Origin of the sequence: Halorussus caseinilyticus (assembly GCF_029338395.1) — an archaeon.
Classification (GTDB): domain Archaea; phylum Halobacteriota; class Halobacteria; order Halobacteriales; family Haladaptataceae; genus Halorussus; species Halorussus caseinilyticus.
Genome location: NZ_CP119810.1, coordinates 170,022 through 227,692, shown reverse-complemented (window position 1 = coordinate 227,692; position 57,671 = coordinate 170,022). Strand labels below are relative to the sequence as shown.

The following is a 57,671-nucleotide window of genomic DNA, read 5'->3' as shown; positions in this document are numbered from 1 at the left end:
TCGCATCCGCTGGACTTGCCGGTCGGTGTTCGTGACGGTCCCGGACTTCTCGGCCCACGAACTCGCGGGGAACACCACGTCGGCGTGCCCCACCGTCTCGGTGGGGAACACGTCTTGGACGACCAACAAGTCGAGGTCGTCCAACTCGTCGGCAACTCGGTTGGCGTTCGGTTCGGTCGCCGCGATATTCTCGCCGACGACGTAGGCCCCCCGAATTCCGTCGCCGAACTCGTGGGTCATCTCGACTTCCGTCAGGCCGGGTTCCGCCGGTGGCTCGAACCCCCACTCCGCCGCGACTTCGGCGCGGGCCTCGTCGTCGGTCACGTCCCGGTACCCCGGCAACACGTCGGGAAGCGCGCCCACGTCGCCCGCGCCCTGCACGTTGTTCTTCCCCCGGAGCGGATTCACGCCCGCGCCGCGCCTGCCGACGTTGCCCGCGAGGAGCGCCAGATTCAGCAGGGCGTGGACGTTCGCGGTCCCGCATCGGTGTTGGCTCATCCCCATCCCAGTGAAGGCGGCGGCTCGGTCCGGTTCGGCGTAGGCCCGCGCCGCCGCCCGGAGGTCGGACTCCTCGACCCCCGCGCGCTCCGCGCTGGCGGCAACGTCCACGCCGTCGAGCCATTCGCGGAACTCCTCGAAGCCCTCGACGCGCGCGGCGACGAACTCGTCGTCTATCAGTCCCTCCGCCACGACGACTCTGCACATCGCGTTCAGCAGGGGGATGTCGTACCCCGGCCGGACCGCGAGGTGGTGGTCGGCGTACCGCGTCGTCGCGTTCTCGCGGGGGTCCACGTGAATCAGCGTCGCGCCCTGCTTCACCGCGGGCGCGACGTAGGAACTGAAGATGACGGGGTGCTGTTCGGCGGGGTTCGCGCCCGCCACGAGGAAGGCGTCGGCCTCCGGCAGGTCTTCGACGGTGTTGGTCATCGCGCCCGTGCCGAACCGGTCGCGCATCGCGGCCACCGTCGATGAGTGACAGAGCCGAGCGCAGTTGTCCACGTTGTTCGTCCCGAGCGCGCGCGCCAGTTTCTGGAGCAGGTAGTTCTCCTCGTTGGTACACCCCGACGAGGCGAAGAACCCGAGCGCGTCGGGACCGTTCTCGTCCAGAATCTCCCGGAAGTCGGACTCGACGCGCCCGAAGGCGTCGTCCCACGACGTTTCGACCAGTTCGTCGCCCTCCCGGACCAGCGGCGTCGTCAGTCGCTCGTCGTGGTCCACCACGTCGTAGGCGGCCACGCCTTTCGGACAGAGTTCGCCGCGCCGGTTCACCGGCGCGCGCCACCCGACGGCGTTTCCTCGTTCGGCGTCGTATCGGACGCCGCACCCGACGCCGCAGAACGGGCAGATGCTCTTGGCGTCGTCTCCCTCGCGGTCTCTCCGGTCGCCCCCACTCATGGCGTTTCGTGCGGCCCCGAGATGGTTATGCGTGACGGGAGTCCGGGAAGACAATTGACAAATCACTTGTAAGTAGATACCAAAGGAGTTATGCAATCTCGCGAACTGAATATCGGATTATGGAAGTTCGTACGGGTCTCGTTATCGTCCTTCTGATTCTTTCTTCGCTCTCGCCGGTCGTCGGTGCGACTCAGAGTTATCAGGAACCCGACCCCGACATCGGGGTCGCCGCGCCGGGTCAAGTGACGGTCGGAGAACAGTTCACTATCACGGTAGAAGGAGCGAACTACGGCGGGACGGCGGGCAAGTACTCGACTATCTCGGTGTCGTTCCCGCGCCACCAGACCGACAGTCACATCGATAGCGTCTACACCGACCTGTCGTTCGACCTCACCAGAGAGGAAGGCGACACCATCTACGACAAGTACGGCAACGAGATGGTCGCAGACTACGCCCTCGCCGAGGCGGGCGTCGGCGGGTCCGGGACGTGGTACGGCGGGTCGCGCCGCCAGATGTCGGTCCGAGTGACTCCCCAAGAGGCCGGGACGTTCGTCTTCTACGCCCGCGTCACCCTGACCGACGACGACGACCCCGACCGGAAGTTCAACGCCCCCCAGTACGGCGACACGAACGACCAACAGAACTTCGAGGTCCGTCGCTACGAGGTCGATGTCCAGTCGAAGACCCGCACGCTGGACGTAGACGTTCCGTCCTCGAACGGCGGGGTCAGTCTGAGTCCGCCCTACTCGACCTACCACGGCGGAACGTCCCAGAACTACGAGGTCGGAACCGACGTGACGGTCGAAGCCAAACCCTTCTCGGGGTACAAGTTCGACCACTGGGAGGGCGACCACCCCTACGGCGAGGAGGACTCGAAGTCGATTACGGTGGAGATGGACGAGGACAGGTCGCTGACGCCCGTCTTCGAGGAGAAGACGACCGAGTACGACCTCGACGTGGACGCCTCGGGCAACGGCGACGTGCAACTCTCGCCGCCCTACGACACCTACAGTAGCTACGTCTCGCGCCAGTACGAGGAAGGGACGGACGTGACTTTAGAGGCCGACCCGGAGAGTGGCTACAACTTCGACTACTGGCAGGGCGACCACCCCTACGGCGAAGAGGACTCCCGGACGATTACCGTCGAGATGGACGAGGCGAAGTCGTTGACGCCCGTCTTCGTGGAGGAGGTGACCGAGTACGACCTCGACGTGGACGCCTCGGGCAACGGCGAAGTCGAAGTCTCACCGCCCTACGACACCTACAGTAGTTACGCCTCGCGCGAGTACGAGGAAGGGTCGGACGTGACCTTGGAGGCCGACCCGGAGAGTGGCTACAAGTTCGACCACTGGGAGGGCGACCACCCCTACGGCGAGGAGAACTCCGAGACGATTACCGTCGAGATGGACGGCGACAAGTCGCTGACGCCCGTCTTCGTGGAGGAGGTGTCGGAGTACGACCTCGAAGTGGACTCCTCGGGCAACGGCGACGTGGAACTCTCGCCGCCCTACGACACCTACACCAGCATCGTCACCCAGACCTACGAGGAAGGGACGGACGTGACCTTGGAGGCCGACCCGGAGAGTGGCTACAAGTTCGACCACTGGGAGGGCGACCACCCCTACGGCGAGGAGAACTCCGAGACGATTACCGTCGAGATGGACGAGGCGAAGTCGTTGACGCCCGTCTTCGCGGAGGAAGTCTCGGAGTACGACCTCGACGTTGCGTCTCCGGGGACCGAGGGCGACGTGGACGTGTCCCCCTCCGGGAGTTCCTACGGCGGAATCCGGACCTACGAGGGGGGTACGGAGGTGACGCTGGAGGCGAATCCGGCGGAGGGCAACGTCTTCGACCACTGGGAGGGCGACTACCCGTCCGGTGACAGGGATTCCGAGCGGATTACGGTCGAGATGACCGGCGACAAGTCGCTGACCCCGGTGTTCGCGGACGCGAACACGGAACCCATCGCCGACATCGACCCGAGTTCGCCGACGCCCACCATCGGGGAAGTCGTGACGTTCGACGCCGCGGCGTCCCGCGACCCGGACGGTCGGGTCGAAACCTACCGGTGGACGGTCAACGGCGGCAACGAGAAGCGTGGCGAGTCGGTCTCCTACGAGTTCGCCGACTCCGGCGAGTACACCGTCGAGTTGACCGTCGAAGACGGCGACGGCGACACCGCGACGAAGCGATACAGCGTGACGGTTCGGGACCGCCCGTCGGTGTCGGTATCGACCGACGTGACCCGGCCCAAGACCGGCCAGCAGGTGCCACTGTCCGCCTCGTCGGACGACTCGGACGTGGAGTTCGAGTGGGACACCGACGACGACGGCGACTTCGAGGCGTCGGGGTCGAAGGTCGCACCGTCGTTCGAGGTGGGCGGCAAGCACCGGGTCCGGGTCCGCGTGACCGACTCCAGCGGCGTCGTCAACACCGCGACGAAGGTCGTCGAAGTCCAGAAGAACGCGGACTTCCAACTCACCTCGCATCGCGGGACGGTCGTCGCGGGCGAGGAGTCGGCCATCGTCACGTTCAGAATCTCGAACATCGTGGACGACGAGAACCTGAACGCGAAACTCGAACTGGACCTCCCCGACACGGGCGTCTCGGTTTCGGGAGTCAGCGGCGGCAGTCTGGCTAGCCCGAAGTCCACGAAGTTCGTCGAAGTCACGCCCGACGACGACGAGACCCTGCAAGTTCGCCTCCAGATAAACGAACCCGGCACGTACGAGATTACGGGGCAGGCGCGGTACTACTTCGCCGGGCAGGACGACCGGCGCGAGCAGACGGTCGGCCCGGTCACGATTACCGCCGGGTCCTCGGAGTCCGCACTGAAGGACGACTCTCGGACGGGAAGCGACTCCGGGTCCGGGGTCGGGACGACTTCCGAGGGGGGAAGCCCCGGATTCGGGTTCGTGCAGGCGGCGCTCGCGGGACTGCTCGTCGTCGCGTGGTTGGGTCGGCGAGCGTCGTAGCCCCTCGTTTTCGGTCGGTTTCTCACGCCACGCCCGGCAGGAGCGTCGCGGCCAGCGCCAACAGCACGCCGGTCGTCACGACCACGAACACCGCGTCCAGCACCGACCCCGCCCGGAGCATCTGGCCGCGCGTGACCTCGCCGGTTCCGAAGACGATGGCGTTGGGCGGGGTCGCCACCGGGAGCGCGAACCCGTAACTCGCGGCCACCGCGCTGGCTATCGGGAGGAGGACGGCCGTCTCGACGCCCGAGGCGGGGAGTTCGGTCCCGACTTCGATGAGGACGGGCGCGAGGACGGCCGCAGTCGCGGTGTTCGACGCGAGTTCGCTCAGCGCGACGGTCAGCGCGACGATTGCCGCGAGCAGGACTGCGAGCGGCGCGTCCCCGAACGCCGCCAGCACCGCGCCCGCCAGCCACTCGGTCGCGCCCGTGTCCGAGAGCGCGTCCGCGAGCGTGAGACCGCCGCCGAACAGAAGCAGGGTTCCCCAGTCGATGCGCTCCACGTCGTCCCACTCGACGCCGCCCGCGAGGAACAGCACCGGAATCGCGGCCAACCCGACCACGACGAAGTAGAGCAGGCCCTGATAGCCGCCCGCGCTTGCCGCGGCGAAAATCCGCGGTCCCTCGCCACCGAACAGCGTCGTCTGCCACTCCGGAGGCAGGACGCCCGCGAAGAGGAAGTCGAGACCGCCCACGACCCAGAGCGCGGCGACGGCGACGAAAATCGCGGCGACTCTCCGGGCCGACCTGTCGAGGGGTCCCGCCTCGGTCGCCGACCGGCGGGCGGTGGCGCGCGCGGCGGACACGTCCACCTCCTCGGGCGGGTAGAGTCGGACCAGCAGGTACCACGAAAGCGGCAGAGTCGCCGCGACGGTGGGGAGACCGACGACCGACCACTCCGCGAAGTCGATTTCGTACCCGGCGTCCGCGAGTTGCGCGACCACGATGGCGTTGGGCGGCGTGCCGACCAGCGTGCCGATGCCGCCGATGCTCCCGGCGTAGGCCACCCCGAGCAGGGTCGCGGTGTGGAGGTTCTCGACCGACCGGTCGGCCGCGGCGTCGATTTGGCGGACCACGCCCACCGCGATGGGGGCCATCAGCGCGACGGTGGCGGTGTTCGAGACCAGCATCGAGAGGACCGCCGTCGTGACCATCACCCCGAGGACGACCCGGCGGGGCGTCGTCCCGACCCGGCCGAGCAGTTCGAGCGCGACCCGCCGGTCGAGTCCGTGCTTCCGGAGCGCCGCCGCGAGGACGAACGTGGCGAGAAAGAGGAAGACGATGGGGTCGGCGAACCCGGTCAGCGCCGCCGCGAGCGTCGGGTAGACGCCCAGCGCGACCAACCAGACGGGAACGGTCAGCGCGGTCACGGCCAGCGGGAGCGCCCCGGTAATCCAGAGACCCGCCGCGAACACCGCGGTAGCGAGCGCGCGCTGGCCGGTCGGCGTCAGTCCCGCGGGCGTCGGCGCGGCCGCGACCCCGAGGGTCGCGGCCGCGACAGCGAGGACGACCAGCCAGTTTTCGGGGCGCGGGACCTCCGTCTCCGGGCGCGGGACCTTCATGGCGGACAACTCCGGACGCTCCGTCGTTCGCGGGAACGACGCGTTCGAGCGCGAGACCGAGACGACGGCGAGCGCGATTCGTTTACTCGCTTGGACGGAACACCAGTAATACATTCCGGCGGACAGATGTCGCCGACCCCGACGCCGGAGCGTCGGGGTCGGCGACACGGCCCGTGACCCGCGGACCGCGCAGAACTCTCGGGCATAACTATATGTTTACGAGAGAAACCAAAACATTTCTATAGCAACGGAAGAAATTTGCGACCGGTCGTCACGACGCACGCAGAGTTTTACTTTCGGCCGTCGTTGTGTCGAGTATGGCGACGAACGCACAACTCTCGCGCATCGCCATCGTCGCGGTTGCGCTCCTCCTGTTGCTCCCGGTAGTGATGATGCTGTTCGCGTGGCCGCTGATGGGGATGGGATGGTGGATGCACGGTCCGGTGGACGGACAGGTCGGTCCCGGCGGATTCGGCGGCGGGACGCCGACGTGGATGTTCGGCTTCTGGATAGTCGGCCTGCTGGTGTTCGTCGGCGTCGGCTACCTGCTCGTCCGGTCGGTGTCGAACGGCGAGTCCGACCCCGCGCTGGAGGAACTCCGCCGGGCGTACGCCCGCGGGGACCTCTCGGACGAGGAGTTCGAGGAGCGCCGTCAGCGACTACGCGAGTAATCGCCGGTCGCCGTCGCGGAATCCCTCTCGGCGTTAGGAACAGATTCCTGCCGCGATGCCCTCGTCTGTCGGCCCCAGTAATTAATTAGTATTCCAACTACTCTCCCGTAGGTTGGGTGATTCGATGACGAAAAATCGACCGGACCGGAGGACGTGCGAGTTCACGCTTTCGGCCGACGAGTACGACGGCGACGGACCCTGCTTGGTGGGTGCGAAGTCGCTCCGGGAGGACGCCGACTGGACGTGCCCGCGGCCGAAACACCACGACGACCGCTGTCTCTTCCACCTGAGTCCCGAAGAGCGGCGCGAACTCGAAATCGACGACGAAGCAGTGCGCGACCGATTCCTCGAGGAGTTGCGCCAGTCTCACGACGGCGTAGACGAGGCGCTCAGACGCAAGCAGTTCGTCGGTGCCACGTTCGGGGACCTCGACCTCCGAAACGTCGATATTGACTCGGAGGACAACCACCCTATCGACCTCCGTCACGCCGAGATTCGCGGGGAACTGACGTTGCGCCGCGGGGAACTCTACGACCCCATCTACTTCGCTGGCGCGGTGTTCCACGGACCCGTGACGTTCAAATTCGCCGTCTTCGGCGACAACACCGCGTTCGAGTACGCCCACTTCGCCGACAGGGTTGACTTCGGGCAGGCGACGTTCCAGTCGGGCATCGACTTCCTGAAGACGGAGTTCTCCAAGTCGGTGTCGTTCGAGGAAGCGACGTTCGAGCGAGAACAGACGTTCTTCATCGACACGAAGTTCAACGCCGACTACGAGAAAGACGCAATCGTCAACTTCGAGAAAGTCACCTTCGAACGCGACGCCTACTTCAGCGGTTCGGCGTTTCGGGCGCGTACGTCGTTCGAGAAGGCCCGCTTCAAGGAGGAAGCCGTCTTCAAGATGCTCTCGGACGAGGAAGTGAGCCAGTACAACCAAGCGGCGTTCCACGACGAGCAAAATCTGGAGCGACGGAAGACGACGTTCACGAGATACTCGAACTTCGAGCGGTGTACCTTCCACGCCGACGCGTACTTCAACGACATCCTGTTCGAGTCCGACGCCAGTTTCGAGGAGTCCACCTTCCGGAACCGGGCGAACTTCAAGCAGGTGACGTTCGATGAGTCGGCCGACTTCTCGAAGGCCGACTTCGAGTCGAACGCGAGTTTCTACGACGCGAGATTCGAGGAGTCGGCGACCTTCTGGGACGCCGTATTCGGCCGGAAGGTGTTCGTGGACGACGCGACGTTCGGGAGTAGAGCGAAGTTCAAGGATGTCGTCTTCGAGGGGAAAGTCACGTTCAACGACGCTTCGTTCGGGCAGACCGCCACGTTCGAGGCGGCCATCTTCGAGCGGACGGCGACGTTCGCCGAAACGTCGTTCGAGCGACCCCCGACCTTCGAGACGACGACGTTCCGCCGGACGGTGAACTTCACCGAGTACGACGTGACGACCGGCGGGACGGTGAACCTGCGCGAGGCGACGATTGCCTCCGGGACGATTCAACGACCGCCCGAGGGCGTGGTCTTCGACGTGTCGGACGGGACACTCGGCGACGTAGCGATTTCCAGTCGGCGGAACTCGGCCGAACGTGTCAATTCGTGCGGCGGGGAGGGGAGCGTCTTCCGGCAGTTCGAGTGCGTCAACACTTCCTTCGACGGGTTCGACTTCGCGGAGTACCGGGACGAACTCGAACTGGCCGACTGGAATCTCCACTCGACGGTCGGGGACTCAGACCCCCGCGCGTCCGACCTCGAAGCGACTTACCTCAAGGCCAAGAACGGCGCGAACGCCGTCGGCGACAGCACCGCGGCGTCGAAGTTCTTCCAGAAGGAGATGCGGTACCGGGGGAAAGCCCACCGGGAGCGCGACAGTTGGCTGAACTACGTTCGGAACCGACTGCTCGGTCTCACGTCCTCCTACGGCGAGAGTCCGTGGAAGACGGTCGCCGCCTCGCTCGTCGTCGTGGCCGCGTTTACCGTCGTCTACATCGTGACCTCCATTCTGGACGACTCGGAAATCCCGTCGCGCGGCGACCCGAACGCGGCCGAAAGCGCCACTGCGTTCGACTCTACCGGGGGTGCGCTCGCGTCGGCAGTACAGCGGTCCGCCGAGACCGACCCGACGCTCTGGCAGACGACCGTCCACGCCTTCGAGTTGAGTTGGGAGGCGTTCCTCTCGATTCTCCTCGGTTCGACGTTCTTCAAGCTACCCTACCGAATCATCATCTACGTCGAAGCTTTCATCGGCGGCTTTCTCGTCGCCATGTTCTTCTTCACGCTCACGCGTTCTATCCACCGCTAACGGTCTCGGCTACGTCCGAGTCGCTCGTGCGAGTTCCTCGGGCGGACCGCCCGGCAGTTCGTCGCGGTCGTGTGACTCCTCGAAGTCGATGGCGGGACCCTTCGGGACGATTCGTTTGGGGTTCAGGTCGGCGTGACTTCGGTAGTAGTGTTCCTTGATGTGACCGAGGTCCACCGTCTCGGCGACCCCCGGCGTCTGGTAGAGGTCCCGGAGGTAGGGCCAGAGGTTCTCGTAGTCCGAGATTTGCCGGACGTTGCACTTGAAGTGAGTGTGGTACACCGCGTCGAACCGGATTAGCGTGGTGAACATCGCTACGTCGGCCTCGGTGAGTCGGTCGCCACAGAGGTAGCGTCGGTCTTCTAGGAGTTCGTCGTAGCGGTCCAGTGCGTCGAACAACTCGGTGACGGCCTCGTCGTAGGCCGCTTGGGTTCCGGCGAATCCGGCGCGGTAGACGCCGTTGTTGATTGGGTCGTAGATGTCCGCGATGGTCTCGTCTACCTCGTCGCGGTAGCCCTCGGGATAGAGAGTCACGTCGCGGTCGGTCACCTCGTGAAACGCGGTGTCGAGCATCCGCATGATTTCCTCGGACTCGTTGTTCACGATGGTCCCGCGCTCGGTGTCCCAGAGGACCGGCACGGTGGGCCGCCCGGTGAAGTCGGAGTCGGCCTCGGTGTACACGTCACGGAGGTAGTCGTAACCGTGGAGGTGGTCCTCGGTGCAACCGTCCTTCTCGGGGGAGAACTCCCACCCGTCGTTCTCGCGGTAGGGGTCAACGACCGAGACCGAGAGGCCGTCTTCGAGTCCCTTCAGACTCCGGACGAGCAGGGCCCGGTGCGCCCACGGGCACGCCAGCGAGACGTAGAGGTGGTAGCGACCCGCCTCGGCGGGAAACTCGGCGTCGGGGTCGGCTTCCACCCAGTCGCGGAAAGCGGTCTCCTGCCTGTCGAACTCGCCGTCGTCGTCGGTGGACGCGTACGCGTCGGTCCGCCACTCGCCGTCTACGAGCATATTCATGACAAGTTCGTATCAGTCTCGGCGACCAAAAGGGTCTCCGCTCGCGGCAGTCGGGACCGCTACCGGCCGTCGAGGGGTTCCGTGTTCGTATCGCTTTGTTCGGGTCGTATCGCTTTATTCGCATGGCTCCGGTGCGCTCGCGGGGGCGCGACCGCGTGAGCGAGTCGGTTGGGGAGGGTGTGGCCCACGTGCGGTTGCGGTGCTGTGCGGTCTGGTTGGTTCAAGCCTGAAGCTAGCTTCCCGTCGTCGCCGTTCCTCTCCTCTTCTCTCTTTGCCCTTCGACTCGCTACGACTCGTTCCCAACGAAACTCCGGGCCAGTTCCGCCTCTGCACGCCGGAGTCGGTACGAGAGCGTAGAGCGCGGCACGTCCAACTCGTCGGCCAACTCCGAGACCGTAATCGCCCGCGGCGTCTCGTAGTAGCCGCGTTCGACGGCGGCGGCCATCGCCTCGTAGTGGGCGTAGGGGAGCGCGGGCCGACCGCTGTAGGCCGAGAGCCACGCCGACTCGTCGGTGACTTGCCGGAGCGCGAACCGGACGCCCGTGCCCGTCGCGGCCCGAATCGCGTCCGAGAGCGAGCCGAGTTCGTCGTCGCTCGGGAGCAGGACGTGCCACTCGTAACGCGGGCCGTGGCGCTCGGTGGCGAAGAGGACGCCGGGACCGAGGTGGTCCAGCGCGAGGTGGGGTATCGACCGGCAGGCGTCGGTTCGCTCCCACGAGGTGAAGAGGATGCGCGTCGATGGGTCCCGTTGGAGGACTTCCGTCCGGTGGTCGGCCGCGCAGTCGGCCGGTCCCAAGCAGTCGGCGGCGTGGCCCGACTCGGCGTACGCGTCTGCGGCCCGCTCCAGCGGGTCGGTCGGACCGGTCAAGCGGTCCACCCGCCAGCAGTTCTCGGGCGTGACGGTACACGCCAGCGAGTGGCCGTACAGGTCCGGAGCGCCCCGGAAGGCGTCGGCCACCGGGTCGGTCCCGGCGTCGTACTCCAGCGCGAACGAGAAGGCGCGCATACCGGCGGTTCGGCGTGCGCCAAGTTAGAGGCGACGGCGAGAGACGCCGACGCTTTGCGTCGGCGTCCTCGATACGGAACGGGAGTCACGCCCTTAAGAAACGAGAATATGTCTTAAACACATGTATAAATTTCTTAGAGTCGTGTATATATGGCCGGTCGCTCCGACACCGAACGCACGACTCGCCGTCCGGCGGCGCGTAGTACGCGCCGCCGGACCGACGCCCGACCCGATGTCGGCCGCGACGGAACGTGTTCCTCGAAAGTCAGGAACGAACCGCGCGACGACGCCCGAACGCGCGGCGACGGCGACGGTGAGTGATACGAGTTGTCGCACGCCAACCGAGAAGCCACGTATCTCTCGGCCGTTCGGTGGCACATGGTCGAAGCAGGGCAACTCGTACTGAGCGTCGTCATGGGGCTACTGCTGGTCGCCGTCGCCGCGTTCATCCTGCGAATCGAGAACTGGCGGTCGTACACGCCGCTTTCCGGGGGTGGTGGCGGCGCGTACCGGGAGGGCGCGGAAGTCACCCACGAGGAGAAACCCGGCGGTCTGACCCGGTGGCTGACTACCGTAGACCACAAGGACATCGGTCTCATGTACGGTCTCTACGCTCTCGTCGCGTTCGTCTGGGGCGGCGTGGGCATCCTGCTGATGCGGACCGAACTCCTGACGCCCGAGTCCGCCATCGTGGGAGCGAACTTCTACAACGCCTTGCTGACCTCCCACGGCATCACGATGCTGTTCCTGTTCGGGACGCCGATTCTGGCGGCGTTCGGCAACTACTTCATCCCGTTGCTCATCGGCGCGGACGACATGGCGTTTCCGCGGGTCAACGCCATCGCGTTCTGGTTGCTTCCGCCCTCGGCGTTGCTGATATGGGGCGGCTTCTTCACCGCGCCGCTCAACGTCGGCATCGACCCGTCTCAGACGAGTTGGACGATGTACACGCCGCTGTCGGTCGAACAGACCAACCCCGGCGTGGACCTGATGTTACTCGGTTTACACCTCTCGGGGGTGTCGGCGACGATGGGGGCGATAAACTTCATCGCCACCGTGTTCACCGAGCGCGGTGACGACGTTGGCTGGGAGAGCCTCGACATCTTCTCGTGGACGATGATTACCCAGTCGGGACTCATCCTGTTCTCGTTCCCCCTGCTCGGGAGCGCCCTCGTGATGCTCCTGCTCGACCGGAACTTCGGGACCCTCTTCTTCGCGGCCGAGGGCGGCGGTTCGCTCCTGTGGCAACACCTGTTCTGGTTCTTCGGCCACCCCGAAGTGTACATCCTCGTGTTGCCCCCGATGGGTCTCGTCAGCCTCATCCTGCCGCGGTTCGCGGGCCGAAAGCTGTTCGGGTTCAAGTTCGTCGTCTACTCGACGCTCGCCATCGGCGTCCTGTCGTTCGGCGTCTGGGCGCATCACATGTTCAGCACGGGCATCGACCCTCGGATTCGTGGTAGTTTCATGGCCGTCTCGCTCGCCATCGCCGTGCCGAGCGCAGTCAAGGTGTTCAACTGGATTACGACGATGTGGAACGGCCGACTCCGGCTGACCGCGCCGATGCTGTTCTGCGTCGGGTTCGTCCAGAACTTCATCATCGGCGGCGTCACCGGCGTCTTCCTCGCGTCGGTTCCGGTAGACCTCGTGCTTCACGACACCTACTACGTCGTCGGCCACTTTCACTTCATCGTCATGGGGGTCATCCCGTTCGGCGCGTTCGCGGGCATCTACTACTGGTTCCCGATGTTTACCGGTCGGATGTACCAGAAGACGCTCGCCAAGCTACACTTCTGGCTCACCATCGTCGGCGTCAACGTCACCTTCTTCGCCCTGCTGTTGCTGGGCTACGGCGGGATGCCTCGCCGGTACGCCACCTACCTCCCGCAGTTCCAACTGCTCCACGTCGTCGCCACGGTGGGCGCGTTCCTCATCGGGTTCGGTCAACTCGTCTTCGTCTGGAACCTCGTCACCTCGTGGCTCGAAGGTCCCCACGTCGAGAGCGGCGACCCGTGGAACCTCGAAGACGCCGGTCTCAAGACCAAGGAGTGGACGTGGTTCGAGCGCAAGCGCGAGACGGCGATTACCGACGGCGGCGACGACGCGGCGACCGACGGCGACGAGTCGGCCGACGACTAACCGTCGAGTTCGAAGCCGAACTCCGCGCCGCCCGCCTCGCTCTCGCCGACTTCGACCGCCCACCCGTGAGCGTCCGCGATTCCTTTGACGATAGCGAGTCCGAGACCGACCCCGCCGTCCGCGGAGTAGCCGTACTCGAACACCTGTTCTCGCTCGTCTTCCGGGACGCCCGGACCGTCGTCGGCGACTGCGAACCTGTCGCCCCCGTCGCTGGCAGTGACCCGGACGGTCACGTCGTCGCCAGCGTGGTCCACCGCGTTCCGAAACAGGTTCTCGAAGAGGTTACAGAGGCGGTCCGGGTCGGCTTCGACCGTCTCGTAACTCTCGACTTCGAGGGCGGCCCCCTCGGTCGCTACGTTCTCCCACGCGCGGTCGGCGGCGTCCGCCACCGCGACCGGTTCGGTCCGGCCGACGGTCTGGCCCTTCCGCGCCAGCGCGAGCAAGTCGTCGATGAGCGACTCCATCCGGTCGTGTGCGGCCGCTACTCGGTCGAAACTCTCCTCGCGTCCGGTCCTGCGAGCGAGTTCGAGGTGGCCGCGCGCGACGTTGAGCGGATTGCGAAGGTCGTGGCTGACCACGCTGGCGAACTCCTCGAGTCGCTCGTTCTGGGTTTCGAGGGCCTGCTCGCGCTCCCGGAGTCTGCTCTCGCGGTCCGCCCGGTCTAGCGCCGCGCGTGCGTTCCCGCTCAGGATTTCCACGAACTGGACGTTCGACTCCGAGAACGGTTCGTCCTCGTGTTTCCCGACGCTCAGCAGACCGTACTCGCCCATCGGAACGTACATCGTGCGACTGAACGGGCCGAGGTCGTCGGTCTCGGCCTCGTCCACTTCGACCGTCACCGTCTCGCCCTCGCGGTAGGCCCGCCCGTGCGGGCTATCTTCGATGCCGAAGATGGGTCGCTCGTCCACTTCCTCGGCACCCTCGCCGCCGATAGCGACGTTGACGAGGGCGTCCCGGTCGTCGTCGTAGAGTCGCACGCCGGTTCCGGGGAACTCCAGCACGGTTTCGGCGATTCGACAGACTATTGACGCGATTTCCCGCTCGGTCTCGGCGTGCATGAGTTCCCGAGTGGCGTCGTGAAGCGCGCTCAGCGTCTGTTCGCGGCGTCTCCGCTCGGTGATGTCCCGGAAGTATATCGACAGGCCGTCTTCGGACGGGTACACTCGCTCTTCGACCCACCGGCCGGGTTGCAGTACGGATTCGGTCGCCAGCGTGACCGACTCTTGGGTCTCGAACGCTTCCCTGTAGGCCTCGTAGAACTCCTCGCCCGCGTCCTCGGGGACCGCTTGGCGCAGGTCCGTGCCGACGATTTCGTCGGCACTACACTCTACGAAGTCGGCGGCTTGCTCGTTGATGTAGGTTATCCGCCAGTCGTCGTCCAGCGCGTAGAAGGCGTCGGTGATTCGGTTGTGCATCCGACGCACCTGCTCGGTGGCTTCGCGGGCCTCTCGCTCGGCGCGGTACTGGGCGACGGCGTTCTCGATGCGGTTCGCCAGCACCTCGTACTGCTCGCTCCCGCTTCCCTTCTGGAGGTAGTCGGTGACGCCCGCCGAAATCGCTTCCGAGGCGATTTCCTCGCTCCCCTTCCCCGTGAACAGGACGAACGGCAAGTCGGGTGCCTCCTCGCGCACGTCGGCGAGAAACTCCAATCCGTCCTTTCGGGGCATGTCGTAATCGCTGACGACGCAATCGAACGTCTCGTCGTCGAGGCGCGAGAGACCATCTCCGGCGCTGGTCTCGATGCACACCGAAATGTCGTCGCTGACACGCTCTAAGTACGTCGCAGTGAGGTCGGCGACTGGCGGACGGTCGTCAACCAGCAGAACCCGAATGGCGGCCATTTACTCGGAGCGACGAACGACGCCCACAATAACGTTTTGTCGTTTTATTTAAATATAAAATATCTAACTTGTCGTGAGCGGTCCAACCTCGTCTACCGGAATCACGGAGTAATCGACCGTGAGCGTGTCCTGAGTGGCCCGAATCTTGCCGACGAACGTGGAGATGTCTTCGAGGTTCCCTTCGAGAATGAACAGTTCCATGCAGTAGTGGTCGCCGACGTGGTTGTGGACGTTCGACGTGACCAACCCGTCGTACTCGTGGCGGAGGTGCATCATCCGCTCTTCGACCGTCGTGTTCTCGTAACTGAACAGGACCGTGACGACGCCCATCAGGTCGCGGTCCTCCAGTTTCTTGTCCTCGAACTCCCCGAGCAGGTTTCGTCCGGCCTCGCGGAACACTTCGCTTCGCCCCGTGTAGCCGTGTTCGTCGGCGAACTCGTCGATTCGGTCGAGTAGTTCGTCCGGCATCGAGATACTGACGACGGTCATAGTATTAATCGAGCCGTCGAGGATTAATAGCTCTTGGTATTTTCTACCAAATTATCGAGTTCGAGTTGCTAACTGGTCGCCGGTCGGCGCTTCGAAATCGGTCGGACGCCGCGAAAGCGCCATCCCCGTCGCCTCTATTCACGACGCATGAATCAAATCACTAAAACCTCACCTGACGAATACGCCGTAACGTCGCCACTACGGAGATACTACGTTCGCGCTGACCACACAACTCTGTCGGTCAGTGTGACGTTGCTTCTGGAAATGGGTTGGTTAAAAGCCGTTATTCGTCGACGAAGCAAATGCACGGGATGAAGTCGCCTTCACTGTGCTGCTTCTCGGTAAGGTCCGAAAGTTCCATTAGTTCTCACCTCCTCGTTTGGTATGTTATGCCCATACATAATAAAAATTTCGATGGCTACTATAATAAATAACAACTTAACGGGAGAGTCCATAGATACACAAATTAGAAATATTCCGGCGTTCGGGCACTGAGAGTGTAGTGAGCAGAACTATCGGGAGTACTCTGGAGACGATTCGTCGCTGTTTCATGTCGAGGCGTATACTGCTATCTACATCTCGGATACGTGTTCGGGACGCCGAGTGTTGGTTCGTTCGTCAAGCAAGCGGACGTACGGAACGATGTCACTCGTAGAATTTACTTCCGATACGAATCCTCGGTGTTGATTTCCGGTGACGCGACTGTCGTTCAGATTGTCCGAGAATCTCCGTACGGTCGCACGCGCTTCTTAGAAATGGTTAGTTGCGGGAGTACGTTACTCGTCGACGAAGCAAATGCACGGGATGAAGTCGCCTTCACTGTGCTGCTTCTCGGTAAGGTCCGAAAGTTCCATTGAGTTCACCTCCTTGTCTGGTATGTTATGCCCTTACATAATAAAAATTTTGATAGCTAAAGTTACAAATAATATGGATTTTACTTAATTTATGTATTTCACATCTTGGCCGATATTTTCGGTGTCGAATCCGCGAGCCAGCGGCGTAGCTTCACTATCGGCAGGCCAGACGTGCGAAATTCTTCAGACGGCAAGTCCGGCGAGCGCGTCCGAAACGTCGAACGGCCCGCCGGTCGCGTCCGCGCGGTCGGGCGTCCCGTCGTAGCAGAACGCGACCTGTTCGATGGCGAACGGTCGGCCCGTGTTGGTGTTGGTCGGCGCTCGGAGGTCGGCCCGTTCGGAGGCGGACTCGGTGAACTCGTAGACGTTCGCGCCCGTCTCACCGCGGACGACGACCGCATCGACCCGGAGCGTCGAGTCGAACGTCACCGCGACGGGATTCCCGTCCTCGTCGCGTTCGACGTTGACGACTTCCATCTCGAAGGTCTCGCCCTCGACGCCGAACTGGAAGGCGTCCGTCCCGACTCTGGTAGCGTTCTCGCCGGTGAACGCGCCGTCCTCGTAGGTCAGCGTCAGCGCGGTCTGGAGTCCCCCGTCGGAACACGTCGGGAACCCGGCAACCGGCCGCGGCGTAACGTCCGGTTCGGGTATCGCCGTGGTGGTCTCTTCGGTGGTAGTGGTGGTCTCGGTCGTGGTTGTGGTCGGTTCTTCCGCCGTTGTCGTAGTTGTCACCTCGGTCGTGGTAGTTGTCTCCTCAGTTGTTGTCGTAGTTGTCTCCTCAGTTGTTGCCGTAGTTGTCGCCTCGGTCGTGGTGGTCCCTTCGGTCGTCGTAGTTGTCGCCTCGGTCGTTGTCGCCTCAGTCGTGGTAGTGGTGGTCTCGGTCGTGGTCGTCGGTTCTTCGGTCGTGGTAGTTGTCTCCTCGGTCGTCGGTTCCTCGGTCGTCGTCTCTCCGTCCGTCACGCCCGGACAGTCCGCGACGCCGACAGAGACGCGCGCGGTCCCGTTCACGCTCACGCCCTCGCTGGTGGGTTCGACCGCGTACTCGCCCGGTTCGAGACCGGTCAGCGTGCGCGACTGGCCCGGCGGCACCGTCACCTCGTCGGCGAACCCGTCCGGTCCACCGACGCCGACCCGGACCGCGCGCTGGCCCTCGTTCGTCAGTGTCAGCGACTCACAGTCGTCGCTCGCGGCGACGACGTTCACCGCGGGCGGTCCCGGTTCCTCGGTAGTGGTCGTCGTCGGTTCTTCGGTCGTCGTCTCAGTCGTCGTCTCCTCGGCAATCGTCAGCGTCGGCGTCGTGGTGGTCTCGGTGGTCGTCGGTTCTTCGGTCGTCGTCGTTTCGGTCGCGGTCGTCGTCGGCGCGGCCGCCACGCTCACGGTCGCGTTCGGTCGGCCGTTGACCGTCGCCGTCCTCGATTCCTCGCCGACGAATCCGGTCCGCGCCCGGACCACGTAGTCGCCGGGCGTCAGGTCCGCCAGCGTCGTCTCGTCGCCGGGAGCCAGTTCCACCGTCTCGTCGAAGTCGTCAGGTCCGGTGACGTTGACGGTGACGTTCAGGTCGGTCGGGTTCCGGAAGGTCAGCGACTCGGGTGCCGCCGACTCCGCCTCGACGTTCGGCAGTTCGGGGGTCTCAGTGGTCGTCGTGGTCGTTTCCTCGGTGATACTGGTCGGCGTCTCAGTCGTCGTGGTCGTTTCCGTCGTCTCAGTTGGCGTCTCCGTTGTCGTCGTCTCTGTCGTCGTCTCTGTCGTCGTCTCTGTCGTCGTCTCAGTTGTCGGACACGCCTCGACCTCGATAGTGGCTATCTGGTTCCCGTTGACCGTGGCGGGCCGGGTCGGTTCGACCAGTCCGCCCGCCTTCGCCTGCACGCGGTAGGTCCCCGACGGGAGGGCGAACGTCTCGACCTGCCCCGGATTCAGGATGACGACCTTCGTGAGACCGGAGGCCGCCGTCACCGAGAAGGTGATTCGCTCGGTGGTCGGGTTGGCGAGTCGCAGGCGCTCGCAGGCCGGATTCCCCGCGCGGGCGTTCGGCGGCGGTCCCGCTCGCTCGGTCGTGGTGGTCGTCGTCGTCTCGGTCGTGGTGGTCGTCGGGGGTGCGAGCGTCGTCTCGGTCGTGGTGGTCGTCGTGTCGCGTTCGACGCACTCCTCGAAGTCCGGGTTGCGCCGCGAGACCGACTCTCCGTCGCGTTTGACCACCGCGCGCTCGATTACCTCCCCGCGGTTCGCTCCGGTCCCGAAGAAGACGTTCCGGCCCCGGAAGCGCCCGCGGAAGGTCTGGCGGTCGCCGTCCTCGAACACCAGCGTCACCGCGTCGTAGCGGTGGGCGGTCACGGCGACCTTCCTGCACGCGAAGTCGTAGGTCGGTTCGAGGGGTCGCGGCGTCTCGGTGGTGGTCGTCGTAGTCGTCTCCGTCGTGGTCGTCTCGGGTTGCGCGCAGGCCTCGAAACTCGGGTTCCGGCGCGTCACCGACTCGCCGTCGGGTCCCCTGACGATGGCGAACTCGACCACTTCGCCTCGATTGTCCCCCGTGCCGAGGAACTGGCCGCGGTCCCGGAAGTCGCCGCGGAAGGTCTGGCGGTCGCCGTCCTCAAACACCAGCGTCACCGACCGGAACTCCTCTGCCTGCACGACTGCCTTCTCGCAACTCACGAAGAAGACTTTGGGGACGAAGGGTCGGTCCGGTTGCTCTGTCGCGGGTTCACAGCCGCTGGTGTCGTTGCGCCGGGCCTCGAACCTGTCGGGACCGTCGAACACCTTGACGCGCGTGACGATTTCGCCCCGGTTCTCTCCCGTGCCCGCGAAGGCGTTCGTCCCGCTGAAGATGCCCTCGAACGCCTGCGTGTCGCCGTCGGCGAACGTCAGGACGACTCGGGTGTACTGCTCGGCCGCGACAGTGACCTTCCGGCAGTCGAACGCCACGCGAATCCGGAGGGGTTCGGGCGTCGGCGTGGTCGTAGTCGTCTCTGTCGTGGTCGTCGTCTCTGTCGCGGTCGTTGTCTCTGTCGTGGTCGTCGTCTCCGTCGGTTTCTGCGGGCAGTCGCCGTTCACCACGTAGGCCGACCCCGCGTTCTTCCCGTCGTCGGCGAAGGGCGCACCCACCAGCAGGTCGGCCGCCACGTCACCGTTCACGTCGCCGCCCGCCAGCGCGTACCCCGAGAGGTCGCCCTCCGCCTCGCCGCCGAACTTGGCGTGGGCACCCGACAGCGAGTGTCGCTCGGCGATTCGGGACCCGTAGAGCAGGTAGGCGGCCCCGGCGTTCGGTGCGGTGCTGTTGTTGTAGGGTGCCCCCACCAGCAGGTCGCCGTACCCGTCTTCGTTGGCGTCACCCGCGCCCGCGAGCGACCACCCCGCGTGGTCCGCCTCGGCCTCGCCGGTGAGCGCGGCGTCGGCCTCCGAAGAGAGGTTCACCGTGCGCGGGAGGTCCCCGCCGTACCGGACGTAGGCCGCCCCCGCGTCCTCGGCGGGGTCGTCGTGGAACGGCGCGCCGAGGGCCACGTCGTCCTCGCCGTCGGCGTTCAGGTCGCCAGCGTCGGCCACCGCGAACCCGGCTTGGTCGCCCGCGTCCGCGCCGCGGAACTTGACCGGCGCGTTCACCAGCAGGGAGGTCCCGGCCAACTGCGGGCCGTACTGGAGGTAGGCCGCGCCAGCGTCCTCGCCGGTCGAGTCGTTGCCGGGCGCGCCGACCAGCACGTCGCTCCCGGTGTCGTCGGCGGCGTCGAGGGCCGCCACCGACGACCCGGCGAAGTCGCCGCGGGCCTCGCCGAGGTAGGTCACGTTGGCGTCGGCGAGGTCGTAAGTACCGACTCGCGGCATGTACGCGAGGTGGGCCGCGCCCGCGTCCTCGGCCACGCCGTCGTGCTGTGGCGCGCCGACGAGCAGGCCCGCGGTCCCGTTGCTCGCGTTCGGCATGGTCGCCAGCGACCACCCCGCCCGGTCGCCCGACGAGGCACCGCGGAAGGTCGCCGTGGCGAACTCGAGTTTCACGAGTTCGGGCAGGTCGCCCCCGCCGTAGACGACGTAGGCCGCGCCCGAGTCCCGGCCGTTTACGTCCGCGAGGGGCGCGCCGACCACGATGTCGGCGTAGCCGTCGTCGTTCAGGTCGCCGATTTCGACCGAGAACCCGGCGCGCTCGCCCGAGGACCGCGCACGGAAGGTGACGTTGGCCTCGGAGAGTTCGACCTCGCTCCGGTTCACCGGGCCGTAGAAGAGGTAGGCCGCCCCGGAGTTCTCGCCCGCGGAGTCGTTGGTCGGCGCGCCCACCAGCAGGTCGGCCCGGCCGTCGTTGTTCACGTCGCCCACGTCGGTCGCCCACCCCGCGCGGTCGTTGTCCGCCGCCCCCGAGAGTTCGGCGTCGGCGTCCGAGAGGTTCGCGGACCCGGCCGGACCGCGGGGAATCGCGCCCCGGCCGCACCGAGTGTCGGTATCTTGATTGTTGTTTTCGAGTATATTATTTTGTGATTCGTCCGCGCGCGAAGCGCGCGACGATCTCCGGCGTCCGCGAGCGATTCGCTCGCGGACGCCGGACTCCCGAACGAATCGCTCGCGCCCGCAGAACCGGACGCGCCTGCGCTCGCAGGTCCAGATGCGCCTGCGCTCGCGGGCGCGGACGCAACTGCGTCCGCGCCCGCAGGCCGACCGTTCGCCGCAGTCTCGGCCGAACCGGTCGCCCCAGTTCCGGCCGCGAGCGAGACTCCGCTCGCGCCGACGACGGTGCTGGCGACAAGCACCCACGCAAGAACCAGCGCGTCCATCTGTCGCCGCGTGTCGCCTCCCTCCCCCCGTGTCATGTTGTCTCTGCCGGGAGTACCCTACCTCCACCCTTTGTTATGCGGAACGCAAGCGAGGCGTAACGTCGCGTTGCCTCGGCCTTCCGTCCCGATAGGGCGGGCTTATCGCCGGAGGGCGAGCAGGGCCGCCGCGAACGCCGCCAGCGCGACGAGCGCGGCCCCGACGCCGAATCCGGGGACCGGACCTCCGGAAGTGGCGGTCTCGGTAGCGGTGTCGCCGCGAATCGGCGCGTCGGTGGTGTCGGGGAGAGCGGAGGTACCGGCGGTTTCGGCTCCGGTCGCGGTGTCGGCGTTCGGCGTCGTTCCGGTCTCGCTAACCGCGGCCGTAGCCGTCTCGCCCGCCGACGCGCCGATTCGGACGAGCCAACCGTCTTTTCCCTCCGCGCCGCCGCCGGAGGTCTGGCCCGCGAGCAGGTAGCCCGGTCCGTGCGCGCGGATGGCGGGCCACGGCTTGTCCCACCCGTCGGTTCCGTAGTAGCGCTGGCGGCGGGTCTCGCCCGCGTCGTCGGTCGCAAGCAGGTAGCCGTCCACGCTCGCGTTCGGTCCGGCGTCGGACCCGCCGGTGAAGAGGTAGCCCCCGTCGGTCCGCATCGCCGAGTCGAGCCACTGGGTGCCCTCGCCGCCGGGCCTGCGCTCCCACTCGACGGTCCCCTCGGGACCGAACTTCACCAGCCACCCGTCTCGCGGGCCGGTGCTGTCGCTCTCGGTTTCGCCCGCGAGGACGAACCCGGCGGAGGCGTCGGCGATGGCGTCACCGCCCACGCTCGCTGGCGCGGCGGCCCACACGTCGTCTCTGCTCGCGCCGCCAGCGGTGGTCTGCCAGTCGGGGGTGCCGTCGGCGGCGAGTCGGAGCGCCCACGCGTCGTCGCTGTCGCCCTCGACTTTCCCGGCGAGGTAGTAGCCCTCGTCGGTCGGGACGACCGCCCGGAGGTAGCCCGCGTCGTAGCCCTCGGGCGCGGGGAACGACTCCTGCCACGCCGTGGAGCGGTCGGCGGAGAGTTCGGCGGCCCACCCCTCGACGCCGCCGTCGCCGCGGGTCCAGCCAGCGAGCAGGTAGCTCGCCCCGCCGTCGGCGTCGGCGGTCCCGGAAGCGCGGCGTTCGACGGCGTAGAACGCGCCGGTTCCGAGGGTTCGGTTCTCCCGGACTTCACCGTCGGCGCTCACTTCGACCAGCCACCCCTTCGCTCCGCCGTCGTCGGTCCGGCCCGCGAGCAGGTAGCCCTCGTCGGTCGGGACGACGCCCCAGAAGCGGTCGGTTCCCGGCCCGCCGAGGGTCTTCGACCACTGCTTCTCGCCCGCGCCGTCGGTCTTGAGAACCCACCCGTCGCGGTTCTCGCCGCCCGCCCATCCGACGAGGAGGTAGCCGCCGTCGTCGGTCCGGGCAACGTCGGCGAAGATGTCGTCGCCGCTCGCGCCGTAGGTCCGTCGCCACTGCTCAGGCAGGTCGGGCGGTTCGCGCGCCGCGGGTTCGGCCGCTTCCGGAGTCTCGCCGGTCGGGTCCGGTCCGTCCACGGAGTCGCTCCGCGGTCCGGGACCGCCGGTCGCGCCCGCCGCGAGACCGGCGACGACCGCCAGAATCGTCAGTGTCACTACGAGTTTCCGCATGTGCGACTCTGGGGAAGACAACCGCTTTGTTATGGACCATCTGCCCGGCGCGTAGGGTCGCCCTGCGGTGGTTTTCGGCGGACTGAGGCGGCGAGGTCGGTGTCGGTTTCCGTCTCCCTCCCCGTCGCACGCCGACAATGACCTCTCGGCTTCGGCGCGTGCGGTCGCGGTGGCGGGTGCGGATGCGGTCGCGGGTGCAGATGCGATTGCGAGTACGGTCACGGGTGCGGTCTGATTGGTTCACGAGTCACGGGTGCGGTCCGATTGGTTCACGACTGAAGCTAGCTTCTCAGTTTCTTTCGTCCGCAGAGGGAGTCCCGATAGCAGTACAGTCGCGGTGCGGTTGCGTCTGATTGACTCACGGAATCACTACCGACGGCGAACTACCGAAGCCACCATCCGACACCTCAGGCAGACGAAACGCCGCAACCCCAAAGTCCCTCTCGCCCGTCGGGTACTGTATGCCGAACCAAACGCAGACGGACGGCGGTCGGTCGCCACTCGGAACGCTCGTTCTCCTCACGCTGACGTTCGCCGTCGGCTACGTCCTCGGGTCCCGGAGCGGCGACGCCGGGGAGTGGCAGGACGTGGCGAGCGAACCGACGGAAATTACCATCGACGGCGACGGGGAAGAGACCGAAGAGTAATCTCTGTGTTTCTTTGAGCAATCTATAGGAGTTTTTAATAGTTCTGGAGATGAATCTGGGAACGAATTAGTTGTCTCTACCGGCGGTCACGGAGAACTCCAGCACGGCCGCGGACCGCCGACGGGACGACAGTGACGAGCGACGGACTCGAAGCGGGCGACCGCTACCGCACCGCACGGCACCGCGGCGGCCACTCCCTCCCCAAGCGATTCGCTCACTCGCGTTCGCTCATCCACCGGCAGAGCTTGCTCTGCCGAGCTTTCCGTCGCTTCGCTCCGGAAAACACCGTCGGAAGCGAGTTCCGACGAGCCATCGGTCGCTCCGCTCCCGACGACCTCGCGCGGACGGGCGCGACACGCTCTGCGGCACCGGAAGACGAACTGCGTCTTCCGAGCCTTGCTTCACTTCGCTCAGCAAGACCGCGCCCGCACGCGCCGGGTCGAAAACCGCTTCGAGCGCCCGCGCCCCCTCAGAACCCCGTCGCATTCCCGTCCTTCCGGGGTTCGGTCGCGCCCGAGAGAACCGGGTCGCCCGACTCGACACCCTCCAGTCGGGTAATCTGGGCACCGCCGAACATCACCGGCGGGAGGACGCGCACGTCGTGGCCCTTCCGGGCGAGTTTCGACTGGACCGCGCCGTCGAGACGGCCCTCGACGGCGAGTTCGCCCGACTCGCGGTAGCGCCAGCGCGGGTAATCGAGCGCCGCCTGTAGGGGCATCTCGTAGTCCACGATATTCGAGATTACTTGGACGTGGCCCTGCGGTTGCATGTACCCGCCCATCACGCCGAACGCCGCCCAGTCGTCCTCGCCGAACTTCGCCAGCCCCGGAATCAACGTGTGGAACGGCCGCTTGCCGGGTTCGAGGCTGTTGGGGCGGTCGGGTTCGAGCGAGAACGACGCCCCGCGATTCTGGAGCGCGATGCCGGTGTCGCCCGCGACCAGTCCCGACCCGAACCCGGCGAACCGGGAGTTGATGAACGAGACCAGATTCCCCTCGCCGTCGGCGACGGTCAGCAGAACCGTGTCGGCGTCCTCGGCGTGGGCCTCGGGCACGCCGAACGACACGTCCGAGGCAGTCCCGTCGATGTCCTCGGCGCGCGATGCGGCCCACGACTCGGAGGCGAGCGGCGGAATTTGCTCGTACTCGGGGTCGGTGACGTAGCGATGGCCGTCGTGGAACGCGCGCTTGGTCGCCTCCGCGAAGTAGTGGACGCGCTCGGGCGAGTCGAGCGGATAGTCGCCCGCGCCGATTTCCTCGGCGATGTTCAGGGCTTCGAGCGCGATTAACCCCTGATTGTTCGGCGGGAGTTCGAAAATCTCCGCGCCCCCGTAGGTGGTCGAAACCGGGTCCACGAACTCCGGTTCGAAGTCCGCGAGGTCCTTGACGGTCATGAACCCACCGTTCTCCTGAATTTCGCCCGCAATCTGCTCGGCGATGTCGCCCTCGTACACCGCGTCCGCGCCCTCCTCGGCAATCGTCCGCATCGTCTCGCCGAGTCGGGGTAGTGTCATCGTCTCGCCGACTTCGGGCGCGCGGCCGTCCTTCAGGTAGGCTTCGCGGGCGTGGTCGTCGGTGAACAGGTCTTGTGCGCCGGTCCAGTGGGAGGCGATAATCTCCGAGACGGGGTAGCCCTCCGTCGCGTACTCGATGGCCGGGTCGAGCGCGTCGGCCAGCGACAACTCGCCCAACTCCTGTACGGTCGCTTCCCACCCGCGGGCCGTGCCGGGGACCGTGACCGCGTGGGGACCGAGGAACGGCATCCCGGCCTCTGCGTCGGCGTCGGTCGCGTAGCCCCGCGACTCGGGGTAGTAATCGCTGGCGTTCTCGTCCTCCCGGAGGGCCGCCTCGACGTTCTCGATGGTCGCGTCGGCGGGCGCGCCCCCGCAGGCCCGCATCGCGCCCACCTCGCCGTCGGCGGTCCGGTAGAGCGCGAAGGCGTCGCCGCCGAGACCCGTACTCGTCGGTTCCACGACGTTGAGCGCCGCGGCGGTCGCTACCGCCGCGTCGAAGGCGTTGCCGCCCTCGCGCAACATCTCGACGCCCGCTTCGGCCGCGAGCGGTTGGCTGGTGGCGACGAGTCCGTTCGGCGCGTAGACGGTCGAGCGGCGAGAACTGAATCTGTCGGGGTCCGGGTCGGTCATGCGCGAGGGTTGCGCGGCCGGGGCCAAAAGCGACGGGGAAGGGGCAGGGTGCGAGCGCGGTGGCTACGTCTCGTTGCGCACCACGCCCTCCGGCCCTCTGGCCAGATACTCCCGGCCGCCCTTCTCGACCTGCAACTCGCCGTCTTCCACGACGACTTCGCCGCCGACGATGGTGTGGGTCGGCAGACCCGTCAGTTCCTCGCCGTGGAACGTCGAGTAGCGCGGTTCCATCGTGTGGTAGAAGTCGTCGTCCACGACGGCCGACTTTTCGAGGTCCACGATTACCATGTCGGCGTCCGACCCCTCCGCGAGCGCGCCTTTCCGGGGGTAGAGACCCCATCGCTTGGCGTTGTTCTCGCAGGCGACTTCGACCAGTCGCTCCATGCTGATGCGGTTCTCGTTGACCCCCTCGCTCATCATCACGGGCAGGAAGTACTCGATGCCGTTGTTGTCGCCGGGGATGGCCTCCCACACGTCGCCGTGCTTGCCTTCGCCCTTCTCCTTGAACTCGATTTTGTGCGGACAGTGGTCGGTGCCCAGATACTCGACGGTGCCGTTTCGCAGGCCCTCCCAGAGGCGCTTCTTACTTGCCTCGCCCCGGAGCGGCGGCGAAATCTTTCCCCAGACGCCGAGGTCCTCGTCTTTGGTGTGAGCGAGGAACGCGGGCAGGGTCTCGGCGTGGAGGTTGACTCCCTGCTCCTGAAATCGCTCGCAGATGTCCACGCCCTCGCCGGTGGACATGTGGACGATGTAGGCGCGCGAGTCGGTGTACTCCGTGAGGCGGCCGATTTGCTCGATTTGCATCGCCTCCGCGACGTTGGGCGAGGCCTCCGACCACGCTTCGAGGTCGTTTCGACCCTCCTCCTGCAACTCCCGTCGGCGCTCGATGGCGAGGTCCTCGTTCTCGGCGTGGAACATCACCACGCCGTCGTTGATGTCCGACACCTTGTCCAGCACCTTGTAGACCCGCCCGGCGTCGGAGTGGTCGATTCCCAACTCGGGCGAGGCGTGCTTGTACCAGTTGAAGAAGACTTTGAACGACCGGACGCCTTCCTCGGCGAGACCCTCGATTTCCTCGACGTGGTGGTCTTGATGGACGATGGCGTGGTACGCGAAGTCGATGTAGGAGTTCTCGCGGCCGACTTCCCGGAAGAAGTCCATGTCTGGGAGGTAGGGGTCGGGTTGGAGCAGGAAGTTGACGACGGTGGTGACGCCGCCGTGGACCGCCCCGCGGGTCTCGGTCTCGAAGTCGTGAGCCAGTCCCTCGTGGTAGTCGTACTCGTAGCGCGACAGTCCCCAGTGGACGTGCGGGTCGATGAATCCGGGAATCAGGTAGTTGCCCTCGGCGTCGATGGTCCGGTCGGCGTCCGGCAGGTTGCGGTCGGACCCGACCGCGACGATTTCGCCGTCTGCGGCCGCGACGCCGCCGTCGATGGTTCCGCTCGGCGTGACGACTCGCGCGTTCACGACTCGGAGGTCTGCGTGTCCGTCCATAACGTGGCACACAGACTACCGGAACTTAGAGTTATTCCTTACTCCCGTCGCCTCGGTCCGACGCGTGCGCCCGGCCGACGAACCGCCGACACCGGATTCCGAAACCAGTAGACTCCGCCACGTCACACTCAGACACGATTCCGAAACCATTAGCCTACGCCGTCCTAACGCCCGGAGTAATGAGCGACTTGCTGGTGCGAGCGGCGCGAGGCGAGCGAACCGAGCGACCGCCGGTGTGGTTGATGCGACAGGCCGGTCGGTACATCCCCGAGTACCGCGAGATTCGGGAGGACTACACCTTCAGAGAGGCCATCTCGACGCCCGAGGTTGCCGAGCGCATCACCCTCCTGCCGTGGGAGATTTTCGAACCCGACGGACTGGTGATGTTCTCGGATATCCTCACCGTGTTGGAACCGCTCGGACTCGACTACCACATCGAGAGCGGCACCGGTCCCGTCGTCGAGAACCCCGTGACGCGACCCTCGGAGGTGCCCGAGGACCACGCCGACGTGCGCGAGGAACTCGACTACGTGGGCAAACTGCTCGAACGTCTCCAGCACAGCGTCGGCGACCGGACCAGCATCATCGGGTTCGCCGGAGGCCCGTTCACCCTCGCGGCCTACGCCGTCGCGGGGCAACCCGCGGGCAAGAAGCAGAAGCCCATCCGCCGGTTCCGCGTCGAGTACCCCGAGGCGTTCGAGCGTCTGCTCGAACGCTTCGCCGACGTGGTGGTCGAGTACGTCGAGTATCAGGTCGAGAAGGGCGCGGACCTCGTGCAACTGTTCGACACCTACGCCGGACTCCTGACGCCCGACGACTACCGGGAGTTCGTCCAACCGCTCCACCGGCGGGTCTTCGACGCGGTAGAGGTGCCGACGGTCGTGTTCGTCCGCAACCCCGGCGGGAAACTCGACCTGCTGGCCGACTCGGGCGCGGACGTGGTGAGTCTCGACTGGACCGTGGACATGGCCGACGCCCGCGAGCAGTTGGGCGACACCCCGGTACAGGGGAATCTGGACCCCTCCTACCTGCTCGGCGACGAGGAGTTCGTGCGCGAGAAGACCGAGCGAGTCATCGAGAAGGCCGGACCCGAGGGCCACATCCTGAACCTCGGCCACGGCATCGACCGCGAGACGCCCGTCGAGAACGCGACGGCGTTCGTGGAGACGGCCAAAGAGTGGGAGTGGTAGGCGAGGAGAGAGGTTTTCTGGGTCCTGCGACCTTGTGTTCCGGGTGGACGCGGTGGGTCGTCTGCCATGTTCCAATCCCGTGGTGGGTTTTCTGGGTCCTGCAACAGTTTCAACGAGGCGTTCCGGAGCGTGCCGGTCGTGTTTCAATCCCGTGGTGGGTTTTCTGGGTCCTGCAACGCGAGACACCGGGCACCCCATAATCTATGAAATCAGAGTTTCAATCCCGTGGTGGGTTTTCTGGGTCCTGCAACTCGGGACCTCACCGTCTGGATTAACGGGACCGAGACGCGTTTCAATCCCGTGGTGGGTTTTCTGGGTCCTGCAACAGGGGGTGATATTTCGTCCATAGCCCAAATAAACCTTTCTCACGGTCTCGTTCGCCACCCGCAATTCGTGGACCCCCGCTGTACACAGAGTTTAAAAAGGTCCACGAAGGCCCCCGAAGTCGAGCGACTTCACTCCTCGTCTCGGGAGGTCGCCAACTCGTCGGCCAGCGCCTCGGCCTCCCGAATCCGACTCGGGACGCCCATCCGGGCGGTGTAGTTCGTCGCCAGTCGGAGACCCTTCGGGAGGTCCACCCGTTCCAGCGCCTCCCACGAGGCGTCGTAGGCCGGGAAGCCCCGGCCGAGGACGTTCACGGCGACGACTTCCGCGGGCGCGCCCGTCACCTGCTCGAACTCCGTCGCGGCGATTTCGCCCATCCGGTCTTCACTCTCGTCCAGCACCTCGGGGTCGTGCATCCCGCCGAGGAACGCCGTGACGACATCGCGGTCGAACATGCTCGCGTTCCACGAGACGCCGAGCGTCCGGAGGTCGGCGTCGAACCCGACCTGATAGCCGAGCGCGGGGTCCACGTCGCCCGCCGAGAGGTCGGTCCGGAGGTAGACCATCGCGAGCGGATTGTAGTTCAGTTCGCGGAGCGCGTCGGCCGAGTCGGGCGCGAGGCCCGCCACGAGGTCGGCCGTCAGGTCCGCGGGCGTGGTCAGCACTACCTGCTCGAACTCGGCCGTCCCCTCGGGGGTCTCCACTTCGTAGCCCCCGTCGTCGCCTTCAGCCTCGGAGACCCTCGTCACGGGCGTCTCCAGTCGAATCGAGTCGGCGTGGGCCTCGGCGAGGGCCTCGGGGAGTCGCTGGAGTCCGCCGTCGAACGAGATGGCGGGCGGGGTATCCCGGCCGCCCTCCGCGCGCTTGATGGCGGCCTTCAGGAGGCTTCCGTCGCGCTGTTCTAACTTCAGGAGACCGGAGAGCGCGTGGCCGACCGGCATCTCCGCGGGGTCAGAGCCGTAGATGCCGCCGAAGAGGGGACCGAGCAGGTTCCGGTAGGTCTCCTCGCCGAACTTGCGAGTGAACATCTCCGCGGCCGTCTCGTCGGGGTCCGCGGGATCGGTAGAGGGTTCGGCGAGGACCGTGCGCTTGGCCTCCGCGGACAGCAGGTCGGTCTCGCCGAACTCATCGACGGAGAAGGGCGCTGGCCGGACCTCGCCGTCGGCGTAGACGCAGATGGGGAGGTCGGGGTCGGCGGTCCGGACCTCCGACTCCAAGCCGAGGTCCCGAATCAGACCGTCGATGCGGTCGGTGCGCCGGACTCGCTGGGGTCCCCACTCCAGCAGGTGGCCATCGACGCGCTCGCTCCGGACGACGCCGCCGGGGTCCGGGGCGGCCTCGAACAGCGTGAACGCCACGCCGCGGTCCGCGAGGTAGTGGGCGAGCGTGAGACCCGTAATTCCCCCGCCGACGATTCCCACCTTCGAGTTCATGTGCGTTCGACGGGCGCGTTCAGGCACATCGCGTCGGGCGAGTCGGCGCACTGACACCGGCGGAACTGGTAGTAGCCGGGGTCGAAGTCGCCGACGAACGGTTCAACGAGGTCCCCGAGGACGGTCCGGAATCGGTCGTCGTCGTGGGGCACCGGGACCCGGTAGAAGTCGAGTCCGAGTTCCTCGGCCTCCTCGCGGAGTTCGTCGTCGAGTTCCGAGAGCGTCTCGCTCTGTTCGTGCATGAAGCTGACGGGTTCGACCACGACTCGCTCGGCGTCACCGGTCTCGCCGATTCGTTCGATGGCGTCCTCCACGTCGGGTTCGGTCCACGGGATGTCGCGGTTCTCGTGGTTCTGGTAGCCCAGCGTGTACGACTCGACGCCGAGTTTCCGGGCAATCACGTCGCAGAACTCCTCTACGTACTGGTCGTACCTGCTTCCCTCGTCCAGATAGTGGCGCGGGGTGCCGTGGGCCGAGTAGACGAGTTCGGTGTCGTCGTCGGTCAGGTCAACGTCGTGGGCCTCCGCGAACCGACGGACGTTCTCGGCGCGAATCTGGTTGTACAGCGGGTGGCGGTGCCAGCCGGTGATTTCTGCGACCGGCACGTCCCAGTCGAGGTCGTCGGCCGCGCTCTGGAGTTCCTCGTTTGCCGCGATGGTCGTGGAGGCACCGCAGAGGGGGTAGATGGGGAGCGCGACGAGTTGGTCCACGCCGTCGTCGTAGGCGGCCTCCACGGCGTCGGCGATGAACGGTTCGGTGAACTGCATCCCGAGGTACGTCTCCGCGTCGTAGCCCCGCGCGTCGAGTTCGTCGGCGAGCGCGTCGGACTGGGCCTTCGCCTGCGGGTCGAGTGGGGAGCCACCGATTTCCTCGTACTCCTCGATGAGACCGGGCGCGCGGCGCTCGGCGAGTTGGCGGGCGCGCTCGCGGGCCTCCTCTTCGGTGTCGGCCTCCTCCAGCGAGGCGTTGTTCAGGAAGATGCGTTCGAGGTACGGGACGACGTTCTCGCGCGTCGGTTCCGACGGCTCACCGAAGTTGAGCAAGACGACTCCTGTGGTCATAGTCGGCCCTTAGGACAGTGCAATGTAATAGCTGTCGCTTGAAATCCGACTTCGTTCGCGGCCGAACGTGTCACTTTTAATATTATCGGACGTAGGTGTGACGTAGACCAGCAAATGACGATTTCGTCCATCATCGCCGACCTGAAGGGGAGCGAGCGAACCCTTACGGTGTACGACCCGACCGACGAGACCGCGGTCTCGTCGGTCGAGCGCCACTTCGAGGTACAGAACGTCGAAGTGAGAGAAGCGACCGCACCCGAGGGACCCGACGACTTCGCGGTCCTCCACGACGGCGACGAGTTTCTCGCCGCCAGCGAACTCGCCGAACTCCGCCGGGCCGTCTCGTTCGAGACGGGATTGGTAGACGCGACCGACTTGGCCGAGACCACGACGCCCGACGTGTTGAAACACGTCAGCGACGCCACCTTCACGGCCTACGGCAAGCGCCGGATGATTCTCGCCTCGCGGGAAATCGAAGAGCGGGCGTGGCGCGCGGGCGGCGGCGAACTCCACGCCGGGTTTCAGTTCCTGTCGCTGTTCCGTGAACAGTGGGACCTCTACGGTCGCATCGCCGACCGAGGCGTCGATGTTCACGCCTACGGCGTCCCCGACTGGGAACCGCCGACCCCCGAGTGGTTGACGGTCCACGACGACGACACCGACGAGATTCGGGACTCGTGGTTCGTGGTCCTCGACGCGCCCGACGACCGGGACTGCGCGCTGGTCGCCGAGGAGCGCGAACCGAACGAGTTCTCGGGGTTCTGGACCTACGACGAGGCGCTAGTCGGGGACGTGTTGGGCCACCTGCGGTCGGCCTACTCGTAGCTCTCGGTAGCCCTCCGGAGCGGTACGAAGGACTTCTCGGGGCCACGTACGGCTTGGAATCGGGTTTCAAGGGGTCGCGGTCCCTGTACTCTCGCGTGACCTCCGAAAACCGAGACGCCGGAGACCGGACCGCCGACCAGCACCGGGACGACGGAATCGACCGCCTGTTCGGGTCGCTACCCACCGTCCGAGTGTCGCGACTTCCCGACGACGAGGAAGCGTGAGAACGGTCGCGCGGCGAGAGCGCGCTCTCGCGCCGCGCGAGCGAGGACCGGCACGGGGTCGAGACCAGTCGGCGGTCAGTCGTCCTCGACTTGCCGGTCGTCTAGCTCCGACCGCGCGCGCGAGGACCGGACTCGCGGCGCGACGACCCAGAACGACTCGACCGCGAGCCAGACGACGGCCACCAGCGCGAACAGCGCCGACGCGAACAGTTCGGGAAAGCCCATCCACGTCGGCGTGACGTACATCAGGCCGTTGAGGTACTTGCCCGGCACGAGACCCTTCAGGAATATCCAGAACTGCTCGTCTATCGGCGGGGTCCGGGCGTCGAGACTCGCTCGCTCGGCGCTCTGGCCCCCCGAACTCTCGTCGCCCGTGCCGAGGCGTTCGGACTCGTAGGGGAACGCGAGGTCCGCGCTCCAGACGGTCTCGCCCCGTTCGTTCACCTCGAAGACGCGGTTGCCGTTCGAGTCGGTAATCAGGGTGTGGCCGTTCGGCAGTCGGTCGGCGTCGCGGGGCCACTGCATCCGGGCGTCGCGCCACGTCCACGACTTGACCCACTCGCCGTTCTCTCGCTGGTACTCCACGACGCGGTTGTTCTCCGAGTCGCCGACGACGACGGCGGGACCGCCCGAGTCGGCGGGCACGTAGTCGGGGTTGTGCTGTTCGTAGAGCGTGTCGTACTCGTCTTCCGAGCCGAGGGTCCAGTCCTCGACGAGACCGCCGCTACGGTTCAGGAAGACCACCCGGTCGTGGTTCCGGAGACTCGCCATGACCCGGCCGTCGGGCAGGAGTTCCACGTCGTTGAGGTGCGTCCAGTCCTCGGGGTAGGGACCGCCCGAGTCGGCGGGCGAGAAGGCGTCGGCGGCGTTCCACCGCCACCCGATGTCGCCGGTTTCGGCGTTCACCACGAACACCCGGTCGAGGTAGATGTCGGCGACCAACAGGTGGGTGTCGTTGATGCGGTCAACGTCGTGATACCGGGTCTCGGGTTTGCCGGGCGTGGTCTGGGACCAGACGGGCGTGACCTCGCCGGTCGTGAGGTTGACTCGCTCGTACCCGTTCAGCGTGCAGGCGTTCACGTCGCTCTGGGCCTCGTAGTACTCGTTCCAACGCTGGCGGTCCACGCCGAACTCGGAGGCGTTCCAGTCGTCGGGGCACTCCGAGGCGGTGAGGTGGTCGGAGTAGCCGTACTCGACGGTGGCTTCGGTCCCCGGCACGGGGTCTACGTCCCAGTAGCGGGTGTGCGAGTCGTCGTAGTAGAGTATCGACCCGTTCGGCGCGAACGCGACGAGTTCGGCCCTCGCGCGCGGTCCCTCTCCCCGGTCGCCGAGCCACGAGTTCGAGTCGGTGGCGACGACGGTGATGTCGTCGCTCGGCGGGACGACCTGCGCGGCGGGATTGGCGGGTCCGCTCCCGTCGAGGTGGTCCTCGACGGTTCCGTCGGCCGAGTTTATCGCGTACCCGGACCCGACGGTCAGCGCCGTGACCGCGAGTAGGACGGCGAGCGCTACACGGAGGCGGCGTTTCGTAGGCACTACCGGTTTAGCAACGAATACGTATTTAGTCTTTATTGCAAATCTGGTACGCGACTGACGAGTCCGTGACCGCCGACTCCGGTCTCGCGGCGATGGTTTCGCGTGACCGGCGACGAGAGTGGTATCGAGTTGATAATCTCGGCCGGTTGCTACGCGGCGCGGCCGGTGGCGAAGTCGCCGGAGAACCCGTCGTCGGGCCACGAATCGCTCGGCGAATTCCACGCCGGAGTCGCCGACGCCTTCGAAGGTAGAGCAATATTTCTATATATAAAGGAAATGGAAAAGATTCTATAAGAAATGAGAACATGGCCAAGAAACCCGTAATTAAGGTTCTAGTGGGAGCCTATCCGTCTAGCCAGAGCCCTCTTTGAGTCCGGCGGCGTAGCTCCGTCGGCATAAATGACAAACTATTTTTGTTAGATGGCTCAGAGCTAGGATAATTTCCGACACAAGGGTTACAAACGTATGCAGGCGCTGAATTATCGGCGAAACCGGGACCTCTTTTCGAACTACTATCTCGACGAGCATCTTCCGGAGACCGACGACTGGCACGCCGCGGACGAGGCGGAAGTGCGGGCGGCCTACGAGGAGATTCGGGACTGTTACCGACGCGAGTCCGACCGCGCGGCCGAGTACGACGAGCGACGACTCCGCGAGAACCTCCTCGACCCCGTGTTCGAGACACTCGGACTGACGACCGCAGTCGGGGAACCCATTCGCGGCGAGCGACTTCGGCCCGACTACGCGCTGTTCGGGAGCGAACGCGCCCGCGAGAACGCCGTCGAGCGACGGCGCGACGGCCGGTCGTTCCACGCGAACGCGCTGGCAGTCGCCGACACCGAGCGGTGGGACCAGTCGCTCGACGGCGGGACCGACCGCGAGTTCACCAACCCGAGCTATCAGATTCACGTCTACCTCGACGCGACGGGTCTCGACCGGGGCATCCTGACCAACGGCCGGAAGTGGCGACTCTACCACGGGCCGACCAGCCACCGCCTCGACTCCTACTACGAAATCGACCTGCCGAAACTGCTGGCGACCGGCGACTGGGAGGAGTTCAAGTACTTCTACCTATTTTTCCGCCGGGAGGCGTTCCTCGGCGGCACGGCGAGCGCCGAGGCGATGCCCGCGAGTCACCTCGGGACCGACCGGCCGTTCGTAGAGCGAGTCCACCGCAAGAGCAACGTCTTCGCCGAGGAGTTGAGCGAGGACCTCCGCGAGAACGTCTACGAGGCGCTCTCGTTGCTCGCACAGGGGTTCGTCGAGAGCGACGACGACATCGGACCCGACGACCTCGATACCGTCTACGAGGCGTCGCTGACCTACCTCTACAGGCTCATCTTCGTGCTGTACGCCGAGAGCGACGGACGGAACCTGCTGGACACCGACAACGAGGTGTATCGCAAGCGGTTCAGTCTGAACACGCTCAAGCGACGGGTCGCCGAGGAGTTGGACAGGAACGACACCATCTATCGGCCGTGGCAGACCGCGCTCTGGGACCGACTAGACGAGTTGTTCGCGCTCGTGGACCGGGGAAGCGAGGCGCAGGGAATCCCCGAAGACGACCTCCACGTCCCGGCGTACAACGGCGGCCTGTTCGAGACGAATCCCGACGACGCCGACCCGGACGACACCGCCGCGTTCCTCGATTCCCACGCCGTCGGCGACACCTACCTCGCGCGGGTGGTCGAACTGCTCACTCGCCGGGAGTCGGCCCGCGAGGGCGAGGGCCGGGTGTTCGTGGACTACTCGTCGTTAGACGTGCGCCACCTCGGGAGCATCTACGAGGGACTGCTGGAGTACGAACTCGAAATCGCCGACCGGCCGCTGGCCGCGGTGCGCGCGGACGGCGAACAGGAGTGGGTCGCCGCCGACGACGCCGACCCCGAAGAGACCGTCGCGCGGGCCGAACCCGGTGACGCCTACCTCACGACCGAGACCGGCAAGCGAAAGACAACGGGGTCGTACTACACCCCCGAGTTCGTCGTGGAGTACGTGGTCGAGCGCACTCTCGAACCTCTACTTGACGAGATTCGGGCGGACCTCGACCCCGCGGACCCCGACTACGCCGAGGCGTTCGCCGAACGCGTGTTCGACCTCTCGGTGCTGGACCCCGCGATGGGGAGCGGCCACTTCCTCGTCAAGACCGTCGAGTACCTCGCTCGGGCCGTCGTGGAGGCACGGCAGGTCGGGACCGACCCCGTTGCCGGGGACGGCGAGCGTCCGACCGCCGGGTCCGACTTGTCCGGCGGGACGACCGTCTCACCCGACGACGCCCGCGACATCCACTGGGCGCGCAGGCAGGTCGCCCAGCAGTGCATCTACGGCGTGGACGAGAACGGGATGGCGGTCGAACTGGCGAAGGTGTCGCTGTGGCTTCGGACGCTGGCGGCCGAGCAACCGCTCGCGTTCCTCGACCACCACCTCAAGCGCGGCGACTCGCTGGCCGGGACCGACGTGGCCGAAGTCGAGGCGTTGGCCCGCGACACCGGCCCGAACGCGACGCTGGCCGAGTTCGGTGCGACCCGCGCCAACGCAATCGGCGACCTGATGGACGCCTACCGGGAGTTCGCGGCCTTGGAGAACGAGACGCTCTCGGACGTGAAGCAGATGGAGCGCAAGTACGCCGAAATCCGGCGCGACGACCTCCGACGCCGACTCACGCGGATGGCGAACGTACACGCCGCCGAGCGGTTCGGTCTCGACGTTCCCTCCGATGCCTACGAGCGGATGGGTGGGGCCTTGGACGACGCCGGGGCGTGGGAGAGGTTTGCCGACCAGACGTGGTTCGAGGACGCCCAGCAGGTGGCCGAGTCCCGCGATTTCTTCCACTGGAAACTCGCCTTCCCGGAGGTGTTCTACGACGAAGAGGGGTCGCCGAAGACCGAGACCGACGCGGGGTTCGACGCCGTGGTCGGCAACCCGCCCTACGTCCGGAGTCGGAACCTCCCCGACGACCGCAAGGAGTTCTACTCCGAGGAGTACCGGACGGCACAGGGTTCGTACGACCTATACGTCCCGTTCGTGGAACTCGCGGCCGACCTCGGCCGCCGGGTCTCGCTGGTCGTCCCGAACAAGTGGACGACGACCGAGTACGGCCGACCGCTCCGGGACCTGTTGCTCGACGACCGGGGTCACTGCGAGGTGCTTGACGCCTCGAACCTCGACGTGTTCCCCGACGCCGACATCTATCCGGTGGTCGTCACCTTCGGGGAAGCGTCGTCCGGCGACGACGTGTCGTCGCCGGACGACGCCGAGATTCGGGTCCGCACGCCCGACGACGAACGCGCGCTGACTGCTTCCCGGACGACGGCCGTCACCCGGTCGTTCGTGGACCGACTCGGCGGCCGGGTCGTCCCCCTCGACTTGGACCCCGACTTCGCCGACGTTGCGGCCGACGTGCTGGCGAACTGCGACCGACTCGGCGACCACGTTACCCTGACCGAGGGCGTCCACACCGGCAACGTCCGCGAGAAACTGCTGACCGACGACCCCGACGTTTCCGGGGGCGGCGACTCTCCGTACCGAAGAGTCGTAGACGGGAAGTCCGTCGATAGGTACCGCCTCGACTGGGACGGGACGTGGATTCGCTACGACGACTCGCTGGTCGAGCGCTCGACGGGCGACTACGCCGACCTCCGGCGACCCGACTGCTTCGAGGGCGAGAAACTGCTGGTCCGGGACATCAGCGACCGGCCGGTCGCGGTGTACGACGACGCGGACTACTACGCGCTCAACACCCTCTACAGCGTCCGACTCCGCGAGGAGTCCGACCGGTCGCTCCGGTACCTGCTCGGGGTGTTCAACTCGGCGTTCGTGGCGACCTACTTCCGGCAGGTGTACGGCGGCACCCACGTCAACGGCGACTACCTCCGATTCAAGCCGATGTTCACCGAGCGGATGCCCGTGCCAGACCCCGACAGCGCGCCGGTCGAAGACGGCGAAGTCGCCGACATCGCCGCGAAAGCGGGGGTCGAAGACGTGCCCGCCGACCCCGAGTCGGCCGTGGCGACCCTGACCGAACGCGTCCGGACCCTCCGCGAGGAGCGAGCAGAACTGAACCTCGACGTGTTGGACCACCTCGGAGACGCCGCGAAGCGGGCCGAAGCGGAGTCCGGACCGACGCTGGGCGAAATCGGAGTCGCGGCGTCGGGCGTCGAAGACTCGGTGCTGGCCGACGCGAGCGCCGACCGCGAGGGGCTCAAAATCGGCGACGTGGAGGTCCGTCGGGACGGCGACGGCGATGCGCTCGTCGTCTCGACAACGGCGCGCTACAAACCCGACGACGCCGAACGCGACGACGCCGAGACCGACCGGTGGGGGTACGTCGAGACCGACCCGATTCCCGCGCTCCGGTTCCGGAATCTCGGTGAGACCGAGCGCACGCTACTCGAAGCCTTCGTCCCGGCCGCAGTCGAACGCGGCGGCGGGTTCGCCGGGTTCCGAGCGTACGCGACCAAGACGAACACCCCGCTTGACCGCCTGCGGGCGCTTTCCCTGCCGGACCCCGAGACGGTCAGCGACGAGGTTGCACGCTACCGTGAGGTTCGCGCACGGGCGAAGAATCTTAATAATACGGTCGCTACGCTGGAAGAAGCAATCGACCGAATCGTCTACCGACTCTACGGACTGGACGACGACGAGATTGCGGTGGTCGAACGGGCGGGAGACGGCGGGGAGTGAGCGGGAAGGCGGGGAACTACCTCGGCAAGCGTGTAACCTACACAGCGGTCTCAGAGGTACTGCTCGAACACGTCGGCCCGCAGAGTGCCGTGGACGTGTTCGAGCAGAGTCCGCAAGTTCTCGGCGTCCTCGCGGTTGTAGGTCACGAGTCGCCGTAGCGCGGCGTCGTCCTCCTCGCGGTCGTAGCGGTGCCAGAGTCGGACCGCCTCGCGGCCGTCCACGTCGTCCTCGTCGCGGTCGATGCCGACCTGTCGCTCGACCGATTTGAGACCGCCCGAGAGACCCACCTGCTTGCAGGTGTACATCAAATCGAGGTGCGGCGTCGATACGTCGAGGTCGAAACTATCTTCGAGGAAGGGTTGGTCGAAGCGCTTGCCGTTGAACGAGACCAGCATGCTCGACTCGGCGAACTCCTCGCGGAGCGTTTCGGCCGTGAGGTCCTCGCCCTGCACGTAGGTCCGGGTGTCGCCCCCGCGGTGGAGACTGACCGTGGTCACGTCGTGGCGCGCGCTGTCGAGACCGGTGGTCTCGATGTCGAAGAAGCAGACGCTCTCGGCGAAGTTGTCGTAGGCCCGCCAGAGGCTCCCGCTCGGCAGGTTCTCGCCGAAGAAAGCGGCGTCTCCGGCGTCGAGGCGTTCGCGGGCGGCGTCGATGAACTTCCGGACGTTTCGGCCGGTCTTCGGGCCGAGCAGGTCCTCTTCGAAGTCGTCCCAGTGTGTGACCCCCTGCTTCCAGAGTTCGCGCTCGGTCTTCTCGCCCACCCCGCTCGCGGCGATGAAGGAGTTCTGGAGTTTCATTACTGGGTTGGATTCGCGGGGAGAGTCTTAGTGTATGTGATTCGGGGACGGCGGCCGATGACACTTCGGCCGCGCGGGTCGCCGTCCGGAAATCGAGAGCGCCGAGGCTACGCCTCGACGCGGATGCTCGCGTCACAGAGCGGACACGAGTAGTCGTCGCCGCTCCGGTCGAGTTTCGACTGGCTACCGGTCCAACCACACTCGGGGCAGAGGTACGTGTCGCTCCCCATAGACGGGGTTTTCGACGGCGGAGGGAAAAGATTGGGGTGACGTTGCGAGCGTTTTCGCCTCGGTCACGGGACCCCGGACGTTCGCTACCGGTCGGAAAACCGCGTCGGGCGGTCAGTCCGCGCGCTGTGCCGGTTCCTCCGAGTCGGACGAACGCCGGTCCCAGAACGACTCGAAGTCGCTGTCGTCCTCGGTGAGTTCGTCCCACGCCGTCAGGCCGCGTTCCTCTCGGGTGCCGGGGATGGTGTTGTCGAGGAAGAACGCGAGGATGCCCCCGACTGCCATGCCCGTGCCGCCGATGACGAAGATGGTCGTCGCCACCACGTCGGACCCGAGAACCGGGCCGAGAATCGGCACCGCGGCCATGCCCTGCTGGAACGCCGCCGACGCGGAGGCGTCCATCCCCGCGCCGACGTTCGACATGAAGCCCGGAACCGCGAGACCCGCGAACAGCGAGAACCCGACGATGAAGACGTTGCGGTTGCTGTCCAAGTCCACGTACTTCAACTGCGAGAGACCGACCGCCGTGATTTGGCCGAACATCACGATGTAGAGACCGCCGATGATGGGGGCTGGGATGGTGGCGAACAGTTGCCCGACCGGACCGAGGTAGCCCACGACTATCATCACGGCGGCACCGATTTGGACGACGTAGCGGGAGGCGACTCCCGTGATGCCGATAGCGCCGACGTTCTCGGTGTAGGAGGTCGAACCGTTGCCGGTTCCCATGATGCCCGCGAAGGTGTTGCCAAGCCCCTCCATCCCGATGCCGTGGTTGATGCGCCGGGCGTTGGGCGCGCCGCGTCCGGCCATACGAGCGACCGAGTGGTAGTCGCCGAAGCTCTCGATTGCCGAGGCCAGCATCCCGGCGACCATGCCGACGACGAATCCGGGCGTGAACAGGGGCATCCCCCACTGGAAGGGATAGATAGGTTGGAACAGGGGTGCCTGCGTCACCGACCCCAGCGCGACGTAGCTCACCGACCCCTCGGCGAAGACGCCCGTCACCGAGAGTACGGCGGCGATAATCCACGCCGACGCGATGCCGAGCAGAACCGGGAACAGTCGGAACGACCGGTGATAGCGGTCGAGATACTGCGAGAACGCGACGATGAGCGCCATCGTCAACCCGAGCAACCACCAGTTCTGTCCGGTGCCGGGCGCGCCGAAGTTGGGGTTCTGAATCTGGGGGACGTTGAACAACGCGAGACCGATGAGCGCGATGACGGGCGCGATGACCACCGGACCCATGTGGCGCTTGAGCCACCCCATGATTCCGAAGTAGCCGATGAGTACCTCCACGAGACCCGCGACGATGACCGCGCCCATGAGTTCGCGTATCATCAGGTTCCAGCCAGCGCCGTTCGACGCGAGGACGCCGACGATGGCGAGGGCGGGCGCGAGCATCGAGAAGGTGCCCCCCTGCACGATGGGGTAGCGGTTCCCGATAGTGGTCTGGGCCAGCGTCCCGATGCCGGAGACGACGAAGAAAGTGCCGATGAGTCGGGCGGTGGTCCCGCCGGGCATCCCCATCGCTCCGGCGAGGGCGAGCGGAATCGCCACTGTCGCGCCAATCATCGTCAGATAGTGCTGGAATCCCAACAGGATGGACTCGCCGAGCGGCGGCTTGTCCTCGATGCCGTACTCGATGTCCACCGAGGCTTCGGTCTCGGGTTCGACGCCCGGACCCTCGGGCGAGAAGTCCTTCTCGACTTCCTCGAAGTCGTCGCCCTCCTCGCTCATGGCGTCTCACCCGAACGCTCCGCCGGGTCGTGTGACCTCCGTGACCTGATAGCGGTACTCACGAGTGGCATAGCTACCATTGCATAAACGATTGGCATAAGCATACCGGTAATTTTTTCGCTTCTGAGGCGTGGAACCGAACGAATTCGGGGTTTTTGGCGGCGCTGTCGCCCTCGGGGGAACCTATTTGGCCGTCCCTCGAAAGTTGTGTGATATGGTCTCGAAAGCCGAGTACGACGTTCACGCCGAACTGAACGTCTCCGTCGAGATGCGCGACGGCACGAAGTTGGCGACGGACGTGTACCGCCCCGCCGACCCGGAGACGGGCGAACCGATTTCCGACCCGAAACCCGCCCTCTTGGACCGGACGCCGTACAACAAGCGCGGCCGGATGGAGCGCCACGGCGAGTGGTTCGCCGAGCGAGGCTACGTCGTGGCGATTCAGGACTGCCGGGGACGGTTCGAGAGCGAGGGCGACTACTACATCTTCGCGAACGAGGCCGAGGACGGCCACGACACGGTGGAGTGGTTGGGTCAGCGAGAGTACTGCGACGGGCAGGTCGGCACCATCGGCACCTCCTACGGCGCGTGGGTCCAGTCGGCGCTCGCCACGCAGGACCCCGACCACCTCGAAGCCATGTTCGTCAATCAGGGCGCGGCCAACGGCCGGGAGGCCACCTTCCGGCACAACGGCGCGTTCGAGTTACGGTGGCTCTGCTGGGCGCTGACCTTGGGCGGCGGGTTCGCCCAGCGCGCGCTGGACGATTCGGACGTGCAACAGCGACTCGCCAACGTGGACGTGCGCGAGGTGCTGGCCGACGGGCCGGTCCACCGCGGCCAGTCGCCGCTCCGCCACGTTCCGAACTACGAGGAGTGGGCCTTCGACATCATGGAGTCCGGAAACGCCGAGGACGACCTGTGGCAGTCGCCCGGCGTCAACTTCGAGCGGTTCCGCGAGGAGAGCGCGGACGTGCCCACGGTGTACGCCGGGGCGTGGTACGACTCGTACACGAAGGCGACCTGCGACAACTTCGAGGCGTTGGCCGACCGGAAGGAGTCCGACCACTTCCTGTTGATGGGACCGTGGACTCACGGGTGGAACGCCTACCCCCTGCCCTCGTGGAACAAGTCCTACTCGGGCGAACTGGAGTTCGGCGAGGCGGCCCTGCGCGACTACCAGCGGGTCCGCCTGCGCTTTTTCGACCACTACCTCAAGGGCGAGGGGACGTGGGACGACCAACCGACCGTCCAGTACTTCCGGATGGGGACCGGCGACGGCCGCCAAGCCCGCGACGGCCGACTCTTCCACGGCGGGGAGTGGGCCGAGGGCGACGACTGGCCCCTGCCCGGCACCGAGTTCACGAAGTTCTTCGCTCACGGGGACGGGTCGCTCGCGCGCGAGCGACCCGAGGCGGCGGACTCGGCGACCACCTACGAGTTCGACCCCGACGACCCGGTGCCCACCCTCGGGGGCAACTGCTCGTCGTACATCAGTTACGAACCCCGCGAGGAGTCGATTCTGGAGTACCCCCTCGGCGAGCGCAAACTGCTGGACATGACCGGCCGCGGCGGGTTCGACCAGCGCACGCGCGAGGACACCTACTTCGCGGACCCGCCGTACAGACCCCTCGAAGAGCGCGACGACGTACTCGTCTTCCGGACGCCGCCGCTGGAGGAGGAAGTCGAAATCGCGGGACCGATTCGGGTCCGGGTGTTCGCCTCGACGGACGCCCGCGACACCGACTTCACGGCGAAACTCGTCGACGAGTACCCGCCGAGCGACCAGTTCCCGAACGGGTTCGCGCTGAACCTCTCGGACTCCATCTGCCGGGCGCGCTACCGGGGGTATCGGGACCACCCCGACTTCGTGGAACCCGGCGAAGTCTACGAGTTCTACATGGAACCGTACCCGACCGCGAACGTCTTCGGCGAGGGCCACCGGATTCGACTCGACATCTCCTCCTCGAACTTCCCGCGCTACGACGTGAACCACAACACGGGCGGACCGCTCTACGGCGACAGGGAGTACGAGGTGGCGACCAACACCGTGTTCCACGACCGGGAGCATTCCACGCACGTCGAGTTGCCGATTCGACCCCGCGAGTGACGGAACGTTCCCAATCGAAAGGAATAATCCGAGCCGATTCGTCGGTGAGAACAACCGCGCCGTCCGGGACTTCCGGTCGGCGGCCGAGACGCGAAAACCGGAAGGAGACAACGATGCATCAGCGAATACCCGACGACGAGTGGAAGTCCATCGTCCGAAACGTTCCCATCGTGTCGGTGGACCTCGTCGTCCGACACGACGGCGGAGTCGTACTGGGCAAGCGGACCAACGAACCGGCCAAAGGGGAGTGGTTCGTCCCCGGCGGGCGGTTGCACAAAAACGAACGACTCGAAGACGCCGTGGCCCGAATCGCCCGCGAGGAGTTGGGCGTCGAGGTGACGATTGTCGGTCGTTTGGGCGCGTACGAACACCTCTACGACCGCTCGGAGTTCGAGGGAACCGACGGCAAACACTACATCCCGGTCGGATTCGTCGTGGAGACCGACGACGACGAACTGAACCCCGACAGCCAGCACGCGGAGTTGGAGGTCTTTCGCCCGCCGTTCGACTTCGAGGGGATGCACGAGTACGTCGCCGACTACCTCCGGGACGCCGGGGTCGAGTGACGCGACGGCAATCGAGCGGTTGCTTTCGGATAGGTATAGAATTTTTTTAGAACGGAGAAGAATTGCGAGCGAGGTCGTTCGAGACCTGCCAAAAGTTTGATTGCAGTCGTGTGAGTCGTCACGCACTATGTCGGGGGTCCAGTTACCGGAATTTTGTACGCGTTGTGGCGACGAAACGCGACCGGAACGAATCGAGGGCCGGGAGAGGGCCGTGTGTTCGAGGTGCGAGACCGTACTCTGGCAGAATCCGAAACCCGCCTCGGCAGTCGCAGTCGTAGACGACGATAGCGTGCTACTCGTCCAGCGCGGAACGGCCCCGGACGAAGGCCAGTGGAGTCTGCCAGCGGGATTCTTAGAGATAGACGAATCGCACCGCGAGTGCGCGGTGCGTGAACTGACGGAAGAGACGGGGATGCAAGCCCCCGAGGATGCCGTCGATACGCACGAGACGCTCAAAATAACGCAGAGAGCGACGGAACACGTCGTCGTCGCGGTGTTCACGCTGGATAGAGAGGACGCACGCGGACCGGTAGAGGCGGGGTCGGACGCCGCCGACGCGACGTTTTGGAGCGCAGACCGCATCGAAGAAGACATCGGTGACGTGAGAGAACCGTACCGTCCGGTTCTCGAGTCAATCGTGAACCAGAAAATCCACCGAGACGTGGAACCGAAGTCGTAGAAGCACTCGGTCACTACTCCACCGGAGAAGGTAATTCGGCCTACATAATACTTATTTCCCGTCTAACATGAATGGCCGATATGGGGGATGCAGACGACAGTCGAGAGGCCGACTCGGACAGACGCCGCTTGATTAAACGAGTCCTCCTCACCGCCGCCGCGGGTTACGGCGGTAGTCAGGCGGGAAACGTGAACGTCCTGTCGTATCTGACCAACTTAGCGAGCGAAATCGACGAGAGTTCGACGAGTCCGCGGGAGCGTAATCGAAGGTTCAGGTCGATATTCGGCCACGGAGTCGAGGAGTTCTCGATTGACGAAGGTATCGTCCACCACCAGTTCGAGGAACCGAACCACCACGAGGACAACCTGCGGACCTCCATCGGTTTGAGTACCCTTCTGGCCGAAGTGATTACCGCGCTCCCGGTGAGCGAAGCCAAGACCGGAAACAATCCGGAGTTTCTGAACCGTAACGTCATCTCGATAGGGTCCATCGAGTCGAACTTCGCGGCCCGACACGAGTACGAGTCGTTGAAACGTGCGTACGGACCGTTGGACTCCCTGCTCCGTTGGAGAATCCGACCGAACGACTCCGTGGAGACGAAGCGATACGTGATGAACTCGAAAAGCCTCCGACCAGCCACGCTCACGAATACGTGGGATTTCGGCCGTTTCGACGGAAACCGGGACATCTGGACGAGCGGAAACAGCGGCGTTCGTGACTATCGAAACGGTGTCGAGAAAGTCCCCCAGATATACACGGGCGACGACAGGAGGGGATTCATCGACAAAGACCTGCTACTCGTCAGCAAGTTACCGAACGTGATTACCCCGACTGCCGCCGATAGCGGGAGTCAGTTCGTCCAGTTCGCGGGTACACACGGAATCGGGACGCGGGGAATACTGGAAGTTCTGCGAAGCCAGCAGTTGCTAGACGACCTCGAAGCACGAGCGCAGGAGACCCAGTACTTTCAAGCGATTTTCGTCGTGGACGCCGTACACGAACATCGAAAGACCGACTCGGTACCGCGGCGCGTCGAACCGGCCGACCGATGGTTCGGCGAGTGGTTCCACGAAGTTGAGTTGTAGGGTCTCGCCTTCGAGACGGACGCTCGGCCGCATCCGCGGTCGGAAAACTGGCCGCGGGTCGCGTTACACTTCCTCGAAGGCCACGCACCGACAGACCGACGACTCGCCGCCGCGGAACCGCCACGGGAAGGTGCCGATTTGGACGCGTTCGTTCAGTAGTTCCTCGGGGACTTGGGCGTTCTCGACGTGGATGATGCCCTCCGGGAACAGTTCGGTGTGCATCAGTTGGTAGCCCTCCGGCGGGAAGATTTCGTCCAAGTCCTCGACGCCGTGTTTCTCGCGCGCTTCGCGGGCCAACTCGGGGCGCACGTCGCGGATGACCGTGTTCATCGGGTGGTCGGCGCTCCCGCAGTCCAGAATCAGGTAGTTGAGGTTCTTCTCCTTGCACCAGTCGGCGAACTCCTGATTCGGGCCGGGGTGCTTGCAGAAGAAGGCGTGGGGGTCGGCCTCCTCGCGGTGCCACGCGTACTTCTGATAGCCCGTGTGGACGAAGAGGATGTCGCCCTCGCGCACGTCCACCACGTCCTCAATCATGTCGCTGGTGTACACGTCGTAGTCGCCCACCTTGTCGGAGATGTCCGCGACTACGGCGTCGCCGACGAGTTCGTCCAACCCCACCGACTCGATGTCCCGGCCGCTGGCGACGAAGTGCTTCTCGCCGTCCAAGTGAGTGCCGGTGTGGTTCATGAACTCTATCTTCTGGCCGTTTACCTTCTCGGTGTCGAGCGATTTCTCGTACCACACCTTCGGATTGTCGTAGGTCGGCCACGCGGGGGTGTCTTGAGACCACGGTTGCGTCAGGTCGTGCATCTGGTAGCCATCGAGCATCTGAAGTTCCTCCGTCCGTCGGAGGTGTCGCGGAACCCTCTTAAATGTTGGTAGGGTATAGCGTGCCTCCGTCATGCCATTTCACACCAAGGTTTATTACCAGCCTGCGTGAAACTTCCGTATCCGTCGCTTCCCGGAACGGTCCCCCGACTCTCGTTGGACCGTCCCGTGGACGCCGTATCGCCACCGAACTACCCCAAAAAACGACGACGATATGAAACCCGCACCGTTCGAGTACCACCGACCGACGACTGTCGCAGAGGCCGCCGAGTTGCTCGCGGACCACCGAGACGCGGAACTGCTGGCGGGCAACCAGTCGCTGGGAATCGTGATGGCGAATCGCTTGGCGACGCCCGACCACCTCGTGGACCTGAACGCGGTCGAAGAGTTGGACTTCGTGGAAGATCGCGACGGGAGCGTCGCGGTCGGCGCGATGACCCGCCACCGGACCATCGAGCGCTCCGACCTGTTGGCCGAGACCGTGCCGATGCTCCCCGAGGCCGCAGAGCAAATCGCCGGGCCGAGCGTCCGGAACCGCGGCACCCTCGGCGGGAGCGTCGGCGAGGCCGACCCCGCGGGCAACTACCCCGCGGCGCTCGTGGCGTTAGACGCCACGCTCGAAATCGCCTCGGCCGACGAGTCCCGCGAAGTACCGGTTTCGGACTACTTTATCGCGTACATGTTCACCGACCTCGGCGAGGACGAGATTATCACCGCGGCCGAGATTCCGACCGGTCCCTTCCCGCCCGACCGCACCGGGATGGCGTTCCTCGAACTCAAGCCCACCGCCCAGACGTGGCCGACCGTCAGCGCCGCGACTGCGGTTCGCGTGGACGACCCCGAGGCCGAGGACCCCGAAATCGAGGAGGCCCGCCTCGCGCTTGCGAACGCCGCGGACGTGCCCCTGCGCGTCGAGGACGCAGAGACCGAAGTAGAAGGCGAACCGCTCTCCGAGGAAACGCTGTCGGCCGCCGCCGAGCGAGCGACGGCGGCGGCCGACCCCGAGGACGAGATGCACGCGGACAGCGAGTTCAAAGTCGAAGTCGCGGGCGAGTACGCCCGGCGCTCGCTGGCGAAATCCTACGAGAGAGCGACAACATGATGGAATTCGAAGGCGAATTCGAGTCCGACCTACCCCGAGACGAGTTGTGGAGCTACTTCACCGACCCCGACGTGCTTGCGGAGTGTGCGCCCGGCACCGACTCGCTGACGCTGGAGTCGCCCCACGAGGTCACGGCGACCATCGCCGTCGGCGTCGGGAGCGTCAAGCCCACCTTCGACGTGGAGATGGTGGTCACGCAGGCCGACCGGCCCGGACTGCTGGAGATGCAGGCCGACGGCAACGCCTCGCGCAACGCCTTCGACGCCGTGGCCGAGATGCGGCTGGAGGAGAACGGCGACGGCGGCACGACGGCCTACTGGACCGCCACGACCGACGTGTCCGGGATGATTGCCAGTCTCGGCCAGCGCGCGCTCGGGAGCGTGACGAACAAACTCGTGAGCGACTTCTTCGAGGACTTGGAGGAAAAAGCGCGGGAGGGCGAACCCGCGGAGTCGAAACTGGAAGCGAAACCGGAGGCCGAGGCGTCGTTGGAGGACTAGCAGATACTGACGGTATCGTTCGCTTACTCGGTTTCGCTTAAGTATTCGGTTCGTTAGTCGATATAGACTACACGTATCGGAAGAGTTTCCGAGTTAGAATCAAATGTAGTTTCCCGCGGCAGTTATTTCTAATCGTCGGCCATGACAACATTAATAACTGATTACTCACAACATAGGGCCTGTCTAACTAAGGAGTCGAAGATAGACGATGGCAACAGAAACGATGCCCCCCTCACGAACGTGCGAAATCGAGGCCCGTGAGGAGTGGATACTGCGGTTACTCTACGCCACCGACGAGAACGACGAATCCCGACCGGTCTACGGCGAGACTCGTCTGATGATGGCGACGTTTCTGCTCCAGCGGAAACTTCGGGAGAACTTCGAGAAGACGGCCGGGTTCGAGTTCACGGCCGGAAAGTTCGGACCCCACGATGAAGGTGTTCTCGATGCACTCGACTGCCTCGCGGAGTACGGATACGTCGAGCGAACGCCGGAAGCGCTACACGACTCCGAGTACGAAGGCGACGAGTTTCGTCTCACGCCGAAGGGTGAGCAGGAAGCGAAAAGGTTCTTCGACCGACTCTCGGAGGGAGAGCAGAAGCTGGTCCACTGGGTAAAGTACAAGCAGTCCGTGCGGTCGCTCGGGGCACTTCTCTCGTACGTCTACATGGAGTACCCGCGAATGACGGCCGACTCGGGAAGTATTTGAGATTTTCGCAGGACGATGGCAGGTGCAGTTCCGCTTGCGAAGGCATTGACGGCCGTGTTCGCTTTTTTGAGCTTCGGAGGTGGGGTTGTATCTCCGTTCTCAGCCCCATCCGAAAGACCAGTACAAAGAAGACGTAGAAGACCTCCAGAAAGACCGCTGGAACGACGCGTGCGGGGAACTCGGTCCCGTCGTCTCCGAAGCCTACGAGTTCGTCTGTCAAGCCGAAAACGACCACGAACACACAGAACTCCGAGACGGCGAGAAAGCGAGCGTCATTCTCCGGCGGGTGTTAGACGACCGCGCCGACCTCGGCGACCTCGAAGCGAAACTGGAGAGCATCGACGAGCCGAAGCGGGAGTACCGAAGCTGTCGTGAAAATCGTAGCCGCGCACTCTGGTTCTTCTTCGGGGGCGGTGCTGGCTTCGGTGTTTCGAGCGCGGTCGTCTGGCTCGCTCCGGAGAAAACGGTGTTTACCGCGGTCGAAGCGTCCCTCATCACGCTCAGCCTCCTCGGAGTAGTCGCCGGTGCGTTCGTCGCGTACCATTCTTCGAGCGCACAGACGAACCTCGACGAGATGGTCGAAGACAAGGATTTCATGTGACCGTGCGTCTCGGGGAGACCCCCGACAGACCTCGCCTACTCGCCCTCTCGCTCCCGAATCCGTTCCCGAACCCGGTTCGGCGTGAACGGAATCCGGTCGGCTTTCACGCCCAATGGCTCTAGCGCGGCGTTGATGGAACACGCGATACTCGCCGGGCCGTCAATCATCCCGCCCTCGCCGGTGCCCTTCGCGCCGGTCGCCGTGAACGGCGAGGGCGTCTCGGTGTGGTCCAACTCCATCTCGGGCACGTTCTCGATGGAGGGCAGGCGGTAGTCGAACAGCGTGATTGCCTGCGGTTGGCCCGAGTCGTCGTAGCCGAACTCCTCCTGTAGCGCCGCGCCGACGCCCTGCGCGAGTCCGCCGTGGGCTTGGCCCTCCACGATGGTCGGGTTGAGTTGCGTCCCGCAGTCTCGCAGGGAGTAGAGTTTGAGGATTTCGACCTCACCCGTGTTCGCGTCCACCTCCACGATGGGCGCGTTGGCGGCGAACGCGGCGGTCGGGTAGACCGGGAACTTCCGGGCCAGCGCCTCGTCGAACTCCTCCAGTCGGGTCGCGGGGTGTTCGTAGTCGTAACTCGCGCGAGTCAGGTCGCCGTCGTCGTCCGCGTCGGCGAGTTCGGCGAGCGAGAGCGACCCGTCGGCGTCCACGCGGTGGACGCCGCCGTCGCGGTAGGTCACGTCGGCCTCGTCGCAGTCCCACACCTCGGCGGCGAGCGTTTCGAGGTTCGCCGCGAGGGTTTCGCCGAGACCTTGGGCCGCGCCCGAGAGCATCACCGCCATCCGGGACGCCGCGGTGCCGTACTCGGTGGGGGCCTCCACGCTGTCGAGGTACGACACGTCCACGTCGCTCGGCAGGACGCCGAGTTCGTCGGCGAGCAGTTGGGTCACGAGGGTCTGGTGGCCCTGCCCAGACGAGTCGGTGGCGAGGTAAGCCCGGACGGTGCCGTCCTCACGAATCTCCGCTCGGAGGTGTTCGGGGAGTTCGGCCACGTCCTCGCGGTCACGCTCGTCGAGTTCGTCGCGGTCCGACCGCTGGCGGTTGGTCCAGTCGGACCCCGAGACGCCGGGTTCGATGTGGACCGTCGGGCGAGCGCCGCGGTACTTGCCTTCCTCGCGCTTCTCGGCGACGGTCTCGGGGTCGAGCAGGCCGCCGTCGCGCTCGTCTTCGATTTTCTCCTGTACGTGCGCGAGCGCCGCCGGGAAGTCCCCCGAATCGTAGACGTTCTTCGAGGGGAGTTCGTAGGGCATCTGGTCGGACTCCACGAGGTTCCGGCGGCGCAACTCGTCGGGGTCCATCTCCAGCTCCGCGGCCGCCTCGTCCACGACCATCTCCAGCGCGTAGAGGTGGGCCGGGACGCCGAACCCCCGATAGGCGGTCTGGCAGGTCTTGTTGGTCAACACGAGGTCGTACTCGTAGCGGGCGTCCTGCACGTCGTAGGCGTTCGTGAGAACCGAGAGGGGCTTGAGGACCTGATTGACGGGGTAGCGCGGCCACGCGCCGAAGTCGTCCACGAACCAGAAGTCCAGACCCCGGAAGGTGCCGTCGTCGTCCACCGCGAGTTTCACGTCGTACTCGCGCTGGGTCGAGTGCATGTCGCCGCCCTGCAAGTTCTCGATGCGGTCCTCCACGAAGGCGACGGGCCGGTCTACTGCTTTGCTCGCCATCGCCGCCAGCGAGCAGTAGCGGTGGAGCGCGATTTTCGTGCCGAAACTCCCGCCCACGTCGGGCGGGACCTCCAGATTCACGTCGTCGGGGTCGTAACCGAGGGTTTCGTACACCGTGTCGTCTACGAGCGTGTGGAGTTGGATGTTGCAGTCGATGTCGAAAGCGTCGGCGTCCCGGTCGTAGTCGGCGACGACGCCCGCGGTTTCCAGCGGGACGCCCGAGATGCGCCCCCACGAGTAGGAGGACTCAATCACGTTGTCGGCTTCCTCGAACGCTTCCTCGGGGTCGCCGAACGAGAGTTCCTCGTGGTCGCCGACGTTGGTACCCACGTCCTCGTGGACAACCACCTCGTTCTCGCGGGCCTCACGGGGGTCTACCACTGCTTCTCTGGTCTCGTACTCGACGCTCACGAGGTCCACCACGTCCTCGGCGACGTAGCGGTCGTCGGCGACCACTGCCGCGACGGGTTCGCCGACGTAGCGGGCTTTCCCGTCGGCCAGCGACCACTCCTCGAAGCCGTGGAGTCCGGTCGGCATCGGGTTGTAGTCGGCCTTCACGTCCTCGGCGGTCAGGACGAGGTGGCATCCGGGGTGGTTCTCGGCCGCTTCGGTGTCGATGGACTCGATGTCGGCGTGGGCGTGCATGCTCCGGACCAGCGCCATGTGGAGGGCGTCGTCGGGGGCCTCGTCGTGGACGTACTCGGCTTCGCCGGTGAGGATGCGCCGGTCCTCGACCCGATTCAGGCCGCGCCCGGCGAACCGGGCTTCGTCGCCGGTCTCGGCGTCTGGGTCGCTCTCGGGACCGGTTTCGGCGTCCGGCCGCGAACTCATGCGTCGTCCTCCCCGGCGTGGGTTTCGTCGGCGTCGGTCTCGCCGGTTTCGAGCCGGTCGGCGGCGCGATGCACCGCGTCGTAGATGTTCTGATAGCCGGTGCATCGACAGACGTTATCGGCGAGTCCGGTCTCGATGTCGTCGTCGTCGGGGTCGGGGTTCTCGTCCAAGAGTTCCTTGGTCGCCATGACGAACCCGCTGGTGCAGAAGCCACACTGAAGGGCGTGTTCCTCGTGGAACGACTCCTGAATCGGGTGGAGCGCCCCGTCGTCGGCCAGACCCTCGACGGTCTCGATTTCGGTCCCGTCGGCCTGCACCGCGTAGGTCAGACAGGACTTGACGGCCCGTCCGTCCATCAGGACGGTACAGGCCCCGCAGACGCCGTGTTCGCACCCGACCCGGACCCCGCGGAGTCCCCGCGCGTCCCGGAGGAAATCCGAGAGTTTGTGCCGGGGTTCGACCTCGGCGGATACCTCCTCGCCGTTTATCGACAGCGAAATTTCTTCTGTGGGATACTCGATAACGCCGGACGTGTCGTCGGCACTCATGGCAGATGGTGACGTATAGCTGGACGGCGCATAAACGTTGTCCCGCGAAGGGGTTTCGGGGGTGACAGCAGGATGTGGACGGGGCTTTCGTCGGGGTTCCGGGTGTCGTTCTCCGCGAGGGGATTTTAAGGGAGAGGACGGAGGGGGAATCATCTGACTCGGCGCGCGAAACGTTTTCCAGTCCGGCGCGCGCGAGCAACGCGCGCGAGGGGCGAGCATCGGAGAGAGGAGCGAAGCGACGACCGAGAAGCGCAGTCGGTTGGGGAGGACGTGGTGCGGTATGATTGGCTCAAGGAGTAGCTAGCTCCCCGTCTCTTCCGCGTCGTCTTCCTCTCGGCGTCTCCACTCAGGCCAACGCGATACCACACGAGAGACCAAAAGTCACTATCTTCAGGCTTGAACCAATCATACCGCAACCGCACCGCACCGCCACCGCAACCTCACGCCTCCCCAACCTCCTCGCTCACTTCGTTCGCTCGTCCCTCGCGCGCGTTGCTCGCGCGCGCCGGGCAGGGACTAATGGCGCGCACCACGGACCGACAGAAGTACCGATAGCGCGCGTCTGGCCGGACGCGGCGGAATCGAAAGACAGATTTTTGTTTCTAAAAGAATGAAAATACTATTCTTGGGCAACCTATATCCACTTCGAGAGACACCAACATTTACTCCCACCGCCGCCGGAGTCCCGGACGTGATACTCGGCGCGCTACTGGCGGCCGGAACAGGGTCGCGCTTCGACGGCGGGAACAAACTCCTCGCGGACCTCGACGGACGGCCGGTGGTCGCGCACGCGGCGCGGACGCTCGCCGAGTCGAGTCTCGACGCCGCCGTCGCCGTGGTGGGCCACGACCGGGAGGCGGTCGAGCGCGCGCTCCCCGACGGATTCGGCATCGTTGCCAACCCCGACTACGAGGCGGGCCAGAGCGCGTCGGTCCGTCGGGCGGTCGAGTCGGCCCGCGAACGAGACGCCGACGCCGTGCTGTTCGCCCTCGGCGACATGCCCCGCGTGAGCGTCGAGACGGTCGATTCAATCGTCCGGGCGTACAGGGAACTCCGCGACGACCCCGACGCTCCCGGCATCGTCGCGCCGCGTTACGACGGCTACCGAGGGAATCCGGTTCTCTTCGACGCCCGCTACTTCGACGAGTTGGCGAGCGTAGAGGGCGACACCGGTGGGCGCGCGCTACTGGCGTCCGAACCCGTGACGTGGGTTAGCGTGCCCGACCCCGGTATCCACCGCGACGTTGACACCGTGGGCGACCTGCGGGCGCTTCAGTCCGATTCCACCTCGGACCGCGGGTGAATCGGCCCCTCGCTGTCGGTCAGCCGACCCCCCTCGCGGCCGTTCGACACCGCCAGCACCTCGCCGACGACCGAGAGCGCGATTTGGGCGGGTTCGCCGCCGCCCACGTCGAGACCGACGGGCGTCGAGATTCGCTCGCGGTCGCCCACCGAGAGTTCGACGCCCGCGTCGGCCAGCGCCTCGCGCATCTGGTCGAAGCGCTTGCGCGGTCCCATTAACCCGACGTAGGGGACTTCGGTCGCAAGCAGTGCTTCGAGCGCGAGCCGGTCGTCCACGAAGTTGTGACTCATCAGCACGGCGTAGGTGTCGGCGGGCCGCGAGACTGCCTCCGCCACGTCCGGGGGCCGGGTAGCGACGACTTCGTGGGCCGCGGAGAACTGCTCGGCCTCGGCCCGCGCGCCGCGTGCGGCGGCGACCGTCACCCGAAAGCCAGCGTCCCGAGCGAGGCGCGCGACCGGACGCACGTCCGCGCCGTGACCGAAGACCAGCAGTTCCGGGACGGGTTCGAGTCCGTCCACGAACACCGACGCGGTGCCGCGGTCGGTCTCGACGCGGAGGGTGTCCGACCGCCCCGCCACTGCGAACTCCCTCGCCCGCTCGCGGACCGCCGCGAGCAGGTCGTCGGGGAGCGCGGGCTGGGAGTCGCGGAAAGCGAGTCGGGAGTCCGAGCGCGCAACGTCGCCGTCCGCCGCGTCCCCGTCCGCGCCGACCAGCGCCCGCGCACCGACCGGCGCGTCGGGGTGGTCGCCGCCGACGACGGTGAGCAGGGAGACCCGTTCACCGGCCGCCACACGCTCCAGCGCGGGCAGAAAGCTCCGGTCGGCGGGTTCGACTAGCACGTCGATGACGCCGTTGCATCCGAGTCCGAACCCCCACGACTCGTCCTCGCCGGTCAGGTCGAAAGTCTCGCACAGCGCGCCCTCTGCCAGCGCGCGCTCCGCGAGGTCGGCCACCGGGCCTTCGAGACACCCGGCGGTGATGGCCCCGACCGCTTCGTCGCCGAGAACCCGCTTCGCGCCGGGCCGCCGGTAGGCCGACCCCTCGACGGCGACGACGGTAGCGACGGCGGTCCCGGTCTCGGAGTCGGGAGTCGTCCCGGTCTCGACCTCGGAGTCGGCGGCGTCCCGGAGCGCCTCGCGGACCGACAGCGCACTCGCGGCCCACGCGTCAGTCTCGTCGTTCATGGTCCGTGGTAACAATCAGGGATATTTAGGTGTTGGCGTCGGGGGAACCACTCTATATCTGTCCTGACGACGGCGGGTCTCGGCGATAGTGAAGGCCAAGCAGAAGCGAGCGACGGACTCGAACCTATCAGACCGCAACCGCACCGCTACCGCGAACCTCACGCCTCCCCAACCTCGCGGCCGCATCCGCGGCCGCGTCCCTCGCGCGGATGGGCGCGGCCCGCTTCGCGGCCGCGCCCGCACGCGCCGCGTGGGAAGGTTCGCATGGAGAGAGAAGAAGAGTGAGAGAAGGCCCCGACTCGCCGAACCGGAATCGACCGCCCCCGAAGTTCCCGAAACGTGGTGTGAGACCCACGCACACCCGCGGAAATAAAGATATATCCGTCGCTCCGTCGGTACTTCCCGCATGGACCTCTCAGGGAAGTCGGTCCTCGTCACCGGTGGTGCCGGACTCATCGGCACCCACCTCTCCGAATCGCTCGCCGAGGACAACGACGTGCTGGTCGCGGACAACTGCTCGAAGGGCAACCGCGAGTGGGTGCCCGAGGACGCCGAGTTCACGGACGCCGACCTCACCGACCCCGACGACGTTGCCGAAGTCGTCACGGACGACCTCGACGTAATCTTCCACCTCGGGGCGCTCTCGGACGTGAACCGCGGCGACCACCGGCGCGTCTTCGAGGAGAACAACGCGATGCTGTACAACGTCCTCGAACGCATGGACGAGGTTGGCCTGTCGAAGATAGCCTTCGCGTCCTCCTCGGCTGTGTACGGCGAGGCCCCGCGCCCGACGCCCGAGGACTTCGCGCCGCTCGAACCGGTCAGCACCTACGGCGCGAGCAAGTTGGCTGGCGAGGGTCTGCTCTCGACGTACGCCCACTCCCACGACTTCACGACGTGGATGTTCCGGTTCTCGAACGTGGTGGGTCCCCACCAGCGCAACAACGTCATCTCGGACTTCATCGAGAAACTGCTGGACGACCCCGAGAGCCTCGAAATCCTCGGCGACGGCCGCCAAGAGAAGTCCTACCTCCACGTCGAGGACTGCGTGAGCGGGATGGAACACGTCGTGGAGAACACCGACGACCCGACCAACCTCTACAACCTCGGCACCAGAACGACCATCTCGGTCACGCGCATCGCCGAGCTCGTCAGCGACGTGGTGGGGTGTGACCCCGAGTTCGAATACACCGGCGGGGACCGCGGGTGGACCGGCGACGTGCCCAAGATGCGCCTCTCCGTCGAGAAGGCCAGCGCAATCGGGTGGTCGCCCGAACGCGAGAGCGCCCGAGCCGTCCGCACCGCCGCAGAACAGTTGTACGACGAGTTGCGCTAGACGACCGCCGACCGGAGAATCGCCTCCCGATTTCTCACGAGCGTCGAGTAGTGGGCCTCGTCCGCGAGCGTCAGGTCCGCCGCCGGAAGTCGCTCGGCGAACCGCTCCGCGACGCCGCTCTCGACCCGGCCGTCTCGCTCGCCGTGCCACAGCGAGACCGGCGTCTCGACCTCGCTGGCGTCGAATCCCCACGGTTCGCCGAGCAGTGGGAACTCGCGGGCCGGGCCGCGACTCCCCCGCCGGAACGCTTCGGCGGCGTCGGCCGCGAGTACGTCGCCGACCGACCCCTCGAAGAGGCGCGCGTCCGGCGGGGTCGCACTCGCTTCGAGTCCGGCCCGGAACCGCGAGCGCCAGTGGTTCGCCAGCAGACTCCCGAGACCGAACGCCGCGCGGGACGCCCCCGGAATCCGGCCCACCGCCGCGAGGACGCGCCCGGCGAGTCCGGGGTCCTCGCGGAGTTCCGGCGGCGCTGACGACGACGCGAGGACGGCGCGTTCGACCCGTTCGGGGAGCGCGGCGGCGCACGCCGCCGCGTGGGGACCCCGGCCGAAAAGCCGACGACGGCGAACGATTCGACGCCGAGGTGGTCGGCCAGCGCCGAAACGTCTGCGGGCCAGTCGAGCAGTTCGCGGCCGGGCCGGAAGTCCGAGCGACCGAATCCGGGCCGGTCGGGTGCCACTACCCGCGCGCCGAGGCGTTCGGCGGCGTCCTCGAACAGCGCCCAGAGACGACGGGAACCGGGGTTACCGTGGAAGCAGAACACCGGCGTTCCGTCGCCGGGACCGTACTCGTCGTACGCGAGGGTCCGACCGTCGGGGAGGGCGACCGTCTTCGTCTGACTCATAGCGGAGCGTCGGGCGTCCCCGACAAAACGCTACTCGTTCTCGCCGAAGACGCCGCGGTCGGCGAGTCGGTCGATTTCCGACTCGGAGTAGCCGATTTCGCGGAAGAGGTCGCGGTTATCCGCGCCGAGTTCGGGCGGCGGCGACTCGAACCCGCTTTCGGCGTCGGCGTAGTTCAGCGGATGCTCCACGACCGGAATCTCGCGGTCCGACTCGTCGTCGGAAACCGTCGTCACCGCGCCGCGGGCCTCGGTCTGCTCGTTGTAGAGCGCGTCTTCGACGCTCTGGACCGGCCCGGCCGGGATTCCGGCGTCTTCTACGAGCAGTTCCATCCACTCGTCGGTGGTCCGCTCGGTCAACTCGGCTTCGATTTCGGCTTCGAGGGCGTCCATATTCTCCACCCGGTCGGCGTTGGTCTCGAATCGCTCGTCGGCGAACAGGTCCGGGCGGTCCAGTGCCTCGCAGAACTCCCGCCAGAGCTTCTGGTTGAGGCAGGCGACGTTGATGTGGCCGTCTTCGGTCTCGTAGGTCTGATAGGGCGCGAGAACCGGGTCCTTGGTGCCCATTCTGGTGGGTTCCTCGCCAGCGAACACCTTCCCGGCCTGCTTGGTCAACCACGGCAGGGTCGCGTCGAGCATCCCGAGGTCGATGTACTCGCCCTCGCCGGTCCGCTCGCGCTTGTAGAGGGCGTTGACGATTCCGAACCCGGCCCACATCCCGGTGATGAGGTCGGTCTGGGGCAGGCCGACCTTGACGGGGGGTCGGTCGGGTTCGCCCGTGACGCTCATGATGCCGGACATCCCCTGCACGAGCAGGTCGTAG

Annotated in this window: 43 protein-coding genes (2 of these 43 cut by a window edge); 20 read left to right on the top strand and 23 right to left on the bottom strand. The window is 65.9% G+C overall.

The genetic code is table 11. From position 1 onward, the window contains the following. A protein-coding gene (gene fdhF, locus P2T60_RS18610) for a formate dehydrogenase subunit alpha (RefSeq protein WP_276282254.1) crosses the window boundary here: on the bottom strand, positions 1-1,395 show its 5' portion. The gene continues 702 nt to the left of window position 1, outside the view; the window shows 1,395 of its 2,097 coding nt (coding positions 1-1,395); the start codon lies at positions 1,393-1,395; its stop codon lies beyond the left edge, outside the window. 119 nt (positions 1,396-1,514) lie between these two features. Between fdhF and P2T60_RS18605 the strand changes: the two genes are divergently transcribed. Then, positions 1,515-4,370, top strand: a complete 2,856-nt coding sequence (locus tag P2T60_RS18605) for an InlB B-repeat-containing protein (RefSeq protein WP_276282253.1) — start codon at positions 1,515-1,517, stop codon at positions 4,368-4,370. 22 nt (positions 4,371-4,392) lie between these two features. On the opposite strand, the gene P2T60_RS18600 is transcribed toward P2T60_RS18605, so the two are convergent. Beyond that, complete coding sequence (locus P2T60_RS18600; RefSeq protein ID WP_276282252.1) at positions 4,393-5,931, bottom strand: SLC13 family permease; 1,539 nt, start codon at positions 5,929-5,931, stop codon at positions 4,393-4,395. A 317-nt stretch (positions 5,932-6,248) separates the two neighbouring features. Between P2T60_RS18600 and P2T60_RS18595 the strand changes: the two genes are divergently transcribed. Together P2T60_RS18595 and P2T60_RS18590 are read left to right on the top strand one after the other, a co-directional pair. Further along, complete coding sequence (locus P2T60_RS18595; protein ID WP_276282251.1) at positions 6,249-6,602, top strand: SHOCT domain-containing protein; 354 nt, start codon at positions 6,249-6,251, stop codon at positions 6,600-6,602. A gap of 124 nt (positions 6,603-6,726) precedes the next feature. Further along, positions 6,727-8,904, top strand: coding sequence for a pentapeptide repeat-containing protein (locus P2T60_RS18590; RefSeq protein ID WP_276282250.1), 2,178 nt, complete (start codon positions 6,727-6,729; stop codon positions 8,902-8,904). A 9-nt stretch (positions 8,905-8,913) separates the two neighbouring features. Here the strand turns inward: P2T60_RS18590 and P2T60_RS18585 are convergent, their stop codons facing one another. Next, on the bottom strand, positions 8,914-9,918 hold the full coding sequence (locus tag P2T60_RS18585) for a glutathione S-transferase family protein (RefSeq protein WP_276282249.1): 1,005 nt from the start codon (positions 9,916-9,918) through the stop codon (positions 8,914-8,916). Between the two features lie 286 nt (positions 9,919-10,204). Further along, entirely contained in the window at positions 10,205-10,924 is a 720-nt protein-coding gene (locus P2T60_RS18580; RefSeq protein ID WP_276282248.1) for a helix-turn-helix domain-containing protein, read from the bottom strand. 414 nt (positions 10,925-11,338) lie between these two features. On the opposite strand from P2T60_RS18580, the gene ctaD reads away from it, so the two are divergent. Next, positions 11,339-13,060: a cytochrome c oxidase subunit I gene (ctaD, locus tag P2T60_RS18575; RefSeq protein WP_276282611.1), complete on the top strand. Its 1,722-nt coding sequence runs from the start codon at positions 11,339-11,341 to the stop codon at positions 13,058-13,060. Here ctaD and P2T60_RS18570 read toward each other — a convergent pair. The 5 genes from P2T60_RS18570 to P2T60_RS18550 all read right to left on the bottom strand — a co-directional run bounded on the left by P2T60_RS18570 (position 13,057) and on the right by P2T60_RS18550 (position 22,636). Then, positions 13,057-14,901 carry a hybrid sensor histidine kinase/response regulator gene (locus P2T60_RS18570; RefSeq protein WP_276282606.1) on the bottom strand — a complete coding sequence of 615 codons (1,845 nt, stop codon included), beginning with the start codon at positions 14,899-14,901 and terminating at the stop codon, positions 13,057-13,059. The genes ctaD and P2T60_RS18570 overlap by 4 nt on opposite strands. A gap of 63 nt (positions 14,902-14,964) precedes the next feature. Beyond that, entirely contained in the window at positions 14,965-15,390 is a 426-nt protein-coding gene (locus P2T60_RS18565; protein WP_276282605.1) for a CopG family ribbon-helix-helix protein, read from the bottom strand. Between the two features lie 1,037 nt (positions 15,391-16,427). After that, positions 16,428-20,543 (bottom strand): VCBS repeat-containing protein, encoded by a 4,116-nt coding sequence (locus P2T60_RS18560; RefSeq protein WP_276282604.1) that lies wholly within the window; start codon positions 20,541-20,543, stop codon positions 16,428-16,430. Continuing rightward, on the bottom strand, positions 20,531-21,031 hold the full coding sequence (locus tag P2T60_RS18555) for a hypothetical protein (RefSeq protein WP_276282603.1): 501 nt from the start codon (positions 21,029-21,031) through the stop codon (positions 20,531-20,533). Before P2T60_RS18555 ends, P2T60_RS18560 begins: the two co-directional genes overlap by 13 nt. A gap of 102 nt (positions 21,032-21,133) precedes the next feature. Then, positions 21,134-22,636 carry a hypothetical protein gene (locus P2T60_RS18550; RefSeq protein WP_276282602.1) on the bottom strand — a complete coding sequence of 501 codons (1,503 nt, stop codon included), beginning with the start codon at positions 22,634-22,636 and terminating at the stop codon, positions 21,134-21,136. 461 nt (positions 22,637-23,097) lie between these two features. Between P2T60_RS18550 and P2T60_RS18545 the strand changes: the two genes are divergently transcribed. Further along, positions 23,098-23,283 (top strand): hypothetical protein, encoded by a 186-nt coding sequence (locus P2T60_RS18545; RefSeq protein ID WP_276282601.1) that lies wholly within the window; start codon positions 23,098-23,100, stop codon positions 23,281-23,283. Positions 23,284-23,752: 469 nt separating this feature from the next. Here P2T60_RS18545 and P2T60_RS18540 read toward each other — a convergent pair whose 3' ends face one another. Beyond that, positions 23,753-25,426, bottom strand: coding sequence for a gamma-glutamyltransferase family protein (locus P2T60_RS18540; protein WP_276282600.1), 1,674 nt, complete (start codon positions 25,424-25,426; stop codon positions 23,753-23,755). A 63-nt stretch (positions 25,427-25,489) separates the two neighbouring features. After that, positions 25,490-26,920, bottom strand: coding sequence for a dihydroorotase (locus tag P2T60_RS18535; RefSeq protein ID WP_276282599.1), 1,431 nt, complete (start codon positions 26,918-26,920; stop codon positions 25,490-25,492). Between the two features lie 179 nt (positions 26,921-27,099). Here P2T60_RS18535 and hemE point away from each other — a divergent pair, with 179 nt between their 5' ends. After that, the gene (gene hemE / locus P2T60_RS18530; RefSeq protein WP_382208474.1) at positions 27,100-28,110 is read left to right on the top strand and encodes a uroporphyrinogen decarboxylase; all 1,011 of its coding nucleotides are present in this window, start codon (positions 27,100-27,102) and stop codon (positions 28,108-28,110) included. Between the two features lie 455 nt (positions 28,111-28,565). Here the strand turns inward: hemE and hemG are convergent, their stop codons facing one another. Further along, on the bottom strand, positions 28,566-29,867 hold the full coding sequence (hemG, locus tag P2T60_RS18525) for a protoporphyrinogen oxidase (protein WP_276282598.1): 1,302 nt from the start codon (positions 29,865-29,867) through the stop codon (positions 28,566-28,568). Further along, positions 29,864-30,928, bottom strand: a complete 1,065-nt coding sequence (gene hemH / locus P2T60_RS18520) for a ferrochelatase (RefSeq protein WP_276282597.1) — start codon at positions 30,926-30,928, stop codon at positions 29,864-29,866. Before hemH ends, hemG begins: the two co-directional genes overlap by 4 nt. Before the next feature lie 114 nt (positions 30,929-31,042). On the opposite strand from hemH, the gene P2T60_RS18515 reads away from it, so the two are divergent. Further along, positions 31,043-31,753, top strand: coding sequence for a DICT sensory domain-containing protein (locus tag P2T60_RS18515; protein WP_276282596.1), 711 nt, complete (start codon positions 31,043-31,045; stop codon positions 31,751-31,753). Positions 31,754-31,848: 95 nt separating this feature from the next. Next, complete coding sequence (locus P2T60_RS18510) at positions 31,849-31,977, top strand: hypothetical protein (RefSeq protein WP_276282595.1); 129 nt, start codon at positions 31,849-31,851, stop codon at positions 31,975-31,977. A 75-nt stretch (positions 31,978-32,052) separates the two neighbouring features. Here the strand turns inward: P2T60_RS18510 and P2T60_RS18505 are convergent, their stop codons facing one another. Further along, a complete protein-coding gene (locus P2T60_RS18505; RefSeq protein ID WP_276282594.1) occupies positions 32,053-33,513 on the bottom strand; it encodes an arylsulfotransferase family protein in 1,461 nt (486 codons plus the stop codon). A gap of 102 nt (positions 33,514-33,615) precedes the next feature. On the opposite strand from P2T60_RS18505, the gene P2T60_RS18500 reads away from it, so the two are divergent. Further along, entirely contained in the window at positions 33,616-33,807 is a 192-nt protein-coding gene (locus tag P2T60_RS18500; RefSeq protein WP_276282593.1) for a hypothetical protein, read from the top strand. A gap of 171 nt (positions 33,808-33,978) precedes the next feature. Further along, positions 33,979-38,196 carry an Eco57I restriction-modification methylase domain-containing protein gene (locus tag P2T60_RS18495; RefSeq protein ID WP_276282592.1) on the top strand — a complete coding sequence of 1,406 codons (4,218 nt, stop codon included), beginning with the start codon at positions 33,979-33,981 and terminating at the stop codon, positions 38,194-38,196. A gap of 50 nt (positions 38,197-38,246) precedes the next feature. Here P2T60_RS18495 and P2T60_RS18490 read toward each other — a convergent pair whose 3' ends face one another. The 3 genes from P2T60_RS18490 to P2T60_RS18480 all read right to left on the bottom strand — a co-directional run bounded on the left by P2T60_RS18490 (position 38,247) and on the right by P2T60_RS18480 (position 40,964). Next, positions 38,247-38,993, bottom strand: a complete 747-nt coding sequence (locus P2T60_RS18490) for a ribonuclease H-like domain-containing protein (RefSeq protein ID WP_276282591.1) — start codon at positions 38,991-38,993, stop codon at positions 38,247-38,249. 107 nt (positions 38,994-39,100) lie between these two features. Further along, positions 39,101-39,223: a DUF7836 family putative zinc-binding protein gene (locus P2T60_RS18485; protein ID WP_276282590.1), complete on the bottom strand. Its 123-nt coding sequence runs from the start codon at positions 39,221-39,223 to the stop codon at positions 39,101-39,103. A 112-nt stretch (positions 39,224-39,335) separates the two neighbouring features. Continuing rightward, positions 39,336-40,964 (bottom strand): uracil-xanthine permease family protein, encoded by a 1,629-nt coding sequence (locus P2T60_RS18480; protein WP_276282589.1) that lies wholly within the window; start codon positions 40,962-40,964, stop codon positions 39,336-39,338. A 214-nt stretch (positions 40,965-41,178) separates the two neighbouring features. Here P2T60_RS18480 and P2T60_RS18475 point away from each other — a divergent pair, with 214 nt between their 5' ends. The 4 genes from P2T60_RS18475 (at position 41,179) to P2T60_RS18460 (ending at position 45,401) form a co-directional block, all read left to right on the top strand. After that, the gene (locus tag P2T60_RS18475) at positions 41,179-43,071 is read left to right on the top strand and encodes a CocE/NonD family hydrolase (protein ID WP_276282588.1); all 1,893 of its coding nucleotides are present in this window, start codon (positions 41,179-41,181) and stop codon (positions 43,069-43,071) included. A gap of 113 nt (positions 43,072-43,184) precedes the next feature. Beyond that, the gene (locus P2T60_RS18470; protein ID WP_276282587.1) at positions 43,185-43,637 is read left to right on the top strand and encodes a GDP-mannose mannosyl hydrolase; all 453 of its coding nucleotides are present in this window, start codon (positions 43,185-43,187) and stop codon (positions 43,635-43,637) included. Between the two features lie 211 nt (positions 43,638-43,848). After that, on the top strand, positions 43,849-44,316 hold the full coding sequence (locus P2T60_RS18465; protein WP_276282586.1) for an NUDIX hydrolase: 468 nt from the start codon (positions 43,849-43,851) through the stop codon (positions 44,314-44,316). 80 nt (positions 44,317-44,396) lie between these two features. After that, a complete protein-coding gene (locus P2T60_RS18460; protein WP_276282585.1) occupies positions 44,397-45,401 on the top strand; it encodes a hypothetical protein in 1,005 nt (334 codons plus the stop codon). A 63-nt stretch (positions 45,402-45,464) separates the two neighbouring features. On the opposite strand, the gene P2T60_RS18455 is transcribed toward P2T60_RS18460, so the two are convergent. Next, the gene (locus tag P2T60_RS18455; RefSeq protein ID WP_276282584.1) at positions 45,465-46,229 is read right to left on the bottom strand and encodes a cyclase family protein; all 765 of its coding nucleotides are present in this window, start codon (positions 46,227-46,229) and stop codon (positions 45,465-45,467) included. A gap of 214 nt (positions 46,230-46,443) precedes the next feature. Between P2T60_RS18455 and P2T60_RS18450 the strand changes: the two genes are divergently transcribed. The 4 genes from P2T60_RS18450 to P2T60_RS18435 all read left to right on the top strand — a co-directional run bounded on the left by P2T60_RS18450 (position 46,444) and on the right by P2T60_RS18435 (position 49,141). Beyond that, entirely contained in the window at positions 46,444-47,331 is an 888-nt protein-coding gene (locus P2T60_RS18450; RefSeq protein WP_276282583.1) for an FAD binding domain-containing protein, read from the top strand. Continuing rightward, positions 47,328-47,831, top strand: coding sequence for an SRPBCC family protein (locus tag P2T60_RS18445; protein WP_276282582.1), 504 nt, complete (start codon positions 47,328-47,330; stop codon positions 47,829-47,831). Before P2T60_RS18450 ends, P2T60_RS18445 begins: the two co-directional genes overlap by 4 nt. Before the next feature lie 208 nt (positions 47,832-48,039). Continuing rightward, on the top strand, positions 48,040-48,540 hold the full coding sequence (locus P2T60_RS18440; RefSeq protein WP_276282581.1) for a hypothetical protein: 501 nt from the start codon (positions 48,040-48,042) through the stop codon (positions 48,538-48,540). Between the two features lie 85 nt (positions 48,541-48,625). Further along, positions 48,626-49,141 carry a hypothetical protein gene (locus P2T60_RS18435; RefSeq protein ID WP_276282580.1) on the top strand — a complete coding sequence of 172 codons (516 nt, stop codon included), beginning with the start codon at positions 48,626-48,628 and terminating at the stop codon, positions 49,139-49,141. A 35-nt stretch (positions 49,142-49,176) separates the two neighbouring features. Here P2T60_RS18435 and P2T60_RS18430 read toward each other — a convergent pair whose 3' ends face one another. Next, complete coding sequence (locus P2T60_RS18430; protein WP_276282579.1) at positions 49,177-51,636, bottom strand: xanthine dehydrogenase family protein molybdopterin-binding subunit; 2,460 nt, start codon at positions 51,634-51,636, stop codon at positions 49,177-49,179. Further along, the gene (locus P2T60_RS18425) at positions 51,633-52,184 is read right to left on the bottom strand and encodes a (2Fe-2S)-binding protein (protein WP_276282578.1); all 552 of its coding nucleotides are present in this window, start codon (positions 52,182-52,184) and stop codon (positions 51,633-51,635) included. Before P2T60_RS18425 ends, P2T60_RS18430 begins: the two co-directional genes overlap by 4 nt. A gap of 691 nt (positions 52,185-52,875) precedes the next feature. On the opposite strand from P2T60_RS18425, the gene P2T60_RS18420 reads away from it, so the two are divergent. Next, positions 52,876-53,487 carry a nucleotidyltransferase family protein gene (locus tag P2T60_RS18420; protein WP_276282577.1) on the top strand — a complete coding sequence of 204 codons (612 nt, stop codon included), beginning with the start codon at positions 52,876-52,878 and terminating at the stop codon, positions 53,485-53,487. On the opposite strand, the gene P2T60_RS18415 is transcribed toward P2T60_RS18420, so the two are convergent. Then, on the bottom strand, positions 53,457-54,671 hold the full coding sequence (locus P2T60_RS18415; RefSeq protein WP_276282576.1) for an XdhC family protein: 1,215 nt from the start codon (positions 54,669-54,671) through the stop codon (positions 53,457-53,459). The genes P2T60_RS18420 and P2T60_RS18415 overlap by 31 nt on opposite strands. A 406-nt stretch (positions 54,672-55,077) precedes the next feature. Here P2T60_RS18415 and P2T60_RS18410 point away from each other — a divergent pair, with 406 nt between their 5' ends. Next, complete coding sequence (locus P2T60_RS18410; protein ID WP_276282575.1) at positions 55,078-56,007, top strand: NAD-dependent epimerase/dehydratase family protein; 930 nt, start codon at positions 55,078-55,080, stop codon at positions 56,005-56,007. A 70-nt stretch (positions 56,008-56,077) separates the two neighbouring features. On the opposite strand, the gene P2T60_RS21930 is transcribed toward P2T60_RS18410, so the two are convergent. Continuing rightward, a complete protein-coding gene (locus tag P2T60_RS21930; RefSeq protein WP_420028720.1) occupies positions 56,078-56,851 on the bottom strand; it encodes an alpha/beta fold hydrolase in 774 nt (257 codons plus the stop codon). Positions 56,852-56,881: 30 nt separating this feature from the next. Next, a protein-coding gene (locus P2T60_RS18395) for a CaiB/BaiF CoA transferase family protein (protein ID WP_276282574.1) crosses the window boundary here: on the bottom strand, positions 56,882-57,671 show its 3' portion. Its footprint extends 416 nt past the window's final position; 790 of the gene's 1,206 nt are visible here — the last part of the coding sequence; the start codon falls outside the window, past its right edge — the gene reads right to left on this strand; it ends in the stop codon at positions 56,882-56,884.

Bases quoted from the DNA above. Each gene is read 5' to 3' on its own strand.
- P2T60_RS18605 (WP_276282253.1), top strand. From the start codon at position 1,515: ATGGAAGTTCGTACGGGTCTCGTTATCGTCCTTCTGATTCTTTCTTCG.
- P2T60_RS18600 (WP_276282252.1), bottom strand. From the start codon at position 5,931: ATGAAGGTCCCGCGCCCGGAGACGGAGGTCCCGCGCCCCGAAAACTGG.
- P2T60_RS18595 (WP_276282251.1), top strand. From the start codon at position 6,249: ATGGCGACGAACGCACAACTCTCGCGCATCGCCATCGTCGCGGTTGCG.
- P2T60_RS18590 (WP_276282250.1), top strand. From the start codon at position 6,727: ATGACGAAAAATCGACCGGACCGGAGGACGTGCGAGTTCACGCTTTCG.
- P2T60_RS18585 (WP_276282249.1), bottom strand. From the start codon at position 9,918: ATGAATATGCTCGTAGACGGCGAGTGGCGGACCGACGCGTACGCGTCC.
- P2T60_RS18580 (WP_276282248.1), bottom strand. From the start codon at position 10,924: ATGCGCGCCTTCTCGTTCGCGCTGGAGTACGACGCCGGGACCGACCCG.
- ctaD (WP_276282611.1), top strand. From the start codon at position 11,339: ATGGGGCTACTGCTGGTCGCCGTCGCCGCGTTCATCCTGCGAATCGAG.
- P2T60_RS18570 (WP_276282606.1), bottom strand. From the start codon at position 14,901: ATGGCCGCCATTCGGGTTCTGCTGGTTGACGACCGTCCGCCAGTCGCC.
- P2T60_RS18565 (WP_276282605.1), bottom strand. From the start codon at position 15,390: ATGACCGTCGTCAGTATCTCGATGCCGGACGAACTACTCGACCGAATC.
- P2T60_RS18555 (WP_276282603.1), bottom strand. From the start codon at position 21,031: ATGACACGGGGGGAGGGAGGCGACACGCGGCGACAGATGGACGCGCTG.
- P2T60_RS18550 (WP_276282602.1), bottom strand. From the start codon at position 22,636: ATGCGGAAACTCGTAGTGACACTGACGATTCTGGCGGTCGTCGCCGGT.
- P2T60_RS18545 (WP_276282601.1), top strand. From the start codon at position 23,098: ATGCCGAACCAAACGCAGACGGACGGCGGTCGGTCGCCACTCGGAACG.
- P2T60_RS18540 (WP_276282600.1), bottom strand. From the start codon at position 25,426: ATGACCGACCCGGACCCCGACAGATTCAGTTCTCGCCGCTCGACCGTC.
- P2T60_RS18535 (WP_276282599.1), bottom strand. From the start codon at position 26,920: ATGGACGGACACGCAGACCTCCGAGTCGTGAACGCGCGAGTCGTCACG.
- hemE (WP_382208474.1), top strand. From the start codon at position 27,100: ATGAGCGACTTGCTGGTGCGAGCGGCGCGAGGCGAGCGAACCGAGCGA.
- hemG (WP_276282598.1), bottom strand. From the start codon at position 29,867: ATGAACTCGAAGGTGGGAATCGTCGGCGGGGGAATTACGGGTCTCACG.
- hemH (WP_276282597.1), bottom strand. From the start codon at position 30,928: ATGACCACAGGAGTCGTCTTGCTCAACTTCGGTGAGCCGTCGGAACCG.
- P2T60_RS18515 (WP_276282596.1), top strand. From the start codon at position 31,043: ATGACGATTTCGTCCATCATCGCCGACCTGAAGGGGAGCGAGCGAACC.
- P2T60_RS18495 (WP_276282592.1), top strand. From the start codon at position 33,979: ATGCAGGCGCTGAATTATCGGCGAAACCGGGACCTCTTTTCGAACTAC.
- P2T60_RS18490 (WP_276282591.1), bottom strand. From the start codon at position 38,993: ATGAAACTCCAGAACTCCTTCATCGCCGCGAGCGGGGTGGGCGAGAAG.
- P2T60_RS18485 (WP_276282590.1), bottom strand. From the start codon at position 39,223: ATGGGGAGCGACACGTACCTCTGCCCCGAGTGTGGTTGGACCGGTAGC.
- P2T60_RS18480 (WP_276282589.1), bottom strand. From the start codon at position 40,964: ATGAGCGAGGAGGGCGACGACTTCGAGGAAGTCGAGAAGGACTTCTCG.
- P2T60_RS18475 (WP_276282588.1), top strand. From the start codon at position 41,179: ATGGTCTCGAAAGCCGAGTACGACGTTCACGCCGAACTGAACGTCTCC.
- P2T60_RS18470 (WP_276282587.1), top strand. From the start codon at position 43,185: ATGCATCAGCGAATACCCGACGACGAGTGGAAGTCCATCGTCCGAAAC.
- P2T60_RS18460 (WP_276282585.1), top strand. From the start codon at position 44,397: ATGGGGGATGCAGACGACAGTCGAGAGGCCGACTCGGACAGACGCCGC.
- P2T60_RS18455 (WP_276282584.1), bottom strand. From the start codon at position 46,229: ATGCTCGATGGCTACCAGATGCACGACCTGACGCAACCGTGGTCTCAA.
- P2T60_RS18450 (WP_276282583.1), top strand. From the start codon at position 46,444: ATGAAACCCGCACCGTTCGAGTACCACCGACCGACGACTGTCGCAGAG.
- P2T60_RS18445 (WP_276282582.1), top strand. From the start codon at position 47,328: ATGATGGAATTCGAAGGCGAATTCGAGTCCGACCTACCCCGAGACGAG.
- P2T60_RS18440 (WP_276282581.1), top strand. From the start codon at position 48,040: ATGGCAACAGAAACGATGCCCCCCTCACGAACGTGCGAAATCGAGGCC.
- P2T60_RS18430 (WP_276282579.1), bottom strand. From the start codon at position 51,636: ATGAGTTCGCGGCCGGACGCCGAAACCGGTCCCGAGAGCGACCCAGAC.
- P2T60_RS18425 (WP_276282578.1), bottom strand. From the start codon at position 52,184: ATGAGTGCCGACGACACGTCCGGCGTTATCGAGTATCCCACAGAAGAA.
- P2T60_RS18415 (WP_276282576.1), bottom strand. From the start codon at position 54,671: ATGAACGACGAGACTGACGCGTGGGCCGCGAGTGCGCTGTCGGTCCGC.
- P2T60_RS18410 (WP_276282575.1), top strand. From the start codon at position 55,078: ATGGACCTCTCAGGGAAGTCGGTCCTCGTCACCGGTGGTGCCGGACTC.
- P2T60_RS21930 (WP_420028720.1), bottom strand. From the start codon at position 56,851: ATGAGTCAGACGAAGACGGTCGCCCTCCCCGACGGTCGGACCCTCGCG.